Below are 57,671 nucleotides of genomic sequence, written 5' to 3'. Positions count from 1 at the left end.
CATGAATGAAATCGGAATTGGTATATTCATCTATATCTTGTCCAAGAAAGGAGTCATTCCTATTGGCCTCCATAGAACGAACGGCATATCCACAGTTCAAAAGAAACTTCAATAAAAACGAATTAGATAATGTTTATACGCCCAAGTCAGAAGAATTAAAATGGATTCGAAGCATCGCTCGAGGCCCCTCTTCAACCCTTAACCTTACAGTTTTGCTGAAATGCTTTCAAAATCTCGGATACTTTCCTAAATGGAATGATATCCCTACCACGATTATTACACATATTCGAAACTGCCTTCATTTCGATGATCAAGTAAAGATTGGTTATAAAAACAATCGAACCCTCTATCGCCATTACCAATTTATCCGTGAATACATCAACGTTCGCCCTTATGGAAAGCAAGCACAGAGCGTGGTAATTCATGCAATTCAACAATCAGCCGAAACCATGGATCATCCGGCTGATTTGGTAAGCGTGGCAGTTGCTGAACTTGTGAATCATTCGTACGAGCTACCGGCATTTAACACGTTGGACCGGTTAGCTCGGCGTATTCGTCGGCTCATCAATGAACAATATTTTCAAAACGTGTTTGAGCAGTTACCTCAAGAAGAACGTCAACACATCGAACAGTTGTTATATAAAAAAGAAGGCCATTTTTATAGTCCGTATAATCGTTTGAAGCAGTTACCCAAGAAGCCCAATCTGTCCCAAATCAAAGAACAAATTGACCTCTACCATTGGTTGTTATCGTTTGGAGATGGGAACAGATACTTGAAAGGGATCCCTCCCGTGAAACTCAAACATTTTGCCGGACAAGCGAAAGTCTTGGATGTCCAAGAAATCAAAGACTTTGGCGATGCCAAACGTTATACGCTTGTGTTGTCATTGATTAACGATGTTCAGATGAAAACCCGGGATAATCTCGCCACGATGCTGATGAAACGCATGGGAAACCTCCATAATGCGGGCAAAGACGAATTAGAAAAGATCCGTAACCAGCAACGGGAAAAGACCGAGCACCTCGTTTCAACATTCACGGAAGTCCTCTATGCCTTGGAGGAGGATCCCCATGTTGAAGATGCCGGACAAAAAATCAAAGATATCTTGGAATCTCGAGGGGATGTACGGACCCTACTGGATGACTGTGAAGCCGTAGCTTCGTATCATGGCAATAACTATTTGCCTCTGATTCTCAAATTTTTTCGATCTTATCGCTCCACTTTGTTCCGTTTGGCGGAAACCCTGACCCTGACATCGACGAGTCAGGATACCTCCGTCCTAAAAGCTCTTGGTTTTATCATGAAGCACCGTCATCGAAAAACCAATTGGTTGCCGGATGATGTTGACTTAACTTTTGCGACGGAGCAATGGAAACGAACAGTGAGGGTGAAACAAAGCGGTGAATGGAAGCTTCACCGCAGGCATTTGGAGATTTGTGTCTTTTCATACATCGCTCAGGATTTGAAAACCGGAGACATTTGTGTGCAAGGTTCAGAAGCCTATGCGGATTATCGAGATCAATTGTTAAGTTGGGACGAATGCCTGCCTATGCTAGAAGGATATTGCCAAGAAATGGACTTCCCCCGGGATGGTGAGGGATTTGTAAAACAGTTAAAAGCGTGGATGACCCAACAATCAATAGAGGTCGACCATACGTACCCTCAAAAAGAGAACGTTGTAACCATCAATGACGACGGTCAGCCCATTTTGAAAAAACCGCCAAAGAACAAACCCGGTGCGACATTCAAACGTCTGGAAACTTCCATCGAAGAACATATGCCTGAGCATCATGTCATCGATATGCTTGGCAATGTGGATCATTGGGTGAACTGGAGCCGTCACTTTGGGACTCTTTCGGGTTCAGATCCAAAGTTGGACCGTCCACAAGAACGATATATTTTGAATACATTTACACACGGGTGTAATTTAGGACCCAACCAAGCTGCACGGCATATGCGAGAAAATATCACGCCCAAAACCCTTTCCTTTGTTCATCAACGCCATGTTACAACACAGAATTTGGCTAAAGCTAATCAAGATATTATCAATGCTTATGCAACCTTGGATCTCCCAAAGCGATGGGGAACCGGGCAGACAGCTGCCGCAGATGGCACCCAGCGTGATACGTATGAGAACAATTTGCTTGCCGAAAATCATATTCGTTATGGTGGATACGGAGGCATTGCTTATCATCATATTTCGGACAATTATATCGCCTTATTTAGCCATTTCATTCCTTGTGGGGTATGGGAAGCTGTCTATATTATTGAAGGTCTTTTACAGAACGAGTCCGATGTTCAACCGGATACGCTGTTTGCCGACACGCAGGGGCAATCCACACCGGTCTTTGCGCTCAGCTATTTATTAGGCATCAAACTTATGCCCCGCATTAGGAATATCAAAGCCTTAAAATTTTACCGTCCCACAAAGGATACAACATATCAACATATCGATGCATTATTTAGCGATGCCATTGATTGGCCATTAATCGAAACGCATTGGCAAGATTTTATGCGGGTCGTGCTTTCCATCAAAGCCGGTAAAATGTCGTCACCTCTTCTTCTCCGGAAGCTTAGCAATTATAGTCGAAAAAATCGACTGTACCAAGCCTTCCGTGAACTCGGGCGTGTCGTTCGTACCGTTTTCTTATTATTCTATATCTCCGATATGGATGTAAGAAAACAAATTACAGCTGAGACCAACAAAGTCGAAGCTTTTCATGGCTTTTCGGAGTGGCTTTCATTCGGTGGTAAAGGAATCATCGCTACAAACGATCCGGAACAACAAGAAAAGATCATAAAGTACAATGAATTGGTATCTAATGCCTTGATCTTTCACAATGTTGTAGATCTTACGAATGTGCTACGTTCCTTGTCGAAGGAGGGTTATGAGGTACACGATGATGACATCAGCCATCTAAGCCCTTACTTAATGAGTCACATTAAAAGGTTCGGGGAATATATCATTAACTTGGAATCAACACCTCAACCAGTGGATGGGCGATTGGTATTAGATTAATGGATGGGATTATTTCCCATCCTATGTCCTAATTTTACACGTATCTCGGAGTACCCCCTTAAAACTTCGTCATGTTTTTCAATGTCCCCCTTCTCCCTCCCTATTTCAAAGTTTTCAATCTAGGAATTTTCCTTTGGCACATCTTTTGCATTGTATTTGCACAAATCTGAAAAAGGAGGACGGTCTCATGGGTCAAAACCGAAGATTTCAAACCCCGGATACGTTCGTTATTATCTTTTTTGTTGTGCTAGCTGCAGCGATCATGACGTACATGATCCCGCAAGGACAGTTTGAGATGGAAGAAGTCACTTATGAACACGGTGATGAAGAGGCAAGTGAAGAAGTACTCGATGCTGAAGGATACAGTCAGGTGACCGATGACAATGGTGAGCCGGTACGTGATGGCATTTCTTTATTTGAAGGCGGAGGCGGTACCGGCTTTTTAAATTACATGTTTGAAGGTCTTGTTTCCGGTGATAAATGGGGGTCTGCTGTTGGTGTGGTTGCCTTCATATTGATTATCGGTGGGGCTTTCGGTATTATTATGCGCACAGGTGCTGTTGAAGAGGGAATCATGAAAGTCATTCAACGTACGCAGGGACGTGATTTGTTTTTGCTTCCAGTCATCTTTTTCATGTTCTCTTTAGGCGGTGCGGTCTTTGGCATGGGCGAAGAAGCTATAGCGTTTGCAATGATTATTATACCGCTTGTTGTAGCGCTTGGTTATGATGCTATTACCGGTGTCATGATTACTTATGTTGCAACACAAATCGGTTTTGCTACCTCTTGGATGAACCCGTTTGGTGTTGCTATCGCTCAAGGTGTTGCAGATGTACCTGTCTTAAGTGGCGCCCCGTTTCGTATATTTATGTGGGCCTTTTTCACACTTGTTGGTATAATTTATACTGTAATTTATGCGCGGCGGATTAAAAAAGATCCAACACGCTCTTTATCTTATGAAACAGATGGTTATTTTCGCGAAAATTATACAAAAGAAAATATTTCATCGAGATTCACTTTAGGTCATGGGCTTGTTGTTGCATCTCTTGCCCTTGGTATTGTTTGGATTGTTTGGGGTGTTGTTGCACACGCCTATTACATTCCTGAAATCGCAACGCAGTTTTTTACCATCGGTTTAACTGCAGGTGTAATTGGTGTGGTCTTTAAACTCCGCGATATGCGAATTAATGATGTTGCCTCCAGTTTTAAAGAGGGTGCACAAAACTTGCTGCCTGCTGCTTTAATTGTTGGTATGGCAAAAGGTATCGTTATCGTTCTCGGTGGTGATGATCCAGGTTCACCTTCTGTGTTAAACACAATTTTATACCACGGCGGGCAGTTATTAGATGGTGTCCCCTCTGTCGTAGCTGCATGGTCCATGTTTTTCTTTCAGTCTGTCTTTAACTTTTTTGTCGTTTCAGGCTCCGGTCAGGCTGCTTTAACAATGCCGCTTTTGGCACCACTTGCAGATCTTGCTGAAATCCCGCGGCAGATTGCAGTTTTAGGGTATCAATTAGGTGATGGGTTTACAAACTTAATTGTGCCGACTTCTGCAGCTTTAATGGGTGTATTAGGCGTTGCGCGCATCGATTGGATTACTTGGTTGAAATTTCAATTTAAATTCCAGTTGCTTTTGTTTACTTTAGCTTCTTTATTTATCATTGCTGCAGTATTGCTAAACTTTTCGTAGAAGGTGATGACGTTGTTTACATTGATTAAGCAAGCTGATGTTTATACCCCGGAAAACATCGGTATTAAAGATATTTTAATGGCCGGCGGAAAAATCGCAGCCATTGAAGATGAAATTGAAGTTCCTGCTTCCTGGGGTGAGGTGCGTACTGTAAACGCCGCTGGACGTCCTGCTGTACCCGGCTTGATTGATGCGCATGTTCACATTACCGGCGGCGGCGGAGAGGGCGGTTTTCGTACCCGTACACCTGAACTTACATTGTCTGATGCAGTACAAGGTGGTGTCACAACGGTCGTCGGTGTGATCGGTACCGATGGCACGACTCGGACGATGGATAATTTAGTCGCTAAAGCCCGCTCGCTCACAGAAGAAGGCATCACTTGCTACTGTTTAACCGGCAATTATCACGTACCGGTTAAGACGCTCACAGGCGCTGTGGAAGATGATATATTGCATATTGACCCAATTATCGGTGCCGGCGAAATTGCGATTGCCGATCACCGCTCAAGCCAGCCGACAGTAAATGAACTTGCAAAAGTTGCCTCAGCTTCAAGGATCGGTGGCATGTTAAGCGGCAAAGGCGGAAGTGTCACCGTACACGTAGGTGATGGCAAAGATCAGCTTGATGTACTTGAAGAAACTGTCTCAACAACAAACTTGCCGATCACTCAGTTTGTTCCTACGCATTTAAATCGGTCACACGATCTATTTGAACGAGCAGTCACGTATGCTAAAAATGGTGGTTATGTTGATTTTACAACAAGTACAGTCCCTAATGCCGCAGATGAAGATGAACTTACCTGCCCTAAAGCACTGGAGAGCTTATTGAATCAAAATATCAGCATTACCCAAATTTCTTTTACATCGGATGCGCAAGGAAGTCTGCCTGCTTTTGACGAGCAAGGGAATTTTACCGGCTTAGATGTCGGCCGAGTGACTTCTTTGTTTGATGCCGTACGTCAATGTGTACAAGAAAAAGGCATTCCGCTAGAAACGGCCATTCAAACGATCACAACTACCCCTGCAAAAGCACAACAGCTGCGTGAAAAAGGCAGAATTGCGAAAGGGTTTGATGGCGACCTTGTGCTTCTTGATCAAGATTTAACGATTCAAACGGTAATTGCAAAAGGTGATGTGTTGATGGAAGAACAAACATTGTTAAGAACAGGGACTTTCGAATAATTAATCCCGCACTCATCAAAGTGAGTGCGGGATTTTTTCATTTACATAACAACGCCGCCGTCTACGTTCAACACTGTACCAGTGATAAAGCGAGCTTCATCAGAAGCAAGGAAGCAATACGCATTTGCGATATCTTCCGGGCGACCAAGGTCATTCAATACTGATTTTTCTTTCATCATATTTAGTACCTTTTCAGGCATCTCTTCAGTCATCGGCGTTAAAATAAATCCAGGTGCAACAGAGTTTACACGAATGTTGTAACGGCCAAGTTCTTTTGCCCATGTTTTGGTCATGCCGTTTACACCGAATTTCGTCGCGGCGTAGTTCGTTTGACCAAAGTTCCCATATTCTCCGACAACAGAAGAAGCGTTTAAAATCACCCCGTGCTCCTGCGCTTTCATCGCTTGAGCTGCTGCTTGAGATACGAGAAACACACCTTTTAAGTTCACATCAATGACTTGATCCCACTGCTCTTCAGTCATTTTGAGGAGTTGGGCATCTGAAGTTATGCCTGCATTGTTAACGAGCGCATCAATCTGTCCGTAATCAGACTGCACCCCTTGAACAAGAGCTTCGACATCATCTTTATTCGTTACGTTCACCGCCCGGCCTTCTGCTTGGTAGCCTTTTGCTTTCAATTCTTCAGCCGTTTTTTGAACATCTTCTTCATTTAAATCGGCAAGGATAATTGAGGCACCTTCACTTGCGAATTTCTCTGCGGTAGCTGCACCGATCCCGCGGGCACCGCCGGTAATCAGTGCAATCTTGTTTTGTAATTTCATCGTAAAAAGTCTCCTTTTTGTTTCATTCATATTTTCCTAGATATAGCTTATACAAGTCCAACCAAATTGACAAGGATAGCAACAAATACAGAAAGAGTTGGAATCAATAGCGCTACAACAAAAATATCTTTATATGCTTCTTTATGCGTAAATCCTGTTACCGCAAGCAGGGTAAGCACAGCACCATTATGCGGTAATGCATCCAAACCGCCAGATGCGATCGAAGCCACGCGGTGGAACGCTTCAGGATCCATACCTGTCTGCAGTGCAAGTTGATAGTATTCATCACCAAGGGAATCAAGTGCAATACTCATCCCGCCTGAAGCTGAACCTGTCGCACCAGCTAAAACGTTAACTGCGATCGCTTGTGAAAACAAGGGGCCGCCCGGCATGTTCAAGAGCATTTCTGAAAGGCGGGTAAAACCTGGTACAGCTTGCACGACAGCCCCGAAACCAACAGCGGCACTTGTGTTAATGATCGCAATAACCGAGCCGGCTGCACCTTCGTTCATTGCTTTTGTAAAGTATTTAAACATGGACAAATTAAGCAACATAATTGAAACAATACCTGCAACTAATGCAATAACAATGTCTAAATTCAACAAGTTCAACGTTACGATCACAATGACTAGTGGAAGTAGTGATAACATCCAGTTTGGTGCAGGACCGTCTGTAGAAATTTCTTTTTTATCTTTTGGCTCTGTAAAGACTTCTCCATTATTGCGAAGCTGATTTTCGCGCCAGCGGAGATAAAAGTAACCACCAAATGCCATAACGACAAACGCAGAAAGCCCCATCACCGGTGCAGCCATTGCATCCGTTTGATAAAAGTCCATAGGAATTAAGTTTTGGATTTGCGGCGAGCCAGGTATGGCAGTCATTGTAAATGTGAAAGCGCCAAGTGCAATGGTTGCCGGCAGAATACGACGGGAAATATTTGCTTCACGGAAGAGCGATAACGCCAACGGGTAAACAGCAAACACAACAACGAACAAACTCACACCGCCGTAAGTAAGAACAGCTGCAGAAACAAGTACACCAAGTACAGCACGCTTCGTACCGATCAGCTTTGTAATTGAGAGCGCAACCGACTTCGCCATACCTGTGTCTTCCATCAATTTACCAAAAATCGCACCAAGCATGAAAATCGGGAACCAATCTTTGGCGAAGTTCACGAAACCTTCCATGTAAGTTTCAGTGTAAGCAGGAAGAAGATCCAAGCCGCCGGTTAAAGCAACGACACCAGCACAAATGGGCGCAACCCAGATAATTGACCAACCGCGATAAGCTAAAAACATTAATAATGCAAGGCCAAGAAAAATTCCTAACATGAGAATACCTCCTTTTGAATCAAATTAACGATCAATGATGTCAGTTTTAAGCCCCATCGGCTCCTCTTGGAAAATACGTGGATCCATTTGTTTTACTTGCTCTGCGGTTTTTGGACGGAAATTCATTTGCGCAAAAATATCACGTTCTAAATCAATTCCTGGTGCAACTTCTGTCAATACGATGCCGTCACCGTTAAGTTCAAACACAGCACGCTCAGTAACGTACAACACACGCTGCCCTACATCTGCAGCATAGTTACCGCTGAACGTAATATGTTCGACGTGCTCAAGGAACTTACACACTTTACCTTCATTCACAATGCGAAGCTCTCCATCTTCAATTGCAACTTCCAACCCGCCGGCTGTAAATGTTCCGCAGAAAACAACCTGCTGTGCGTTTTGACTAATATTAATGAAACCGCCTGCACCAGCAATTTTCGGACCGAATTTACTTACGTTGACGTTACCTTCCTGGTCCATTTGCGCTAAGCCAAGAAAGGCAAGGTCCAGGCCGCCGCCATCATAAAAGTCGAATTGGTAAGGTTGATCTATGATCGCATCTGGATTGGTAGAAGCCCCAAAGCTCAGCCCGCCTGCCGGTACGCCCCCAATTGGACCAGACTCAACAGTTAAACGCATCGCATCAAGAACACCCTCTTCAGCAGCAACCATTGATACGCCTTCCGGAACACCGATACCGAGGTTTGTAATCGCATTTGGGATTAATTCCATCGCTGAACGACGGGCGATTAATTTGCGCTCATTGAAAGGCATCGTTTTCAAAGAAGCCATTGAGCGTTTCATTTCTCCAGAGTAAGCAGGGTTGTGCTGCTCAGCAAACGTCTGCATATGGTCTTCTTGTTCAGCGACAACAACAGCATCAACATAAATTCCTGGCACCTTCACCATCCGGGCATCTAAAGTGCCGCGTTCAACGACATCTTCCACTTGGAGAATGACTTTACCGCCTGAATTTTTTACTGCTTGTGCAATGGAAAGGCTTTCAAGAGTTCCCGCTTCTTTTTCGAAAACAGCATTACCGTCTTCATCGGCATATGTCGCGCGGATAAAGGCATTGTGGATCGGAAATGTTTTGTAAAACAAATAATCATCACCACCAATGGTCATCCGTTCTACATGATCTTCTTCTGCTTTTTCATTCAGCTTTCCACCATCATTTTTAGGGTCTACAAATGTCTCCAGCCCTACGTGGGTTAAAGTCCCTGGTTTACCAGCTGCAATATCGCGGAATAAATGGGTTACAACCCCTTGCGGAAGATTGTAAGCAGCAAGTTTATTATCAATGGCGAGTTTTTGGAGCGCAGGCGCAAGCCCCCAATGCCCACCAAGCACTTTTGTGACGAGGCCTTCATGACCGAGATGATTCAGGCCGCGCGTTTTTCCATCACCCTGCCCGGCTGCGTAAACAATTGTTAAATCTTTTGGTGCTCCTTCATTAAGGAAGCGTTTTTCAAGCGCTTTTGATAACGCTTCAGCATGACCGTTACCAACAAAGCCACCAGAAGCGAGTGTTTCTCCTTCGTGAATGAACTTTACAGCTTGCTCGGCTGACATAACTTTTGACATGTATAGTCATCCTTTCATTCTTTGATGTAATCGTTTTCTTATGGTTTATAGATGCAATTCCCATGCCAATAAATTGAGAAGAAAATACGGTTTAAACGCGGATTTAAGCTTAATTATGTAATCGTTTTCTTGAAAGGTGTTCAATTTTCATAACACATTCATCCGCTTATCTCCTCTTTTGTAAAGTTTGTATAACAGTTAATTTTTTTAGAAACATGTTGTGTTAACTAAAACGAACAACCTCCAGTTTAATCACTGGAGGTTGTTTTATGCCCTTGTAATTTTTGATAAAGAGCTGTACGACTGATACCGAGCATTTCAGCTGCTCGACTTTTATTGCCGCGGGCTTTCGCGAGCGCTCGCGCCACCGCATCCTTTTCTGCCTTCGTTAATACCTCTTTTAACGGCTCAACATCCGGCTCGTAATTTGTAATCTTCGCCGGCAGGTGGCGGGGATGAATATGTTCATAACTTTCCGCCATGTTCACTGCTCGTTCAAGTACATTTTCTAACTCACGAATGTTTCCGGGCCACGGGTACTGTTTTAAATCATCTAATGCATGCTGGGTAACACCGCTAATTTCTTTTCCCATCTGGGCGGTGATTTTATTGATTAATAACGGAATTAAATCATCAAAGTCATTTTCACGTTCACGAAGTGGTGGAATTTGTACCGGAATTACATTCAACCGGTAATATAAATCGAGCCGGAACTCTCCCTGCCGTACCATTTCATCTAAATTGCGGTTTGTAGCCGCAATAATTCGGACATCAACTTTCCGTGTACGCGTTGAACCTACTTTTTCAACTTCTTTTTCTTGGAGAACGCGTAAAAACTTCACCTGCATATGAAGCGGAAGCTCCCCAATTTCATCAAGAAAAATTGTTCCTCCATTTGCTGCTTCAAATTTTCCTTGTTTTCCACCTTTTTTCGCACCGGTAAATGCACCTTCTTCATATCCGAAAAGTTCAGCTTCTAGTAATTCAGCAGGAATCGCGGCACAGTTCACTTTGACGAATGTGCCTGAAGTACGCATACTTTCATTGTGAATGGCATGGGCAAACAATTCTTTTCCTGTACCACTTTCTCCAAGTAGCAAGACATTTGAGTCTGTCGCGGCACCTTTTTTTGCGATATGTTTCGCTTCCTTTACCGGACGGCTGTTTCCTTGAATATGCTCAAAACAAAAAGCAGCTTTGTTCTGCTCTTCCCATTCTCCCCTGTACTGTTTAAGCTCCTGCTCCATTTTGTTAATACGTTTATACAAGGCGTGAAATCCATTTACATTTTTATAAAGTACTTTACCAATCGCACCAACAACATGACCGTTTTCAATTAAAGGCAGACGCGAAGCAATCATATAGTCACCTTTAATTTTCTGCAAATCAGCAATTTCTGCTTCACCTGTTTCAGCAACGATATGCATCCGTGTGTTTTCAACGATTTCGGTGCAGTGCCGGCCGATAACATTTTCTACTTTTACATCTAAAAAATCGGCATAGCCTTGACTAAGCATTGTCACATATCCACCTTTATCAACCATGATTACGCCGTCGTAAAGAGATTCAACAATGCTTTCAAGCCACTCGCTTTTCTTGTGAGATGCATCATCAGCAGCACGGGCCCCGTGATTTTCAAAAAGAAGTACGTGCCAGTCGCTGTATGCAAGTGGTACAACTTTTACAAATTGAAACGCAGCTGAGGCCGGCAGCGCGACAGAACTTCCTGGCAGCCGAAACCCTTCTTGGATGCCGGATCTTACGGCTTCTGTCCAAGATGCATCTTCAATGACACCGCTTTGCGCAGCAGCTTCGTTCCAAACTAGCAGTACGCCGGATTCATTTGTAATAACAATGCCTTCATTTAAAACATCGGCCCACTGCTTCCAAGCCGTGAGCAGCTTTTGATCTTCGGCAGTATAGCAGTTAAGCAAGTCGTATAATGAAACTGTTCCTAAATATGTCCCATCTTCTTTTGTCGTGTGATAATAAAAATTCGTGTCTTCAATCACATCATTTATCGTTCGTTCTACTGAAATGCTATGCGGCTGCGGGAGTGGAAGATCACTTACCATAGATTCGGGGGTTCTCCCTTCCATCATGGCTTGAAATATGTGTTCTTTTGTTAGTACCCCGTGCAGCGTACCATCTTTTGTTACAACGGGCGCTTCAGTTTCAGCAGTATTGTAAAACTGTTGAGCAGCTTCTTGAAGGGTTGCTTCAGCTTGAATCAGCAGCTGATTTTGGTTAACCATATTTAAAATATCACCCATCATATGTTCCCTCACGATTCATCATTTTATCTTAGTATAGCACGAAAAAACCCCTTGAATAGATCAAGGAGTTTTTCGTGATGTTTATTCCCGCTCTGCAATTAAAGCTGTACCTTGGCCACCGCCGATACAAAGTGTCGCTAAGCCCCGTTTAACCTCGCGATGCTTCATTTCATAGAGTAGTGTTGTTAACACGCGGGCACCCGAAGCACCGATCGGATGACCAAGTGCGATTGCTCCGCCGTTAACATTGACTTTTGCAGGGTCAAGCGCTAAATCCTGCACGACTGCAAGCGATTGTGCCGCAAAAGCTTCGTTAGCTTCGATTAAATCAAGGTCTTCAATACCGAGCCCGCTTCGCTCTAAGGCTTGTTTTGTCGCAGGCACCGGCCCGTAGCCCATAATTTTTGGATCAAGCGCTGCGTTACCGTACCCCCGAATCACCGCAAGCGGCTCAACACCAAGTTCTTCTGCCTTCTCACGGCTCATGACGACAAGCATGCTCGCACCATCATTGATACCGGAAGCATTACCGGCGGTGACAGTTCCTTCTTTTTGGAATGCTGGTTTTAAACCGGCAAGTTTTTCTTCTGTCATACCGTGCTTTGGAAATTCATCTTCAGTAACTTGAATAGGATCTTTTTTCCGCTGCGGAATTTCAACAGGAACAATTTCTTCAGCAAAGCGGCCAGCCTTTTGCGCAGTTTCCGCCCGGTTTTGGCTCTGCGTCGCAAATTGATCCTGCGCTTCGCGGGAGAAGCCCCACTGAGAGGCGATATTTTCTGCAGTTACACCCATATGAATATTGTTAAACTTATCCATCAATCCGTCACTAAGCATTGTATCGACCATTTTACCGTCACCCATACGTTCACCGAAACGGGCGTTTGGCAGGACATATGGTGCATTGCTCATACTTTCAGTTCCACCAGCGAGCACAACTTCAGCGTCACCAAGACCGACAAACTGCGCGGCCATACTAACTGTACGTAAGCCTGAACCACAAAGTTTGTTGACGGTCATCGCCGGGGTTTCCTCCGGAAGACCTGCATAGACAGCTACCTGACGGGCAACATTTTGACCGAGGCCGGCGGACAACACATTACCGATCAAAACTTCATCAATTTGGTTTTTCTCAATGCCTGCGCGTGAAATCGCAGCCTCAGCTGCAGTTACGCCAAGGTCTACTGCAGACACACTAGCTAAGGCGCCTCCAAAATTACCAATGGGTGTACGAGCTGCACTCGCAATTACAACATCTCTCATTTCATATTCCTCCTCAAAGAAGTTTCATAGTTTGTTTTCGTTTTACCTGCTGTTTCGTCAGCAGGTATTAATGCGCTTTCATTTAGAAATTGTACAGGCTGCGGTACTTACTTGACAAATGCCGGAGCAATGGCTGAGGATTTGTACCTTCACCGGTAATGTCTTGAAGTAGTTCACCCGGTTTTTTTAATGCGCCGTGCTGGTGGATGCCGCCGCTCATCCACTCTTTAATCGGTGTGATTCTGCCATCACGGAGAAGCTCATCAAAGTTAGGAATATCTTGATCAAGCGCTTCTTTGAACTGCGCTGCGTAAATATAGCCGAGTGCATAGGACGGGAAGTAACCAAATGCCCCAAAAGACCAGTGAACATCTTGTAAAACACCAACACCGTCATGCGGAACTTCAACGCCCAAGTACTCCTGCATTTTTTCATTCCATAGACCAGGTAGGTCTTTAACTTCAATTTCTCCGCTAATTAAAGCTTTTTCAATCTCATAGCGGACGATAATATGAAGGGCGTACGTCATTTCATCAGCTTCAATCCGTATGAGGGAAGGCTTTGCCTCGTTGACAGCCCTGTAAAATTCATCAAGAGACACATTATCAAATTGACCGTCAGCAAATGATTTTAAGCGATCATAGTGATGTTCCCAAAACGCATAACTTCGCCCGACAAAGTTTTCAAAGAAAAGCGACTGCGATTCATGTATGCCCATTGAAGCGCCATCAGACATCACGGTGCCGACAAGGGATTCGGAGATATTTTGCTCATATAAAGCGTGTCCACCTTCATGGATTGTACCAAATACAGCGGTACGAAAATCAGATTCATCGTATTTTGTTGTGACCCGGACGTCGTTTGGGTGCAATCCAATCGCAAATGGATGAACCGTTTCATCAAGGCGGCCCGCTTCAAAATCATACTGCATAGATTGCAGAACTTCACGACTGAAGGCTGCTTGTTGTTCTTTCGGGAAGTGTTTAAATAAAAATCCTGTTTTCGGCTGCTTTGCCTGCTTCACACCTTCAACAAGCGGCATTAGCCCTTCACGCAATTCCGTGAAAACTTGATCAAGTGTATCTACTGTCATACCGGGCTCGAAATCATCGAGCATGGCATTATACGGGTGTCCTTCATAGCCGATGTATTCCACAAATTTACGCTTGTAAGCAACGATTTCTTCCAAATAAGGCTGAAACTCCTGAAAGTCTGCATTGGATTTCGCTTCTTCCCAAGCAGATTCAGCTTTTGTGGTTAAAATTTGGTAGGCCTTAAATTCCTCTTCAGGAATTTTTGTATTTTTATCGTATTCTTTTTTAAGCTCTTCAGCTGAGCGGTATGTAATTTCGCTCACTTGCCGCTTTCCTTCTTCTGTTAAGATGATATCGAGCAGTTCTTTCAAGTGAGTTGAAGTCGAAATTTTATACACTTCTGTTGAAAGAGTACCTAACGCTTCTGAACGCTGGTTGACCCCTTTTTTCGGTGCGCCTGTGCGTAAATCCCAGTTCATTAAGCCAATAGCCTGCTGATAAGCGCTCATCTGATTCATTACAAGCGTCAACTCTGTCTCTGCCTGCTTTAGGTTATCCGCCATCATATCCACCCTTTCGTTTACATCATAAATTGAGTTAAGCCTCATTTTATTATAAAGTGTTCGCCAATGAATGTTAAGATAAACCTAAAGTGTAGAAAAAGGAGGGGTTTTATGACAGTTCAAATAACTGAAGAGGCAGCAGCCCATTATCAACGTGAAATGCAGCCGGCAAACAATGAAGTAATCCGTTTATTTGTCAGAGTCGGCGGGGTTGGCTCAGGCGGATTTTCCCTCGGCGTTCAAAAAGAAGGGCGTGAACAGTTGCCTGAGACATCCTGGGTTATTGAGAAAGCTGGAGCCGTGTTTGTCGTACACGAAAACGATCAGTGGTATATGGAGAACTTAACGGTCGATTATGATTCGGATATGGATTATGTACAGTTTAAAAGCGGCAGTTTTCATCATTTGGACCATCCATCTTAATAAATGAACCTCCGCTTCGCTTGAAACGGAGGTTCATTTTAAGGTTGAAACGGCGCCCGGCCGTTTGTCAATTTGAATGCAACTGCCCGCTTTACATCACCACGGGCTTTGTTTACAGAAGCGAGAACAGCTTCGCGCTCTTCGCCGGTTAACTCCGACTTCACACGCTTTTCTGCAGACTGGATCGATAGCAGCATTGCTTGTAAAGGTTCAATCGAAGTCATAAGCATCACCTCTTTTTGTACTCACTTTAGTTTATGAGTATAAAAAGGCTGTTATTCTTTTATTTTAGAAGGTTTCTTTCCCCAAAACTGATAGTAATGCGTCTCCATCCGCCCGTTATACAACTTGCGGCGTTTTGTTGCTTCTTTACCGTATAAATCTTCAAAGCGTGGGTGAGACGTGAGGATGTACACAGACCATGTTTCGAGTTCACGGTAGCACGCGCCCAATTCTCGATACAACGTTTCTACAGCTTTTGTTTCACTAAGCCGTTCACCGTATGGCGGATTTCCAACAATCACACCACCTTCAGATTTTGGTTGAAAGTCTGATGCCTGCATTTGTTTAAATGAGACAACATCCTGCAGCCCGATTTCTTCAGCATTATACGTTGCAAGCTCAACCATTTGGTGATCAATATCTGTACCAAGAATAGAAAGTTTACGGTCGTAATCCGCTGCGTCTTCCGCTTCTTCACGAGCTTGATTGTAAAGCTGGTTATCGATCCAGTCCCACGCTTCTGAAGCAAAGCTGCGAAACGAACCTGGTGCAATATTTTGACCAATGAGCGCCGCTTCAATTGGGAGCGTTCCTGAACCTGTAAACGGGTCAACAAATGGACGATCCGGATGCCAGTTCGTCAGCTGAATTAAAGCTGCAGCAAGTGTTTCTTTTAAAGGAGCTTCACTGTGCCGTTCGCGGTAACCTCGTTTATGCAGGGAGTTCCCTGAAGTGTCTAGTGTAAGCGTGACGTCATCTTTATGAATGGCGACTTCAATTCGAAACATTGGACCATCTTCTTGAAACCAAGAAGTCTGATAAGTTGAAGCCATTCGGTCAACGACAGCTTTTTTAACAATGGACTGACAATCAGGTACGCTGTAGAGTTGCGATTTCGCAGTACGCCCAACCACGGGAAACTCAGCGTTGGCAGGTAAATAGTTTTCCCATGGAAGCGCCTTTGTGCCTTCAAATAATTCATCAAAAGTAACAGCACGAAATTCGTCAATGACAATTTTTACGCGGTCGCCGGTTCTAAGCCATAAGTTTAACCTGGGAATTGCATCGATCGTTGCTTCTAGTCTAACTTGTCCATTTTCGACAACAGCGTCATGATAACCAAGCGCACGTACTTCTTTACCGACAAGTCCTTCAAGACCCATCTGTGTAGATATGACAATAGAATAAGTTTGCATGAATGGCAGCTCCTTTATAAGTACAGGTGAGAAACGTGCTTTGATATGAAAAAAACCCCTGAGCCAGGGGTCTTCCGTTAGAAGCCGAGTGTGTTCGATAAGCCATGTTCTGTTCCTTTGTGCTTAAACGGTTATTCACCTCGCACGCCGGAAGCAATCATCTATCTGCAGTTGAGCATATCAACTGCCCTTTCCTCCGTTGAATTCCTTCGGAAAGGCGCCCCTACCATATTTTTGGGTTTCTCGCTCGAGGGGTTTACCGCGTTCCACCCTGTCCGTTTCCGAACAGGCTCCGTCACTGTGGCACTTTCAAGATCATCAGCTCCTATAAGCATCAAGCTTACGTAGAGCTTTTCTCTGCCGTCCGGTCAGCTGAATGCCAACCGGCCCTGACTTATGATTTCGTCAGGCACGAACACTACGATCATCTCAGATCGTGCGAGCATGGACTTTCCTCTGAACACGTATTGTGAACAGCGATTGCTTGAACACACATCAGCTGTTTTAAGTGCAACCTTCATTATATAATAAATGTTTCATGTTTTCAAGGGGGAGATTCACCCTCGTGAATTGCCTTTCGGGCAAGCTGGTCAGCTTCACGGTTCTTTGACGACGGAACCCAGTTGACAAAAAATAAATCAAAATCTGCACTTGCTTTTAAAATGCTTTCTAAAACAGGTTGATATGCACGATTCTTAACTTTCCCATCATTAACTGCATCATCTACCAATTGGGAATCCGTATAAAATGCAGCAGCTCTATTTCCGTCTTTGCGCAATACTTTTAAAGCATACAAAAGTGCATAAAATTCAGCTTCATGGTTGGACATGTCTGTAAGCTTAAACGCCTGCCGAACAGTTTCACCACGTTCATTGATATAGTATATTCCCGCTCCGCTCGGTCCTGGATCACCAGCACTGGCTCCGTCGATATAAACACGTATCACATTAACCCACCTGCTTAATCTTCTGGGTCTTGATCATGAAGCTTTCGTCCAAATACTTCTTTTTCCAAATTTGACAGCCTTTTCAAGATATCATAGTTGGTATTCCCACCTGCAACCCGGGCTGCAGGCTGCTCATTGGGCTCTTCATTCGTAGATTGCGCGCGACTCACAGGTTGCGGCGCTTTCTTTTTTAACCTTTCAACTTCTTGTTCGAGTTCTTCTACCCGGTCTTGAAAAGCTTCATAATCTTGAATAACGGTATCTAAAAATTTATCTACTTCGTCTTTATTGTAGCCTTTCATGCTGGACTTAAACTCTTTATTAAAAATTTCCTTAGCGGTTAAATGTGTTGAACCCTTCACGATGACAACCTCCTGTATCAATGTTTTTACCTTTTTTATTGATCTCTTATCGCTTCATCTTTTTGATTTTCTGCAAGCTCATCTGCAATTTCCTGAATATCAAGTGGTGTGACCGTATAAATCGGATAATGAGCTTCAGCCGCTTTTTTTTCAGCGGCTTCAAGATAATATTTCGGTGTGCCCGGATAATCTTCGTCATATAAAATGAGCAATGCATCGCTTTTGGCAATGATCCAATCATTTTTTGCCCGTAGTTGAAACGGACCTTCATAACCGGATTGATACAACGGTTGATAAAAATCAACGGCCGCAGTCAGTTGATTATACCGGAGCTGGGCTTCTTCCGGCCATATGCTTTCCTGATTCGCAAATGGCGGGGTTAAAGCAAGCTTGACGCTTTGATCTTCTTCTTTCAAGTACAACGCGGTTTCAAGCGCCCACTGCTCCACCCCCGGTTGACCACTTGTCAGCAGCCACTGGCCACCTTCTTGGATAAACGCAAGCAGCCGCTTTCGTAATGCGTATTTTAAAACATGAATACGTTCATCGTCTTCTGAAAAAATACCGAGTTCTTTTGGCTTGTATCCGGTGACGGCTAGAACTTTCATCTTTTAGCCTCCATCATTGTCTATGTATAGTATACCATATCACTTCTTGCTCCGGAAAACAGCTTAAACTGCCGTCAATTGAGGTTCTAAATTCATATACCATACAATCTTACGCATAGATATTTCAAGAAAAGACTAAACGAAAAATAAGGCTGACAACCATCAAGAGCGCTGCGACCGCCATAATTGGGTCCCGTGTGCCAGCGTCTACCGAGATGCGAAGTCAGCCATAGTTTATGATGAATCTATTTATTTCATGCTAACGGTTGAACCACACAGCTTAAAACCAAGGTGGGCGCTGGGGCCGACCGGGATTCTGGTTTTGCGGGCCGCATTCAAAATGCTGATGATACACTTTATTCACAGTTGATGACGTGTGAGGGTGGCTATGATAATGCTTATATAAGTGGTGGTTTACGTTCGTTGTATGGGTAGGATGAACTTCCGGTACAATATATTCACAACAATGGTGCTTTGTTTGCTGCTTCGTTGGATGAACAACAGGCGGCATCATTTGAGGACGTCGTGGCCGCATCGGGACAACTCCTTTCCATCAAGGGTTACTATCACCTTATGTAAACGAGCCGCAGGTTGTACTAAGATACCAACCTATTTTTACCGTGTAAATTGTCTTAAGATGGTGATAGTTGTATAATTTTGCGCTTTCCCGGGAAATATTTCCTTATATGTGCCCCGGGCTTTTATTGCAAAGACGTGTAAGCCTGTTCTTGATATCTTTCGTATAATGGACACCCGGGACTTTAGACAAAGGTTCAGCTTTAGCTTCAGCAAGCTGTGTGTAATAAAGTGCTTTTTGAATTTGATCGTGCTGGTGCTCATAAATTTTAGCAAGCTCAATACAAGCTTTACAGCCAAACGCTCCTTCGCTTGCAGAAGCAAAGTAAAAAGCTTCTTCTGCCTCTCTTAGCTGCGACGTCTTTTTGTAAACTGTGCCAAGCCGGTACAATAACTCAGATTCGTTTTCATCTTTTCCCCGTAAATAACTAGCTTTAGCCTCTTCTAATGCACCTATATATTCAAACCACCGGCCAATTTCCAACTGCTCAAGCGGATAACTCCCCTGACAGCAGACCCGGTAAGATAAATCAATATACAGCTGTATTAAAGAAAGGACGTCCCATTCATTATGCTGAAGCACCCCGGAAATCATATTAGGATCTCCGAGCTGAACATAATCAAAATATAACATTGGCGCAAGATAACCCGGTGTATCTTCTGTCCGGTAAATACGAAGCATCTCTTCTTCAACGTTTTTTAGTTTAAAGGAAGATAAAAAAGGACGGTACAAACGACGGCTTGCGTGCAGCAAATCAATATGACCAAACTGTGGCAGCTTAGGGACTTCGTTGCGGACAAATGTATGCCGTGTTTTTACTTGCGGCCAGTCAAAGGCACGACCATTAAATGTCACAAGCCGCCGCTGTTCCGGCAGTTCTTTTAAAAAGTGATAATACATAGCTGCTTCATGCTCAGGTCCCGGAAGGATAAATTGGTGAACTTTAACGTGTTGTTCGGTAACTTGCGCATAACCAAGCAGAAAAATGGTGGTGCCGGCACCATGCTTTAAACCAGTCGTTTCTGTGTCGAAAAAAATCAAATCTTCAACATCGCTGTCTTGTGGGTGAAGTGGATGTTCGAAAGTGAGTGTTTCATTCCAAAGCTTATGGGCTTGAAACAACTCATGAAATGAATAAGCACCGAATACATCGGAGAGCTCATAAACGACTTCACGCTTAATGACATACTGATCGTCAAGATAGAGGGGCCTGCCTTGCAGCATTTCCCAATCACTGCTTAACTCATTAGATGGATTCATTTCATTTGTCTGAGAATCCTCAACTTCGTTTGATGCTGCTTCTTGCGTATGGCTCATATGTTTTTTCATACGCTGCAGTTTATTTTTCATCCTTATCTCCTTATTCCGTTGCTTTTCATTGTATAGCGGTTTGTACATCTTGTAGAAGCTTTTCGACGAGTGGTTTCATCACACCATTCTCATCGTAACCGATACATGATGGGCATCCCTGGCTGCACTGACAGCTCGTCAAAAGCTCAGTAGCGGCTTCGATCATAACTTCCATTCGTTGATACACTTGATCGGCAAGACCAATGCCGCCTGGGTAATGATCATATAAAAATATGGTTGGACGCTCGGAATGATCCGCCTTCACTTGATAAGCGACATGAACATCCGACCGGTCACTCATTGTATAAACAGGCACAACGTGTTCAAGCAGACGACTCACCCCAAGAAGTCCACTTTCAAAGCTCGATTCACCGTACGTTTGAATATAAGCTTCATTTAATTCAAGCCAGGCAGCTGTTGTATGAATTTCTTCCTGTGGTAGATGAATCGGACCTGAGCCAATATTTTCGTGGGTGCTTAACTTAAGCTTTTTAAAGATACTCGGCATGATCGTAATCGCTGCATCCCCGTAGCCGATAAGCCCATCTTTGGTTTTTCTTGTATGATCAATATCAATAACCTGCAGTCGAACATTTAAATTTGCATCTGTGAAATATTCCACATCTACCGGCCGTACATACGCTTTCTTTTCCTCCCAATCAAGCATCTCAACTTGATGCTGCTGCCCTTGATGAAGGTAAATCGCTTCTTCATGAAGGAGGGTCATTGCGCTGAAGCGATCCATCTCACCGATAACGGCATGTTCTGAGGCACGAGCTTGATCGATGATAATGATATTTTCTTGTGATGCTGACCGAAGACTGATGTTATGTGCCGGAAAACCATCACTCATCCAGTACCATTTCCCAGCACGCTCATGCAGAACACCTTCATCATTTAAGAAAGCAAGCACGTCTTCTACATCAGTGCCGCCAAATGTTTCATGCTGCTTAAACGGAAGTTCATAAGCTGAACACTTAATATGATCAACCAGGATAACTAAGTTATCAGGTTGAATACGTGCTTCTTCCGGTGTTGCGTTTAAAAAGTAATTCGGGTTTTGCGCCATATATTGATCAATCGGCGAAGCATCAGCAACCCAGACGACAACCGACTCATCCTCGCGGCGCCCAGCTCTTCCGGCTTGCTGCCAAGTGCTTGCAACAGTTCCCGGAAAACCTGTAAGTACAGCAGCTTGCAGCTGACCAATATCCATGCCGAGTTCCAAAGCATTTGTGCTAACAACGCCTCGTATTTCTCCTTCGCGTAATCCTTTTTCAATCGCCCGGCGCTCATTAGGTAAATAACCACCCCGGTAAGCTTGAATTGATTTCATTCCGTATTCATTTCTCACAAGTTCCTGCAGCCGACTGACGATCAGTTCCACACGAACCCGGCTTTTTGCAAAAACAATCGTTTGTATTTCGTTGGCTAAAAACGTACCGGCAATTTGCTGCGCTTCTTTCGTCGCGCTACGACGAATGTTCATCTGCTGATTAACAACCGGTGGATTATACATCACAAAATGTTTTTTTCCACGCGGGGCACCATTTGTTGAAATCTTTTCAACTGTTTCGCCAGTTAATTGTTCAGCAAGCTCTTTAGGATTTTGAATGGTTGCAGAGGTTGAAATAAACTGTGGTTCACTGCCGTAGTAGCGGGCAATCCGCACTAAGCGGCGCAGCACATTCGCGACATGACTTCCAAAAACGCCTCTATACGTATGAAGTTCATCAATAACAATATATTGCAGGTTTTCAAACAACGATACCCACTTTGTATGATGCGGAAGAATGGCTGAGTGAAGCATATCAGGATTTGTAATAACGACATGACCCGCTTCACGCACTTTTTGACGCACCGCAGGTTTTGTATCACCATCATACGTATAACCTTTGATTGGAAGTTCAAGCTGTTTAATCCATTCATTTAATTCACTGGTTTGGTCTTGGGACAGGGCCTTTGTCGGAAATATATATAGTGCTCTTGTTTCAGGCTTCTCAATAATACGCTGCAGCACAGGAAGATTGTAGCAAAGCGTTTTACCAGATGCTGTAGGTGTTACTGTTACAAAGCTTTCTTTGTTTTCTGCTAATGTTAATGCTTCTTTTTGGTGGGTATATAACTTTGGAATCCCTCGGTTAATTAATGCTTCTTTTAACTTCGGATGGATACCATCAGGAATATCAGCATAATCCGCCTGTTTTTCTCCGATTGTATGCCAAGCAGTGATTTCATCTCTTTGATGAAGATTCGATAAAATTTCTTGTAAAGATTGCTTTCCGAACATTTGCTTCCCTCCTTTTGTTATTTTATCAAGAATGAGAACATAATTCATTTTTTATTTATTTATGCTTTGTTGTTATTACGGTGCGTGAAATTTGAGGGGAGTTTAGAACTTGTCTATAATCAAAAAAAACTGCCCTCCAAGTAGAAGGCAGTCTCTTCTTAAACTTCTTGTTCTGTTTCAAGGAGCAAGTGATCTAATGTTTCAACAAGTCTTGCAATATCTGGTTTACTTACTTGATCATTAGCTCCAACACTGTAACCCTTATGCATTAAATCATCAGTAATCAATGAAGAGAAAATAACAACGGGTAGATGTTGCAGTTCTTTATGTTCTTTCACTTTATGTGTTAAATGATGACCATCCATACGAGGCATCTCGATATCAGTGATAATCAAATCAAGCTTGTGACGAATGTCGCTTGTTGAGTGCAGCATGGAAATGATGTAGTCCCAGGCAGCTTCGCCGTCGTTCATAAACATGATATTTGTGTAACCAGACTCTGTTAGTGTCTCATCTAAAAGATGACGAAGCATACTCGAATCTTCAGCGATTAAAATACTTTTCTCACTGCGCGCAGTATTGTTGTTTAAACGCTTCTTTTCATTTTCAGAGAAACCTGCTTCTGGTGCAATGTCTGCAATAATCTTTTCGTAATCGAGGAGAAGAGCCATTGAATCTTCCATCTTTACAACACCGATCGTATGAGACTGCATCCCTTGGGAGATTTCGTTTGGCTTTTCAATCTGGCCCCAGGAAATTCGATGAATACGTGATACTGATTGCACATGAAACGCTACTTTCGTCTGATTCAGCTCTGCAATGATAAACTTATCTGAACTCGTCTGCTCTTGTGGTTCAAACCCGAGCACAGCAGCGAGGTCAACCACCGGCAGGACTTCTTCTCGTAGACGGATCATACCGCGTACATGCGGATGGCGGTTTGGGCTTTCTGTGACATCAACTGGCTGAATAATTTCGCGAACCTTTAAGACATTAATCCCAAAAGTACCCGTTCCAACTGTGAACATGACAATTTCAAGTTCATTTGTTCCACTCTCAAGTAGTATATCTCCGTTTTTCTCGGATCTCATGACATATGGACCCCTTTCGTATCCAACTTTTGTTTTATAATAATATGGTATCGTTGAACGCTTAAGAAAACAAGCATATTTTAACGATAAGTATCTAAGTGAATAGATCTTCACGATTTAGCCAACGATAAAAGTTTGTCTATAAGCAGACAAAACCCCCGGATGCTGGCCGGGGGTTTTGTGCATATTCAATTAGTCCTGCAAATCTTCGATGGAGTCAATATCCATATACGCTGGGACTGCAAGGCCAATCGCTGCGCCTTCAAGGTTTGCACCTAGATCTACGAAGTCATCTTCCATGTCTTCGTAGTAAGCTTCGTGTGTGCCTGGGAGCCAAGCAGCAACCATCGCATCGGAGTCACCATTTGCAACTGAAGTAAACATGTGGTTTGCTTCAAGTGCACTCATTTCAACTTCGAAGCCGTGATCTTCCAACACTTGAGCAATCACGTTCGTCGAAGCAATTTCAGAATCCCATGCAACAAGCGTTAATTCAATCGTTTCACCGTCTCCTTCATCAACGCCGTCAACCCAGTCTTCAACAATGTCCTCGTTATTATCGACCCATTCACGAGCTGCTTCTTCTTCAGCAGTACCTTCATAAATGTCTAGCATAACTTCTTCCATATGGTCACCTTCCCAATGGAAGTTATCAAGAATTTCATACGCTTCCGGCATATCTTCTTCTAGACCATCACGCACGATTGTATGAATGTCTTCTGCTTCACCAAAGCTGCCTTCTGGATCATCGAGATACTTCAAGTCATGCTCTGCGAACTTATAGTGTGGATCCCAAGCAGTAACAACGATTGGTTCTTCATTATTAATCGCGTCATCAAGGGCTCCAATCATGGCTGCGTCCGAGCTTGCCTGCAAGTCAAAATCAAGATCATAGTCTTCAATTGCTTGTTCAGCTGAAGCCATAACGCCGGCACCAGCGTCGATTCCAGTAATCGTGTAGTCAAGCTCTTCATTATAAGCGCCTGCTTCCCCGCCAGCATCTTCTTCATCAGCGTCATCTTCGTCGTCTTCATCATCTTCGTCGTCTTCATCGTCCATCTCAGTTTCGTCAGCCGCGTCATCGCCGCCGTTTTCTTCAACTTCTTCTTCACCTTCGCCGCAACCTGCAGCAACTAGTGTGAAAGATAAACCTGCAACAACACCTACACGTTTCCAATTCTTAATCATAATTGTTTCTCCCCTTTGTTTCTAGAATAATTTTTATTTATGGTAAATACCCGGCTCCCCGGCCGGCAGCCGGGCATTTTCCCCGCAACATTACCGGCTGGAGCTTCCGATGCTTTGTGTGATCCGGTCAAGAATAATCGCAAGAATAACAATTGCTATACCTGCTTCAAAACCTTGACCTGCCTGGTTACGACCAACGGCGTAATACACTTGCTCACCAAGACCGGATGCACCGATCATCGAGGCAATAACAACCATGGAAAGAGCAAGCATGATTGTCTGGTTAATTCCTGCCATAATTGTTGTACGTGCCATTGGCAGCTGTACTTTCCAAAGCTTCTGTCCGGCAGTTGAACCAAAGGCATCAGAAGCTTCAATAACTTCAGACGAAACTTGACGAATACCTAAGTTTGTTAAGCGTATCGTTGGCGGCATCGCAAAGATAACCGAGGCGACAACACCTGGCTCCATACCTATACCAAAGAAAGCAACGGCTGGAATCAAGTAAACAAAGGCGGGCATCGTCTGCATAAAGTCCAAGATCGGTTTAATGATCTGCTCTAAGATATTGTTTTTAGACATCCAAATCCCAATCGGCACACCGATAAGAACTGAGATCATTGTTGCACTTAATACAAGTGACAACGTAAGAATCATGTCATCCCAGTAGTTCAAATTATCTATAAAGAACAAACCGATAAGTACGAACAATGCTAAGCCCGTTTTACGGCCGCCAAAGATAAATGTCACTACTGTTAATGCAATAATGAAAATCCATTCCGGGATAACGCCTAAACTCTCTGTAAGAATTAGCAAGAGAAAGGAAATAAACGCTTCAATCCCGTCAAAAATAAACTCTGCATTATTTAACCAATCTACAAAATCATCAATCCACTGCGCTAGGGGCATACTAGGAAACAGATCCATCTTCGTTCACCTCGACTCCTGTTAACGCGGCCAGCATTGACCCGCGAATAATAATACCGTTCAAACGATCGTTATCTACAACAGCAATTGGAACACCGCTTGTCGCAAGCATTTCCATAATTTCAGTTACAGGTGTTTCCGATGTTACTGTTGGCACATCAGCTTCTAAGACCTCTTCTAAGTCATCTTTGTTGTTTTTAACAAGGTCAGAAACTTGGTCCGCATGCACAATACCGAGCAGCTTCCGGTTTCGGTTTGTGACGTAAATACTTGAAATATTAGCATCACGCATCCGCTTCAAAGCAACGCGCGGGCCTTCTTTTTCGATATTTACTGTTTCTGGACGAACCATAACGTTAGATGCTGTATAAACTTTGGAACGATCAACATCTTCAACAAACTTCTCGACATAATCGTTTGAAGGGTTCGTCAAGATTTCTTCTGGTGAACCGATTTGAACGATCGCACCGTCTTTCATAATTGTAATACGATCACCAATACGTAAAGCTTCATCTAAGTCGTGCGTAATAAAGATAATCGTCTTTTTCATCGTCTGCTGTAAGTCTAAGAGCTCATCCTGCATGTCTTTACGAATCAATGGGTCAAGTGCGGAGAACGCCTCGTCCATTAACAGAATTTCTGGATCATTTGCCAGTGCCCGTGCAAGACCAACACGTTGCTGCATACCACCGGACAATTCATCTGGAAACTTATCTTCATAACCTTTAAGACCGACTAGTTCCAACGACTTTTCAGCTTTCTCACGGCGCTCTAAACGATCAACACCTTGAATTTCAAGACCGTACTCCACATTTGAAGCAACCGTCCGAAATGGGAACAACCCAAACTTCTGGAAGACCATGCTCATATCTGTACGGCGTACTTCACGAAGCGTCTTCGTATCCATTTTGGCTAAATCTTTTCCGTCAAGCTGAACAGAACCTTTGGTTGGTTCGATCAAGCGGTTGAGCAGCCGGACAAGTGTTGACTTACCACTACCGGACAAGCCCATGATTACAAAGATTTCTCCTTCTTCGACATCAAAGCTTGCATTGTTTACACCGACCGTACAGCCGGTCTTCTGCAAAATTTCATCTTTAGAGCTTCCTTCATTTAAGAGCTCCCGGGCTTGTTTCGTTTTCTTACCGAAAATTTTCGTGAGCCCTTCTACATTAATTTTAGACAATATGTAACACCTCTTTACGACATAATCCGTGCTTATCGCTCACCTTTCATACTATACCTCTTAAGTCCCTATTTCAACAACAACCGTATCAACCCTGTACTTTCTGTTTTTTATATACAGAATAAACTGTACGTAATTTATGGCGCATTTTCTTTAAATTCCTTGTAATTGCTTATCATTTGACCCATTATTGTCGTTTTCTATCTGTATATGGCTTTTGTTAAACTTTACATTAGTAGAAGGTGAAGGAGGCTCCAACCTTATATGGCAGCTGAAACAAGGCAGTGGGAGACCCTGGATGTGATTCGGGAGCGCTTTATCGCAGAGATGGCGCAAAACATGGAAGTGTACGGCATTTCTCAAACCGTTGGCCGTTTATACGGAACGATCTTTTTTCAATGTGCACCTATGACGCTCGATGAAATGAGTGAAGCCCTTGGTATGAGTAAAACAAGCATGAGCAACAATATCCGCCTGCTTTCAGAAGCAGACATGGTCGAGCGTGTTTGGGAAAAAGGGGTACGTAAAGATTTGTATAAAGATGAAGAGGATTGGTATAAATCTTTTTCTTCTGTATTCATTAATCGTTGGAAAGCTGCAACAGATGCAAACTTAAAAGCAGCAAAGGATGCTATTGTTGAACTTGAACAGATACACGATAATGCGGAGGATCCTGTCATTCAAGAACAAACAAACAGTGACCTCGCCAAAGTTCGTAAAGCTCATGCGTACTATGAATGGTTGAACGAAGTGATTTTTTTATTCGAAGACGGAACGATTTTCGAATATGTGCCAAAACGGCATTAATTACATAAAAAGTCCGGCGGTTTTTTCGCCGGACTTTTTTCATTAAATATGAATTTCAACGTCTGCATCTTGCTCAAGCTCGTTTACAACCGCTTGAATCTCTTCAGATTCCTGCTGTTGCTCAAGCTGTTGACGAATTTGTTCTTCAATCATTTCCTGTTCTTCTTCTTCGATTTCTTCACCTTCTGGCAGCTGTTGATCAATCATTTGCTGAACATCTTCGTCACTAACATCAGCTTCGATTCCTTCATCATCGAGGAATTCATCAAGCTTCAAGCTGACTTCAATATCTTCACGCATCTGCTCTTCTTGTTCTTCAGACAAGTCTTCGCCGCCCATCTGCATTTGCTGAGCTTCCTTACGTTCTTCGAGCTCGGCCTCTACTTCATCTTCATCGACTTCGTAGCCGCGCTCTTCAAATTCCTGCATTAACAGTTCCTGGCTTACAAGCTCTTGGGCTACGGCTTCTTTCATTTCTTCCTGTGCTTCTTCATCTTCAGGGTCAAACTGCCCCATCATCTGCATCATATAAAATTCGTAAATTTCTTCGAATTCTTCTTTATGAATCTCTTCACCATTGACTTCAGCAACGACATCAGGGATATCATCAAGATCCGCTTCCGGCGGCTCCTGCGATTCCATCATATCTTCCATTTCTTCGAGTTCTTCTTCATCTAATTCTTCATCCGGCTCACCTTCAGCCTCTGGATCTTCATCTTCATCGCCGTTACCATCTTCTTCTAGCTCGGCACCATTTTCATCATTGTTTTCTTGTGCTTCTTCAGCTGTTTCATCACCGCAGGCAGTTAAAGCAACCGCTGCTGCAGTTGTTACAATCGCATATCGCATAAATTTCTTCATTGGAATTCCCCTTTCTAGGCTGTTGCTTTACGCATTGTAACACACCGGTGCCTTGTGTAACAGGCATCAACCGGCTCAAGGAACATTTACACTTCGACATTTGTACAAATAAAAGCGAAACTCCTGATATGTCAGGGAATTTCGCTTTTATGGCCGAAGATAAAAAATTGTGTGATGTTTTACAACATTACCAAGTCATGATCCCAAAAACCCTATGAACTGCAAAAAACAAAGCTAAAAAACCGCCAAACAATGACACGTATGCAAAGCCCCGGTCTTCTGAAGGTAAAAAAAGCAGTTCAAGGCCCAGGCTGAAAAGAAAACCGCTAATAATGAAAGCAAACAACCCTGTCACCTCGACTGCCCCATCTGTAAAAATAACAAGAAGCATCCAAAGACCGCCAATGACCCCAAAACTCCACCGCAGTTTTCGCCATAAAGCTGCCTGTTTCATTGCATGCCCTCCTCATCACGGATTAACCACGGACGTTGTGCAGCCCAATGCACATTCACAGAAACATCGAATACTTCTGACAATATAGGAGAGGTCAATACATGTTCTTTGCCTCCGCAATGGGTTATGTTTCCATTTTGCAATACCGCAGTCTTATTGATCGAGGGAGCGATCTCCTCAATATGGTGGGTGACATATATGATTGTAGGACCGTCTTCAACTCGAGCGAGCGCATCGACTGCAGCGACCATATCTTCACGCCCGCGAACATCCATGCCTGTCATTGGTTCATCGAAAATTAAAATGTCCGGTGAGAAACAACGTGCCCTTGCAATCAAAACCCGCTGCTTTTCACCTTGACTTAAGCGATAGAGCGGTTCATCTGCTTTATGAAGCACCTTTAAATCATCTAAAGCTTTTTCAGCTTGAGCAAGCTGATAATCATCTGTCTGTTCAAACAAACCGACACTCCCGAAAAAGCCACTTAAGACAATCGCAAGTGCGGTCTCGTTTTGTTTGTTTTGAAAGCGCGCTGTTAAATCATCGCTCACCCACCCAATGCGTTGGCGCATCACTTGTACCGGCACTGTACCGAGTGGTTGTTGAAAAACAGCTATCTCCCCTTTTGTCGGCCACATATAACCATTTAAAAGTTTTAAGAGTGTCGTTTTCCCGGCACCGTTCATGCCGATAAGTGCCCAGTGTTCCTTGGCATCCACATGCCAGTTAATATCCTGCAGCAAAATGTTTCCCTGCTGTTTTACTTCAACATCCTGAAACGAAATCATAACGTATGCCTCCGCTATTCAATATAGCGAAGCGAATCTATAGTTATATCTTCAATATCATGTTTCGTCCAATCAGCCGCTTGTTCTTTCCCGTATTCCTTAATCTTTTCTTCAGACATTTCATCACTGACATTTAGATGAAGTGTCTGATGTTTATGATCCCCTTTCACGCTGTACGAAAAATGAACCTCTACCTGCATGTAACTTCCTCCTTTGAAAATTCAAATCCTCTTTTAACGTTACCCTCAATTTATAAGCCTAACACTAGAAAATCTCCTGCCTTGATTAAGACAGGAAGTTTCCTAAAATATAAAAGGCTATTTTACTTATGTTATAACGACTTGAAAGTTCGATTCGTATAATTTTATAAATGCTTATTCATTGATGAAATCGTAGCGGCGTAACCTGAAGAGACGAATAGAACAATTGCGGTGAACTTCAGCAACAGCGCAGAGAGACAAGCTACCGCGTTGCACGCTCTGCGCGCAAAAAAACACCTGCCTTATTTAAGACAGGTGTTTTTTCTTTAACAACAATCATCGCCGGCACCGGCCATAACAAGGCCTTGCTCACCATCTTCATCTTCATCTACATCAAGCGTGACGTTTGCCACGTGATCGACGATTTGACCTTCAATGCCGACTTGGATTCCATTGATTGTACGGACATCATCATCTGCTTGTGCCTCATCCAGAGACAACCCAAATTTTGGGCCTCCTCAGCCCATGCCCGCAAATACGACACGAATTTGATCCATGCCATGCTCATTCATAATGCTTTCTAAAAATTGCTTTGCCTGATCTGTAATTTGCATTTCACTCACCTCTCAATCGTATTTATTCTATCTTATCTTCATATTTTTTGAAAACCTTAAAGTCTTGATTCCCAAAACGTTTGAAAATTTTTTGAGGCAACTTTTTCTACAAATGAAGCTTGGTAGTAGTTTAACATATAATCAAGCAGCTCACCTACATCTGCCGGAGAATGAAGTCCATCAACGTAATACGTAACACCATCAAAGTCCGAACCGAAACCGACAATGTCTTCACCGCCTAAAGAAGCGATGTAGTCAATTTGACGTACAATATCATCAAAGCCGGCACGATTCTCTCCGTTAAGAAATGGCGGTGTAAAAACAACACCCATAAACCCACCTGCATTAATCAAAGCTTTAATTTGTTCATCAGTTAAATTACGCTTATGATTGCACACACCCTGGGCATTACTATGACTGGCCAGCCGTATGCCTTGATGCTCAAAAACATCCCAAAATGAACGCTCTCCTAAATGAGACACATCAACGGCAATGTTACTTTCATCTAAAAAAGAAAGTACTTCGAAACCTTGCTTGGATAAGCCTGCATTTCTCGGTTCAAGGCAGCCATCTGCAAGTTCATTTGCCTCATTCCAAGTGAAACTTGCCATTTTAAGCCCGGACTGACGCAATAGGCGCCAGCGATCCATACAAGCCCCTACTGAATCTGCCCCTTCAAGAGCCAGAATTGGCGTTGTACCACTTTCCCCTTTTGTCCAGGCTGCGCCTTCAATTAATTGGTGATATAAATCAAGCTGCTGCAGTAAAATATCCCAACCATCCGAACGGCGTTCAAACACAGGCTGAAATAAAGCAAACACTTGATATAGCACGCCGGCTTGACTTAAACGCTCAGGCGTCACATCTATTTTACCTTCTACAGGAAAACGCTCCCATCCGTTGCGCCACAGCTGCCAAAGAGTATCACAATGACTATCGCTTACTCTCATTATCTCACCTCTAAAAAAATTTTGAACGCATGCACCTACAAACTGCATAAACTACAAACAACTACACTTAAAGAAGAGGTGAAGATGATGCAGCAGCCTCCATTTATGCACCACCAACCACAACGACCTATGCCGATGCGCCCAATGCACCCTCCGATGACACCTTTCCATCGACAGGAGCCATTTGTTCCACCTGCGTTTCATGGGCGACTAGAACCTCCAATGCAGGCGCGGCCGCGATATAACCAGTTCAAATACGCCTTTACTAACCCTAATGGCGAGTTTGATGTCCAAAAAACGATGCAGACGATTGACACTGCGATGAAAACGTATCACCAAGTTTCTCCGCTGTTACGAATGCTACCTAGTTTGTTTTCACCCGGACGATGATTTGCAGCGGCGGAAAACCGGCCTCTTTTTATAAGTAAAGAAACGCCAGAGCCACTCTAACGGGCCGAAATTAAAATACAAAAGCCAAACTTTACTGAAGACAATTTGGCCTAAGAATATGACGCATACCAAGCCCACCGCCGTTATTAAATGTGTATGACCAAACCATCCAAAACCATAACCATAGAATATGCTTGTCGCAATAATTGACTGCATCATGTAGTTCGTCAGTGCCATTTGTCCTACATGGCGCAACGGGCGCAGTAAGCTGCGCCCTTTCATATTCAAAAGAAAATAAGTGCTTGTCATATAAAACAAGCAGAGACTTAAACCGGCAATGCCCCCGCTAAATTCTTTTAAACCAGCATCAAAAACAGGATGGATTAACGACTGTTCACCTTGCAGCAACTGCTCTAAAGCAGCCGTAATTACGCCTACAATTAATGCTGCACTCCAAATCGATTTTAGCTGCTGCCTTCCCGCTTCATCAGGCGAAATCAAACCTTGCTTGGCTGCATAAAAACCAATCATAAACAAACCAAGCACCATCGGTACAGCAAGTAAATAATTCGCAGCAACAAAAGGAAGCTCTTCAAAAACACGAAACATTAAAATTTCGGTATAACTTCCAGTTTGATAAACCTGCTCGGCTTCAAGGAATAATGTTTTTACAACATCGCTCTGTTCCGGAAAGTAAACATTCACAACTTCTGCAAGCATCATAAATACACTCATAAGTGCAATAGCACCAAAGTAAAACACGACCCCCCAGCGCAGGAGTGTTCTTTTTGATGCACGGAAAAATAATAGCAGTAAAAAGCCGCTTAAGGCATAATTAAATAGGATATCACCGCTCCAAATAAAAACGAGATGGATAAAGCCTATCATTAATAATCCAAGCAGGCGACGCTTAAATAAAGGAAGACGATTCGAATCTATCACTCCACCTTTTGACAAAAACATGAAAAAACCGATACCAAATAGAATTGAGAACATCGTATAAAATTTACCATCTGCAAACAAAGCAATGGCTGCTTCAACCCATTGATCAATCGGGTGCTCCCATAATTCAATATTTGTGCCTTCAGTATAAAATTTAGGCGAGCTAAATAGCTGAATATTGACTAAAAAAATGCCTAAAAGCGCAAACCCGCGCACAATATCCAAAAATTCAACCCGCTCACCGACCGGAGATAAAGATGATGTTTTCACCTGATCTCCTCCTTCGTCTATCTTATGTATATAAAAAAAGCCCCCACCCCCTTCTGCAATGAAAGTTCTCATCAACCGTTCACTGCGAAGGTGGTGAGTGAAAAATTATTAATTAAATTTGTTTTTGAAAAAGCGGCATCGGCCGCAAATACACTTTGACGTGTGAAGGGAACACACCTTGCTCTCTAGCGCGTAGAAGTGATTCATACATACGCTTGCCGCCACCGGCATTGGCTGAGTGAACCGTAATGCGCTCAGCGTAAATTTTATTCTCTATCATATATTCTACAACAGCGTAACCATTTAATGATTTAGAACCTAGATCATGATCAAGAGAAATGTGTTTATAAACACGATCAGTTGACAGAACTTCCATGCATTCTTCTGCTGAACGAACAAGTGTATATCCTTCGGGGCAGCAACGAGTGTCGTCAAGAAAAATGTTGTACAGTTCCAAAAAATCATCCTTTATTACACACCTGATTGCCTCCGAGAATGTGCAACTACATTTATTATAACATCCACGCGCCCTACTTTAAACATCACTGGAAAACGATGCCGATTCATGTAAATTGAAAACGTGTTGTTGTAACGAACGTAACCTTATCTGCACATCCTCTTCATCAGTAGAAGTGCAGGATGCCGTTATATAATCTGTGATTCTTTGTAAAACAACCTCTCGTTCTGCATTAAGCTTTTCGTTTACAACGTCTGCAAGCATTTCGGCTACCAGCGCTCGAAAGCGCACAGACGCTTGTTGAATGCATGGACGAAGCAGCTGCTCTAATGATTCCCGGTACGCCTTAATACCTTCATGAACAAAAAATTGATTTAAATGATCGTACCCTTCAATAAGCGGATCAATTTGTATAAAAATATCATCAAGTTCTAGTTTTTCTTGAAACGTTACAGGCAGAGACGAAGGAGACTCACTCATATTCACAGGAAAACCTGCCTGTTTAAGCGCCTCTGCAGATTCCCTTTGAAACTGTTGAAACTGTTGCGCGGCAAATGTTTCGCAACGCCACAGCGTCATACGCATATCATCGTTAAACTCTCTCATGATCCAATGCAAAAGTTCGTACGTTTGACGTTTCAGCTGAGAAGTGAAGTTTTGTGTTTCTGAAAAACTGCCACGGTTTAACACGCGCTTAAATTCATCACCGAATTTAAACATTGTCCGCTGCATGAGGTGAAAAAACTGTTCATGCACTTCTTCTTTTACGACCTCAACGTAAACATTTACTGACATAGCTTTCACTTGAGAAACAACCGTCTCACCTGCGGATTCAACTCGTTGAATCCGGGTCACTCTGTCGAGGGATAATTGGTAAAGCTGACGACTGCATTCTTGCTCAATTTCCTTGAGTAACCTGGCAGCTTCAATTTTCAACCTGCCTGTAATTTCATTTTGTAAGTAAGCTTGAATTGTTTGCTTGATAAACGGCCAGCCACCTGTGGACGAGTTGTTGTGAGCAAGTGCTTCTTTAGCGGAAACCGGAAGAACACATGGAGGCTTTTGATAAAGGGCCTGTAAATTTGCCGTTGTATAAGAAAGCACCTCATGCAGCTCCCGTTCGTTTTCTGCTAAGTCACTTGCATTCAATAAAAAGAAGGTATGATCACTTGTACGGATGTCGTTCGCTGCGGCCATCGATTGGATGACTGAAACATCACTTCGTGAAAAAGCATGCGTGTAATACATCATATAGATCATAACATCAGCATTTCGCAGTTCTTCAAATGCCCGCTCGGTATGGAGCGTGTGTATTGAATCTACGCCAGGAGTATCAATAATCGTCGCGTTCACATCTGAAAATGCATGAGCTCTGTACAAAACAGCTTCTTTAACAAGCAGTGCTTGCTCGTTATCTTTTGTTAACAGTTCAAGTTCGTGTTGATCAAGAAAAATTGTTGATCCTGCATGGTGTTCAGCCTCTAGCAGTTTTTCAGACAACTTCCAGATCACTTGGAGCTCTTCTTCATGAAGTAAATCGTGGATTGATGTTTCTTCTGTTTCTTCTTGTTCTTCTCCTTCTGACGAATCGTTGTAACGTTTTTTTGTAAATAAAGCTTGAGCTTCTGCAGCATTTACAACTTTCTTCCCGGCAAATTGCAAGTAATCATTGATGTCCTGCAACAGTTCATCAGCGGTTTTATAACGCACTTGCGCTCTTCCATTTGAAAATTCAGGTGTCGGCGGCCGTATTTCCATTGGAAAAGCTGTCGTTGGTTCCGGGGAGGCTGGAAAATGAGCCCCTTCAGCAATGACGTTGAGTAACGTAGACTTTCCTGTACTAAACTTACCAAACAGTGCAATTCGGTAAGAAGGCGTATTTAACTTATTTACGAGCCGCTCCACCGTTTCCGTAAACGAATAGAGCGTTGGCAAATCCTTCATTTCTTCCGCGACATCTGCTAATTGTGCTGCGGTAAGCTGTGGCACTGATTCACGCCGCTTACCATGATGATGCCACTGGTATTGTGCCAATTTGTGCAGATCTACAGCTTCATTTTCGTTTTGATACGCTGTGAGTTGAAATAATCGTTTTACAGACGCCGGGGGATTTGCAGGCTGTAAAAGGTTAGTCAACTGTTCTTCAACATGTGTCTGCCAGTTTTGGATGGCTTCATCTTTTGTCTGCTTATCCTCTAAGGTATGAAGATTCTGCCAAGCTTGCTCTAATCCTTTATCTAACTCTTGAATTTTTTCTTTTTTAGCTTCTTCTGCGTACCTTTGAATAGCCGGTAGAATCAACTGCAGCCGCTGCTTCATCTCAAACTTAAGCTCAAGTGAAATATTGCGGCAGAATTGAATGACGTATTCTTGAGAGAGTCGAGCACCTTTACGCTCAGCCCTCAGCAGTATATCGCTTGTTATGTGAAAGTGGAGTTGAGAAGTTATTTCACGCACGCGTTCACGACTGCAATTGAGTTCGTAAAGCAAGACTTCAACCTCTTTACGCACAGGCAGATAAAAGTGAATATCCATTTGTTCTTGTAATTCATGAAGCAGTTTATTCTCATGGTCTGTTTGAGACTTACGTGTGAAAGGCAACTGAAGCAACATCTTCGCTTTTTTTGTCCCTGCTTTTTCATGTAAATAATTCCGGGCAGCAACGCGGGCACTGTGTGGAGTTAAACTCGCTTTCTCCCAAAATTGATCAATGATGCGAAACAGCTTTTTTTCAAACCTCTTTTCAAATACCTCCCAGTCTTCGCGCTCATTTTGCAAATCATGAACTTGCTGCTGCTGTGCTTCAAGCTTCCTGTTTGCAAACTCGCGAATGTTTACTTGCAGCTGATTCTTAAATTGATATAAGTGTCCCCATATGGTCATAAATGGCAAGTGATATGAAGCACACCAGGCACTTAAGTTTAGTAGCAGTTGTTCAGTCTCACTTTGTTCATGATCCGGGTGATGAGCTGAAATAAAAATAGGTGGTTCAATATCTGCTTTGGCCGCAGTCTTGAGATGTTCAAAATGGGACAAAAACTGTGGGCCGGGACGCTCTTTTAATTTATCCACCTGCGTCATTATCGGAATGATCCGCCAATGGAACTGACAAAGCGAAGCTAGAAAATCTGTATTTTGCGACGAAGCTGCCTGTTGAACATCCATACAAAATAGAATAACATCAGCGTTTGGTAATGCCTCAAAAGCAGCTGATGCGTGCAGTTCCTCAGTAGAGTCCACCCCCGGCGTGTCCATCAGCTGAACACCATAGGGGAGCTGGAAACTTTCAGATTGTATGTGCAGTTTTTCAATAGCTCCGTAACCTTTACAAAATGATTGGACCTCTTCCCAATCTGGAAAGCTGTTTATTGTCTTGGTATCTCCATTGGTAAACTTTAAATGTAAACTCTCTTCGCCGCGTGAAAGTGTCACAACGTTTGCACTCGTAGGCACCGGATGTGAGGGAAGTGCCTCAACTCCTAAAAGTGCGTTGATTAAGCTTGATTTACCTGAAGAAAAAAGACCAGCAAATGCTATTGTCATTTGCAAAGATGCTGCTTTTAATTCAAGACGATGAAGCAAGCGGTAAAACTCACTTTGCTGAATTGGCGGAGGGTTTGTTTTTAGTTGTTCAAGCAGTGCTTTTAATGCGGCCTCATTTACTGTGTATGTTTGCTCAAAATTCATGTATCCCTGATCATTCACACTCATCATTGTCCCGCCTTTAAATCACTAGACTCGTTGAACCCCTTATAGTAAGTAATCACGCTGAAATAAAACTTTGTACGGCAGATCAATAAAAATGTAAGCTTCTTCATGCAGCTGTACAGCATACGTACGAATTCGTTCGTTTGTATGAATATCTGTATAAAGATCAGATAAAATCCCTTGTTTTTCCACAGCCATGCGCATAATGTTTTCAAGAAAATAAGGACGCCAGCTCCAGTTAACTTCCTCATCCTCTGGATAAGCCGACCATTCACCGTTTTTAAAAAGCGCATTGGCAGACCGCTGAAACCCTTTTTCATCGCAAATATAAATTCGAAAAGCAAGTTCTCCAAGTTCACGACCCATGTTCAAAATGAAGTCATCAAATGATGAGTCTCGTTTGAAATTTTTAATTAATGGCTGCAGCCGCTCATTTAAAAGCTCACGAAGTTGGATTTGCGCTTCAATCTTTTTCTTCTCGTAATCTAAAAAATAATAATAATCTTTTTGCAGTTTCATCTTGTATTGGTCTTTTGCTTGAAAATCCTTCTTCGGTTTATCTATATAGTAACCTTGATAATACCGCCCGCCCTGCATCCAGGCAGCATATAAATCATGAAATGATGACAAACGCTCAACTAAAAGGACAGCCCCGAGCTTACGGCTCAGCATCCTCATTGCATTTGCTTCTGCAAACACATTTTTTAAAATTTCGTCATCTTTGGTTGCTGCTGCATCGATTTTGATGATGTTTGGTTTCGCTGCAGCGATGGCTTCTAAATCGCCGCCTCCCATTCGAACATCATCAATTGCAACTTGTATGCCGAGGCTTTTTACGTACTGAATAAACGAGGTTACCCGGTGCTTATCACTTGCAATGGCATGTTCAGGAATGTCGAAGACGAGTTTTTTTCGATCAAGGCCTTCTTTCTCCCATGCTAATATCCTGGCAATCAGTTGCTCTCCGCGGTCAGTAGCATACATATGGGCTCCTATATTTAAGAATAAAAGCCCACTTCCTTCATTGATCCAATCCGAAAATGCCCGCTCCTGCAAACATTCGTCAACTTCAATTTGATAATCCTCCGGAACTTCTGGATCTAAAAAAAATGGTGCAAGACTGACCGTTTCGCTTGCTTTTGTTATGTAGCGCCCGAACATTTCATAGCCGGCAATTTCCTGACGGTCTGCACTCACCACCGGCTGATAGTACGGGACAAGATGAGTTTGGTTCATCACAATTTCAAGTGCGTCCAAAAAATCCCCTCCTTTCGTGTTTTCACACATTAAAACGTTCGTTTAGAAATGCATCAATATACGTAACTACCGTTTCAGGGCTTTCTTCAGATATTAAATGTCCTGTGGACTTAAGTGTATAAAAAACAGCATCAGGTAAGGCTGCTGCTAAGCGCTCTCCAGATTGAACGGGTAGAACGCGGTCGTTTTCTCCCCATAGGATTAAGGCAGGAATTTTAATGGCTTTATATTCACGCTCTGATAGATCTCCTTCCCGTTCACGAATGAGACGTTTTAACGAGTGATAAAATCTGCGATCTTTTAAAGGCTCGGCATAAATTTCTGCCTGCGCTTTCGTCACTAAAGATTCATCGTGAACAACAGTTTTTAAAACGGTGTAAGGATCTTTTTTTTGTACATAATTACGCAGCCAGAGCGTAAAAAAAGGGAAACGTGTCATCATCCGAAACAGCCGCGGGCTTTTTGGAAGCTCTGCTGAAGGTGCTAAAAGAATCATCCCTTTCAATCGCTGCGGTTGTTGGCGGGCAAGACGCAACACAACTTGACCGCCCATCGAGTGGCCGACAGCAATCACCGGACGATCTGCCGTTTTTTCAGCGATCAACTTCTCAAGGGTGCGTCCCATTTGATCATAAGAATGATGATACTTCATCCCTTTTTCACTTTGACCAAACCCGGGCAAATCCACTGCTAATACATCGCCATACGCCTGCAGTTTCGGTATGAGTGCTTGAAAGCTGAATGTTGTTGAAAATATACCGTGCACCAATAAAAAAACGAACCTCGGCGCCGCATCATGCGCCCCGAGGCTATCGTACCATTCCGTATGAAGCTTAACACCATCAATTTCAGCCAAAGCGGATCACCCTTTTCAACACATCGATGTTACGCAAAATCAAACGGCGTCTCTTGATAAACATAATAGTTCAACCAATTTGTAAACAACAGATTCGAATGAGCCCTCCAGCGAAGCGGCGGCTTTGTTAAAGCATCATTTTTAGGAAAATAATTTTCAGGAACGTCAGTTGCTAAGCCACGCTGTTGATCACGTTCGTACTCTTCCTTAAGTGTGAAAGCATCGTATTCGCTGTGACCTGTTACAAAAATCTGGCTGCCATCATCAGCTGCCGCGATATACACCCCAGCTTCTTCTGATTCGGCTAAAATATGCACACCTTCAGCTTGCTCTATATCTTCACGCCTTGTTTCTGTATAACGAGAGTGGGGAACGAAAAAGTAATCATCAAATCCGCGCATTAATTTTTCGTTTGTATTCGTCACATGATGGGAAAATACGCCGAACTGTTTTTTTGGCAGGCTGTGTTTTGGTACACCGTAATGGTAATACAACCCAGCTTGTGCGCCCCAGCAAATATGAAGAGTGCTCGTCACGTGAGAGCGGCTCCACTCCATAATCATTTTCAGCTCTTCCCAGTAATCAACATCTTCAAATGGGAGCTTTTCAACCGGCGCCCCTGTAATAATCATTCCATCAAATGTACGGCTTTGAACTTCATCAATCGTTTTATAAAAGGTCGATAAATGTTCACTTGATGTGTTTTTTGACTGGTGGGTATCCGGGTGAATAAATGAAACATCCAGCTGCAGTGGCGTGTTACCAAGCAACCGTAATATCTGTGTCTCTGTTTTTTGTTTTTCCGGCATTAAATTTAATATTAAAATCTTTAGTGGACGAATATCTTGTTGATAAGCACGGCTTTCGTTCATCACAAAGATATTTTCTTCCTGCAGAATATCTTTCGCCGGCAGATGGTCAGGTACTTTAATCGGCATTGCTGCTTCTCCTTTTCTTTGCTATGACTCAGCTCTTTTTGTCTAAATACATTACGAACGTCAACATAACAAAAAAGTGAAAAAATTTCAATTCGTTCGCTTCGATATTACGAATTTTTTCGTTCCTCCACTGCCTTTAACAATTGATCTGCTAATTGATCCGCTACCCGGTCGTCACCGAGTTGCTGATCTACACGTCCGTGCGTTTCATGATGAAAATCCGACCCTCCGGTACGCACAACGTGACGCTTCCTTTCTTGTTCAGCACTCGCAGCAATCCGGGTATAACGTTCGCGCTCTGCTACTGAATGGTCACGATGTTCGATTTCAATACCGTCAAGCCAACCTTCAAGCAGCCACTCATAAACATCTTCATCCATATTGTAGTGACCAGGGTGGGCAAGTACCACAACACCACCTGCATCGCGAATCATCGTAGCCATTTCCCAAGGAAGACGCTCTTTCGGCTTCGGAACAAAACATGGTGCCCCTTCACCTAAATAACGATGAAAAGCCTCGCTTACGCTAGAAACATACCCTTCTTCTATCAAAACTTTTGCAAGGTGTGGACGGCCTAGACTACCACTTTTTGATTGAAAAACTTGTGCTTCAGAAAACTCAAGACCTTCACGATGACAGGCTTCGATCATTTGCTGCATCCGCTCAAGCCGCTGCCGACGTTGCTCAGTTAATTCGTTTTGAAGCTGTTCATCATCAGGATTCATTCCGTAACCTAACACATGAATGCTACGGCCGCGCCAGCGCGAAGAAAGCTCAATTCCTGGAATACAAGTGATGCCAAGGTTTTTGGCTTCAGTAACCGCTTCCCAAATTCCATCGGTTGTATCGTGATCTGTTACAGCAACGTACTTCAAGCCGGCTTTTGCACACTTTCTCATAAGCTCAGATGGTGGGTAAGCTCCATCTGAAGCTGTAGTGTGCATATGTAAATCTGTATCCCGATAGGTCACTGTAAATTCCTCCATGCACGACACACACCGCCATTGATAAAGAAGCGAACAGGTCCTACCTGTCCGCCTCTGAAACAATCCATGCAGCTTGACCGCCTGCGGTGTGATCAGTGTAATTAAATTCGTAATAGTCCGCTGGATCGACCTCAAAAGCGATGGTGCCCCGGCGTTGGCCTTCAGGGCGTACTTGACCACCAATTAATCGTCGATCCCCATATGTTTCATCATACTCGTAGGCATATCCGTCTTCATCTACGAGCAGTGCATTAAATAATGAGATTTGTTGAATATCTTCATGTGGGTTGAAAAATGTAACATCAACAACCAAATAGGACTCATCCTCATCACCGGTTTCTTGATAAGCATCATTGACTGTAACGTTCAAACCTCCGATGCTGGCTGTTTCTCCAAGAGATAAAAGATGATCTGATGTTTGTGAGACGGCAGCAACGTCTTCTCCAAATGAACCTGAAGCATGATTAGACTGCATGAAAGTTCCGCTTAAAAAGCCGAGTAGAAATACAAGTCCAACGAGAACTCCGAGTTTTTTCTGCATCTTACCCCCCCTAATGCACCAAACCTTCATTCATTGACTAATTGTTCAACTGCTTCCACCAGCTGTCATAAACCGTGACCGGCGGCTGTCGCTTATGTTCCGTTCGTTCATAAAAACGAATAATTTTATCGTGAATTTCAGAAGGTACTGTTTTTCCTTCGAGAAAATCATCAATTTGGTCATATGTCATACCGAGCGCTTCCTCATCCGGCAGTGCAGGTTTATCTGATTCTAAATCAGCAGTTGGCTCTTTATGCCTTAGAAACTCTGGTGCATCTAAGGCTGCCAGTAATTCTTTGCCTTGGCGTTTGTTTAATCCAAATAACGGTGCTACATCGCAGGCACCATCTCCAAATTTGGTGAAAAAACCTGTGACAGCTTCAGCAGCATGATCCGTACCAACCACAAGGCTGGAAAACTCAGCAGCTAAATCATATTGGATCTTCATACGCTCGCGCGCTTTTGTATTACCTTTATTAAAGTCACTCATCTTCTGCCCAATTCCAGCTTCAAACGCTTTTTCGGCAGCATCAACAGCCGGTGCGATATCTATGTCAAATGAACGATCCGGCGCCAACCACTTCATCACAGCTGCAGCATCATCTTCGTCTACCTGCTCTCCGTAAGGAAGGCGGGCGGCTGTAAAGGCATAAGTTCCACCGGCTTCGTTTAATTCATTGACTGCCTGTTGTGCAAGTACGCCGGCAAGAGCTGAATCCTGTCCCCCGGAAATACCAAGCACAAAACCTTGAACATTTGCCGTTTTTGCATATGTTTTTAAAAAGTCAACACGTTTTCTTATTTCTTCTTCTACATAAATTGACGATTTAGCATCAAGCTCACGAATAATCTCATTTTGTGTTTTTCCCATGCCTCATCCTCCTTATCATCACTTATCAGCATGATCACCTTTACCTTTTATCTCCATGTTATAAACATGCGAGGTGCAAATATTAAACCGGTACATATGTGCTTCAAGCCCTTCAGCTTTTAAAATATCACACTGCCAATCACCGAAAAGATCAAAATGTGGGTACGGTGCCCGGTCATGTATCCATTGAGATTTTAATCCATATGCCTGCCCCCAGGCTACGAGTGCTTGCCGATCACTGCAGGCGGCTTTTGTGACGGTACGCATATTCGGAAACCGGTCATCGCGCCAGAAATGCGTGATAATTGCAATTTCACCGCGCTCTGCTTTTCTTTTCCAAGCGCTAAGCTCTTCTTTTGAAATTCCGAATGCCATCCTTTTCCTCCTGTGAAAACAACTACTCCACCTCTGCAGCAAGTTTAACTTTTTCATATACTTCGTGTAATTCAGGCATAACCCGGCGCAGAGGTTTCGGGCGAAAAGTGTCTTTATCTACACAGACATGGGTTGTTGTGCCGTCAACACAAACTGTTCCGCACGGTTTTTGTATAGTATATGCGTAAGACACCCGTAAACCATTATACCCTTGAATCCATGTGTATACATAAATGTCCTCACCGTAATGAGCCGGCTGCTTATAATTTAAATTCACCTCAGTAACAGGGGCTAGCAAACCTTTGTCTTCCATTTCTTTGTAAGAAAAACCAAGCTGGCGAAACAAATCTGAACGACCTAGTTCACACCAAACGAGATAGTTTGAGTGATGTACAACCCCCATTTGATCTGTTTCTGCATAACGTATTTCTATACGTGTTTCTGCTTTTGACATTTTTAGCCTCCTATACTGCGCTTTGTGAATGCTGAAAACGCAGCTTGAACATCTTCTTCAATTAAACGCTGCAACTGCTCACTGTCAACGTTTTGGTTAATTAAACGCAGTGCCTGCTGTTGAAACATTTCTTCACTCATATCCTGTGCAGATCGGGCATTGCCTTCCGGCGGTGAGGCATCGAATAACTGCTTTAACAGTGTAAACGCCTGATTACTTAAATAATAACCAGCGGATTCCGCTTTATATTGTACAATTTGAGCCAGTTCCTCAGCACTGTATGGCTGAAAATGAAACGTCTTTTTAAATCGCGAAGCAAGTCCCGGGTTCATTTTTAAGAGCTCCTGCATCGGTGCAGTATAACCTGCAAAAACAACAATTAATCGATCTTCATACTTTGTCATTTCTTCAACAAGTGTATCAATTGCTTCACGACCGAAGTCACCTGCGCCTTTCGCAGCCAAAGCATAAGCTTCATCAATAAATAAAACACCACCGAGCGCTTCGCGAACCTTTTTCTTTGTTTTAATGGCTGTTTGACCTGTATATCCTGCAACAAGGTCGGCACGTCCACACACAACAAGATGCCCTCGTTTTAACAAACCAAGATCTTTTAACAACCTTGCAAAAAGACGTGCAACCGTGGTTTTACCTGTTCCCGGGTCACCTACAAATAAAGAATGAAGCGCCATTGGCGCCGGCGGAAGCTGCTTTTGCCGCCTTTCATTTTGGATTTGAATAAAGGCATAAAGCTTTTTCATTTCTTCTTTTACTGAGCTTAAGCCGATGAGTGCATTAAGCTCTTCAAAAGGTTCATCCGCTCGTTCAGCTTCAGATATTTCTTCATAAACATCAGCTTCACTTAACACAGCATACGCATCAAGGTCCTCTTGCGCATGACCGCCAAGACGCGCTCCCTTTTGAAAGATCGCTTCTTGAATAATGTTGTGCACTGTGCGGGCATTACCGAAAGTTTCATCTACTTGGGCTTTTTCAATCCGTTCTTTGACAACCTTCATTGCTTGATCAGTTAAGTAAAAGTCATTTTCTGCAGCAATTTTCTCTGCAATCGATAACAACTCACTTAACGTGTAGTCGGGAAAGTGAAAATGATTACTTTCTGGAAAGCGGCTGCGTAAACCTGGATTGGCGTTTAAAAGTTGCTGCATTTCTTCAGGATAACCTGCAAGAAAAACCGCAAAAGTACCTCGGTATTCATCACTTGTCATCGCTGAAACAAGCGTATCAATTACGGCCTGTCCGTAGTCTGATTCAGATGCACCTTCACGCTTTAAGCTGTACGCTTCATCAATAAACAAAATGCCGCCTTGAGCTTCTTGAATTTTAGCCATCGTCTTCTCTTCTGTCTGACCAATATAGGCACCGATTAATTGAGAACGATCGGCTTCGACAACATGCTGCTTAGGTAGAAGGCCAAGTTCGAAATAAATTTCACCAAGCAGGCGAGCGACAATCGTTTTTCCAGTACCAGGACGTCCGGTTAACACCATATCGAGCTGAATGCCATCTTCAAGTAAAAAGCCTTTTTCCTTCCGCATCCGCTGATAATTTAAATAATGATACAGCTTTTCCACCCTTTTTTTAACATCCTGCAGACCAACCAACCGGTGCAGGCGCTTTAAAGGGCCTTCTTGATCACTGGTCTCACCTGCATCTTGTAAGTCTTCAAGCATCTCTTTACCTTCGGCGGCAAGCTTTTGCAGCTCATTTAAAGTTTCCTGTGGATAAAAAGAACCAACGGCTTGTGACAAGTAACTTTCAGCCGTATCCTGCAAGGCTTGAAAGTGCTCTTTTACTTTTTGTAGAGACACTTCACTGATATGCTCATCTTCAGAAAACTGCTCATGAATCAATGTACGAATCTGTTCTGCGGTTTGTTTCATTTCTTCTACTTTTTTACGACGCGCCGCCGCTTGATCTGTTGCCCGAAGTACCGGAAGGGTAAAAGCTTTAAATGTTTGAGTTAATTCCTCTTTTAACCAATACTGCTTTAATGCACGAAGCCCTGAATGATTTTCATTTAACTGAAGACCCTGATCAATCCACGTTTTTGCTAATGGGTCAAGGCGCCCTAAGTGATGCAGACGCTTTTGAGCTAATAAGTAATAAAGCATTAACAGCTGCTTTTGATCTTCTTGATTTGAATCATCAAGCATTTGAACGTACTCACGCGCACGTTCTGGATCAAATGAAGCAATATCTTTCTCCCATGCTTCTAAATCAAGCGTCCGCTGTTGCGCTGTATCGTTGTTTGTCACAAAGATCCTCCTTAAGCTTTCTTTAACGATGATTTAAAGTACCCTTTTTCATCCTGCATGACGTTTGGTTGTTAAAGCAGTCTGCTTTGTTCCTTGTTTCTTTTTAAAGGTAATTGCACAAGCAGCACCGATGGCTGTTCCTGTTGTATTTAAGATCACATCATCAACATTTGCGACGCGGTACGTAAATAAAAATTGAGTGATTTCAATAAAGAGCGAGAAAAAAGCTCCGCACATCATCACCGACAACCATGGTTTTGCACGCCGCCATAAAAATGCAAGTAAAAAGCCAAACGGCATAAACAAAACAACGTTACCAACTAAAATGCGGATTGGAGAACTCCAGTCCGGACTAAACATAAGAATGCGGTAAATGCTGTGCAGCGGCGTTAAATTATAATTTCTTCCACCCGGCCCGCCAGCATTCAGCGATGCCCCGTAATTCCAAGCAAAAAGTGTAACATACAGCATCAACGCTGTATAAAGAAAAAAAGCAGCTGTAATTAACCAAGTTTGTTTTGAAGCTGCTTGTGGTTTTATGTGATAACGAATAACCAACACATCCTCAAACGTAACGATTCTTATTCTATTATGTTTAGGTTTTCATATTTTCGCAAGTCTTGAGGTAACCTTTCTTACTACCATAGAAAAAACCGACAGAAGACGTTGATCGTCTGCCGGCTTAACAACTGTCCTCTCATCAACGCTGACGCATCCACTTCGCCTCTAAGCGCTCATCAATCTGCTCAAGCAAATCAGCATTTTTTACAATCTCCTGCTTGTTTGCTTGAATCAGCACATCCAGCTGCTCTTTTCGTTTTTGTTTCATTATGAGCCACCTCCTCATTCCAGTTTAGCCCGATGTTTAAATTTTAAACGCCGCTATGCCGTTCTGTGCGTTCACTCTTTTTCACTAATATACCACTCACCAGCTTCATTCACTGTACAGAGAAAGATGCGTGAAGCTGATTCATACCCTTTTTCACTTAATTTTTGAAAGAATTGATCGATACTTCCCCAAGACTCAATATTTTTTTGAATAATGTGACCATCAGCAATCATAACACTTGGATATCCTTTAGCTGCTGGATTGAGGTGAGTATCCATTGGTGTCAGTGGTTCAAACTTCGTCTTTTTAATAACACTTAATTGTCCATTTGGTTCCAAAACCGCATAATCAACTTCATTTAAATCAGAGGCGCTTTGCAGCCGGAGGTCGCTTAAAAGTTGATCTGTCGTCATTTTTGCTTTCTTTAATTCTGTATGAATAATTTTACCGTGCTTTAAAACAATTAAAGGCTCTTCTTCAACCACACGGCGGAACTTAGGTAAGTGAAGCGAAGAAACAGTTAATCCCCAGTGTAATGCAGCAATTAATAAAGCTGCAGCCATAGGGCCTGCTAGTGGTAAATCACCGCTTGACAACGGTTCACCTACCACATCACCAATAATAACCCCAAAAATAAAATCAAGTGGATCTAAGGTGCCGATCGACCGCTGACCAAGCACTTTAACCATCAAGAAAATATAAACGTAAATAATCGCAGCCCGAACGACAAACCCCCAAATAGCTAAATCTTCAGCACCCGTCCAAAAATCCACATCACCCCTCCTTTACTGTTGCTGGATTGTTGTTTTACTTTTTGCTGTTATTTTTGATTTATACACTAATACGGTACGTGAAATTTTAATTTATGCTATAAAAAAGCCCCGGATGAGCCCGGGGCTTTTTTATACGTTTTATGCGTTCTTTTCAGCGCGGTCTTCTGCCAATTTGTTACGAAGCACCATCGGCAAAATACCACCATGACGATAGTAATCAATCTCAACATCACTGTCAAAGCGAACTTTAACGTCAAAAGTTGTTTTGTTGCCATCTTCATCTGTAGCTGTAACTGTTACAAGATCATGTGGCTTAACGTTGTTATCGATGTCCACATGGAACGTTTCTTTACCAGTTAAGCCATGGGTATCAGCGCTTTCGCCTTCTTGGAACTGAAGCGGAAGAACGCCCATAAGCGCAAGGTTACTGCGGTGAATACGCTCAAAGCTCTGTGCAATAACTGTTTTAATGCCTAGCAAAGTTGTACCTTTTGCGGCCCAGTCACGGGAGCTTCCCATACCGTAATCATGACCAGCCATAACGAGAAGCCCAGTGTTATCTTCTTTATAACGCATTGCAGCATCATAAATTGAAGTCACTTCTCCGGTAGGCCAGTACGTCGTATATCCACCTTCAGTACCTGGAGCAAGCAAGTTTTTAATACGGATATTCGCAAACGTTCCACGCATCATAACTTCATGGTTTCCGCGGCGTGAACCGTAAGAGTTAAACTGGGACGGCCGTAAACCTTTGCTCATCAAGTACTCGCCTGCAGGGCTGTCTTTTGCGATTGAACCAGCCGGTGAAATATGGTCTGTCGTTACAGAGTCACCAAACTTAGCTACAGCGCGCAGCTCTGAAAGCTTTTCGATATCCTTCGGCTCTTCGGCCATATTTTCGAAAAACGGTGGATTTTGAATGTAAGTTGATTCATCATCCCAGCTGTAAAGCTCGGCGTTGTCTTCAGACTGAAGCGCATTCCAGCGTTCGTTATCATCAAACACACGCTCATATTCTTTCTTAAACAGCTCTGGTGAAACGTTCTCTTCCATGAACTGCTGAACTTCTGTGGATGTCGGCCAAAGATCATTGAAGTAAACATCTTTACCATCTTTATCTTTACCGAATGAATCGTTTACCATATCAAAGTTCACATTACCTGCCAGCGCATAAGCGACTACAAGTGGTGGTGAAGCAAGGTAGTTTGCTTTCACAAGCGGGTGAATCCGTCCTTCAAAGTTCCGGTTTCCGCTTAATACAGAAGAAACAAGCATATCGTTGTCTGAGATTGCTTTTTCTACTTCTTCTGGGAGCGGACCACTGTTACCGATACAAGTTGTGCAGCCATACCCAACAAGGTTAAAGCCTAGCTGCTCCAAATAAGGCATTAAACCGGAGTCTTCCAGATAGCTTGTTACAACTTTTGAACCTGGTGCTAAAGAAGTCTTTACATAAGCCGGAACGTCTAGTCCAAGCTCAACCGCTTTTTTCGCCATAAGTCCTGCACCTAGCATTACGGAAGGGTTGGACGTGTTTGTACAGCTTGTGATCGCCGCAATGGTGACCGCACCAGTGGAAAGTTTGGAGGTTTCACCGTCTGGGTGCTCAACAACCACTGATTTATCGATGTCTTCAGGCGCCATGCCAAACCCTTGATTACCAACAGGGGCAGAGAGGGCTTTTTTAAACTCTTCCTGCATATTTTTTAAAGTGATCAAGTCTTGTGGACGTTTTGGACCTGATAAGCTTGGTTCAAGCTCGGACAAGTTCAGTTCTACAACCTCAGTGAATTCAGGGTCCTCACTGTCCTCTCCGTAAAAGAGACCGTTCGCTTTGCAATATTCTCTTACAAGTTCAATTTGCTCTTCACTACGGCCGGTTAGGCGCATGTAGCTAAGAGACTCTTCATCAACCGGGAAGAAACCACATGTCGCACCATACTCGGGCGCCATGTTTGAAATCGTCGCACGGTCGGCCAAGGACATATCCTTAAGACCAGGCCCGAAGAATTCTACAAATTTACCAACAACGTTATGCTCGCGCAGTACTTGTGTAACTTTAAGCGCAAGGTCGGTTGCTGTTGCACCGCTTGGCATTTCCCCTGTAAATTTCATGCCAATAACTTCAGGCGCAGGGAAGTAAGAAGGCTGCTTCAACATGCCTGCTTCTGCTTCAATACCACCAACACCCCAGCCAAGAACACCGAGACCGTTAATCATTGTTGTATGAGAATCTGTACCTACAAGCGTATCCGGATAAGCAAACGTCTCACCGTTTTCTTCTTTTGTATGGACAACATTTGCCAAATACTCAAGGTTTACTTGGTGGACGATCCCTGTTGCAGGCGGCACCGCGCGGTAGTTATCAAAGGCTTGTGTCGCCCAGCTTAGCAGTTTGTAACGCTCTTCATTACGTTCAAACTCAAGATCCATATTACGCTTTAGCGAGTCTTCTGTACCGAAACGGTCAACTTGTACCGAGTGGTCTACAACTAGATCAGATGGGATGGCCGGGTCAATTTTCGCAGCATCTCCGCCCATATCAGCCATTGCTTTACGTAAAGACGCCAAGTCAACCACTGCTGGAACGCCTGTAAAGTCTTGCAGAATAACACGTGATGGCTTAAATGGCACGTCTTCTTTCGCCCCTTCAGCAGTTCCCCACTTGGCAAGGCTTTCGACGTGTTCTTTTTTAATCACTTTACCATCGTACTGACGCAGTACAGATTCAAGCAGCACCTTAATGGAATAAGGCAGACGTGATACGTTAGCGATCCCTTGCTCCTCTAAAGCCTGCAAGTCGTAATACTTAATCGTTTGACCATTAACATTCAGTGTCTTTTCAGACTGAAAAACATCATTCACTTCTGTCATATGTATTCCCTCCCTTTAGTACTATCATATAACAACCCGGAAATTTTGTCGACGATATCGCTTTCAAACGAAACTGTTACACCAACAACTGAACCGAGCTACGTCTCTTATAGAATAGCAAATCTTTCAAAAAATATAAATGGTTCTGCAAATTTTTCCGTACAACCCTTGCCTACGGGAAAGCAGCAGCTGCGTCTTCAATTTCGTCAAGAGCAATCGTCCGTAAATCGAGACAAACCCAGCCGTCCTGTATTCGAGCAATGACAGCTGGATCGGATTGAAGACGAATCGTACGTTCAAGTTCAGCTGCTGTTACTGATTCTTTAGCTACACATACGCCAAAACTATTAAGCTCAACTTCCGGCATCGTGCCGCCTCCAACTTGTGATTTCACCGGATATACCTCCGTTTTATAATGCTTTGCCTGTAGTTTGTCCGCTAATAACAGCGCTCGCTCATAAACGACATCAGCAGGTTCAATAACATCCCTGACAGCCGGTAGTGCCTTAGCGGTCTCCTCGCTTATGTAAGCTTTCAATGTCTCATCAAGAGCAGCGAAGGTCATTTTGTCCACCCGGAGAACGCGGGCGAGCTGGTGTTTTTTTAGCTGATCAATAAGTGATTTTTTACCTGCAATGATACCGGCCTGCGGGCCGCCAAGCAGCTTGTCGCCGGAAAAAGTGATTAAATCAGCACCACTTTTAACCGCTTGCTGTACTGTTGGCTCTTGACCGATATGTTCTTTAGAGAAGTCGTACATAACGCCGCTTCCTAAATCTTCAAACAGTAAAATGTCCTCGCGTCCGTTCATTTCTTGAATCGTTTCACTAGATACACTTTGTGTGAACCCCTGCATATAAAAATTGCTTGTGTGGACTTTCATCACCATAGCTGTTTCTTCATTTAACGCTCGCTCATAATCGTAAAGGTGCGTTTTATTTGTCGTGCCGACTTCAACGAGTTGTGCCCCGCTCTCTTCCATGATCGAGGAAACCCGAAATGATCCGCCGATTTCAACAAGTTCACCACGTGAAACAATGACTTTGCGTCCGGACGCAAAAGCTTGTAAAACAAAATAAACTGCTGCAGCGTTGTTGTTTACGACCATCGCACTTTCTGCACCAGTTAAGGTGGTTAACCGGTCTTCAACAACTTTTTGTCGTGAACCGCGCTCGCCTGTCTCTTTATTGTATTCAATTGTTGAGTACCGCCGCCCGGCTTCTTTTGCAGCTTCTGCAGCTTCATCACTCAACCTTGCTCGGCCGAGGTTGGTATGAAGCACCGTGCCCGTAGCATTGATTACCTGTTCTAAGCGTGGCTTCTGCCAGGTTAATACACGCGCTGTTAAACGGTGGAGTATGTCATCAATCAATGCTTGTTTTTCAGGTTGAACACTGAACTTGCCTGTACGTATATGGTTACGCATACGCTCAACTTCTTCACGAAGCCAGTTTGTCAACCGAACCTCATCCAGCCCTTCACTTTTAAGGACTTCGTAGTTTTCATGTTTTTGCACCTCATCAATGGATGGAAGTGCCCGGAACCATTCGTTATGCATGTCAGATATCCCCTTCTGATTCATGTCTTCATGTTGATCAAATTGATCAAGCACCTGCTCGCAAATAGCCACAGGTGCTTAAACCGCTAGAAATGACACAACAGAAAAGAAACCTGGCGTTTATCAAGCGTTCATGAACGGATACGCTGTTGTTAGTAACATTTATGTTACATTTTTGTTAAACTGCACTGTTCACTAATTGTCTGAATGAGCGTTTCTTCATCAGGAAATGAACCTTCTTGCAGTTTAGAGTATACAAGTTCATCATTAACTTTGACTTCAAACGCTCCACCGGAACTTGACTGCAGGTCAACATTTGTAACTTGTCCGCGAAATTGCTGAAATAGTTGATCCGTGAAACTCACGGCTTTTGGTGCATAATTTCACTGCATGCAAAACTGGATGGTTACATTAATACTCATGACGCTCACTCCTTTAATTATTATTAGGTGAACACCTTTATTTTAAGGTTTTATTTGCAGGTTCGCAAATCAGGAGATTATACTTAAGAAGTATCAAGTAACAGGAGGTGGCATGATTGAAAGAGCGTGAAGAAATTCGTTTAACACAGCTGTCTTCAAAAGCCGGCTGAGGATGCAAAATTGGTCCTGAGGACTTGGCGCAAGTTTTGCGCTTTTTACCAGAAAAATCCCACGATCCTAATTTACTCGTAGGCACAAGCCATGCCGATGATGGCGGCGTTTATAAACTAACTGACGATTTAGCGATTGTGCAGAGCGTCGATTATTTCACACCTATTGTTGATGACCCGTATAAATTCGGGGAAATTGCCGCTGCCAACGCCTTGAGCGATATTTACGCCATGGGCGGCACACCTAAAACCGCTTTAAACATTGTTGGGTATCCCATTAAAGAGCTGCCTGAAGAACTGCTTGGGCAGATGCTTGCCGGTATGGCTGCGAAAACGGAAGAAGCTGGTGCAGCTGTCGCCGGCGGCCATTCAATCGATGACGCTGAGCCTAAACTCGGTTTGTCAGCGACAGGGGTGGTTCACCCGGACAGAATCTTTAAAAATGGCGGTGCCCAACCTGGAGATAAGCTCGTCATAACTAAACCAATCGGGGCCGGCATTTTAACGACTGCGATCAAGCGTGATCAAGCTTCTTCAGAGGAAATTGAAGCTGTAACCGAAACGATGGCAGCGTTAAATAAAACAGCCGCTGAAAAGCTTCACGATTATCATCCGTCCGCTGTAACAGATGTGACCGGCTTTGGTCTGCTCGGACACGGCTTTGAAATGGCAGAAGCAAGTAACGTCACCCTTAGCTTTACAGCGAGTGCGGTGCCTGAACTCCCAGGGGCTCGCCGCCTTGCTGAAGAAGGTATGGTACCCGGTGGTTCTAAAGCAAACCTTTCCTGGCTTAACGACGTTATTACTTGGTCAAGTGATGTGAGCGAGTTAACGCAAACAATGCTTACAGATGCAATCACTTCAGGCGGCTTACTCGTTAGCCTTCCACAAGAAGAAACGGAAGCTTATATTCAAGACATGAAAAACGCAGGAGAAACCGCCGTCGTTATCGGAGAAGTAACCGAACTCCAAGAAACATCCATCGTTGTAAACCAATAACAAAAAGAAGGCGGTCCTGCATTGAGGGCCGCCTTTTCTTATCAATCATTTTTCAAGTCAAACCGCTACAAGCAAGTCGAATCAAAGTCGCATTTCTTCACTTATGGACAAATGCTCACCGCAAAGTAAAGTCAGCCACAATTTTTCTACACCGTTGTTTTCATTGATTGATGAATCACAATTACACTTGTTGTTCTGTTGCATATATTAATTGATACACGTCATCTGTCAATTCTTCCGGCGGCCCGTCAAATACAACATGACCTTCTTTCATCCCAATAATCCTTGTGCCGAATGTTTTGGCAAGATGGACATCGTGTACGTTAATAAACGTTAAAGTGTCGTTTTCTTCATGCAGCTGTTTTAAAAGTTGAAATACCTCATTTGCGGTACTTGGGTCGAGACTTGCTACAGGCTCGTCACCTAAAAAAATATCCGGTTGCTGCATCAATGCTCTTGAGATTGCCACCCGCTGCTTTTGACCACCAGAGAGGGCTTCAACACGTCGGTTTTTAAACGGAAGGAGCCCGGTCGCTTCAAGGGTTTGTAAAGCCAAGTCCTTTTCCGCTTTCGTAAACCGCCCTAGTAAATTATGAATCGGCTTTTTCCGGCCGAAAGCTCCTGTTAATACGTTTTGCAGCACTGATAAGCGCGGAATAAGGTGAAAGTGTTGAAAAATCATTCCCATTCGAGCACGCTCCTGCCGCTGTTCTTCCTCACTCATATCATGAAGGCTCTGTTTATCCACATAAATCGTACCACTTGTTAGCGGCTGAAGAGCGTTAAACGTTCGAATCAACGTTGACTTTCCTGCTCCGCTGCGGCCGAGGATACACACAAACTCTCCCCGCTGAAATGTTAAGCTTAATTCGTTTACAGCAGGCTGTTCTGTTCCTGGATACTGAACAGTTGCTTTGTTCATTTCAATCATGTTTATCCCTACCTTTAAATCACACGTTTGCGCACAAACGAACCTAAAAAGTCAACTGCTAGTACAAGCACCATTATGACGACGATCGCAACAGCAACACCTTCATAGTTGTAAGAATTAAAGTCATTGTATAAGCGCTGTCCGATACCGCCACCGCCAATAATTCCGAGGACTAAAGAAGTACGGATCGCGACTTCAAAACGGTAAAAATAATGAGACAACACATTCGGCCAAATTTGCGGAATAATTGCAAACAGCTGTGCAATCCGCCGAGTCGCTCCTGTTGCTTTCATCGCCTCCTGCGGCCCGTCTTCTGCAGCTTCAATTAATTCGGAGATTAACTTACCAAGCACTCCGATATTATGCAGTAAAATCGCTAAAACTGCAGCAAACGGCCCGAGACCTAGGGCGACAACAAAAACCATGCCAAATACAATTTCTGGTACAGCACGTAAAAATGTAAAGCCTGACCGACTGAATGCAAACTGCCAACGAGCAGGGCTTGTATTTCTCGCCGCAAAAAAACTAAGCGGTAAAACGAAAACCAATGCCAGAAACGTGCCTAAAAATGCCATGCCGAGTGTGACAACACTGTCTTGTAAATACACTGGAAGGTTCGCCCAATGGTGTGCTTCCGGTGTGAAGTTGTTGATCACAAATTCGACCGCATTTGATAAATTCATTAAATTTGTAAGCTCAAAGTTCGTGACTCTCATGCTGAGCCAAACGGCAACAACTAAAATTACGGCATAAATAATAAAACGTCGCGGATACCACATAGCTGCACCTCGTAATTACTCTTAATCTTCGATAACTTCAGGATCAAGCATATCAAATTCCCTCGCAGCTTCTAACACATCTTCATACTGATCATCGTCAATCTCTGTAAATGAAGATGCTCCGCCGAAAATTGATAAAACTTCTTCATCCTCAATGGCTGTGAAAGCTTCTTGAATGTTTTCAATCTCTTCTTCCTCTGTATCATGAGGTACAACCCACGGATATTGATACAGCTCTTCAGATTCCCAAATCACACGAATCTGTTCATCATCAACAGCTCCATCATCGACAAGCGAATGATAAATGGCACTGTCGATTGCTCCGGCATCAACGTTCATATTCTCTATACTTTGTGCAGTTACATCATGTGAGCCTGTATATTGAACAGATTCAAACGCATGATCGTCTTCAGATTCGAATACACCACGCTCGCGCAATTCAGTACCTGGAATTAATGAACCAGAAGTAGAGCTGATACTACCAAATGCAAATGCTACATCTTCGCTATCATCAAGAAGTTCATCTAATGATTCCCAAGGCTGCTCTTCATTTGTGATAATATAAGAGTAGTAATAAGGCTCACCATCAATATTTTGCGTGACAACAGCTTGTGCCCCGGATTCTTCATGGGCAATTAAATATGTGAGCGGTCCTAAATAAGCAAGGTCAACATGGCCGTGATTCACAGCTTCTACAACGGCGTTATAGCCTGGATAATGTTCGACATCTACAGCTCGGTCTAAATGATTTTCAAGTTCATCTTCAAGCCTGTTTAACCCTTCTTCCATTTCACCAGAAGATTGGGCAGGGATCACGGCGACTTCCATTTCATCGCCGCCGTCTCCTTCTCCTTCACCGCAGCCGGTAAGCATACCAGCGGCGCCAAAAGATAAAGCACTACTTAACAACAATGTTTTACGCATCAAAAGACCACCTTAAATTATGAATATTAGTTATGGTTTATATAACATAAAGTTATAATTTCAGTTTTATACAGTATCACGGCCTATACCTAATGTAAAGAAATCCGCCCGGGAGGGATTTATCTTTGAATATTAAACGACTCCAGACTTTTGTTACAGCCGCTGAAGAACAAAGCTTATCAAAAGCTGCAAATATGCTCGGTCTTACCCAGCCTGCAGCTACAAAGCAGATCCAAGCGCTTGAAAAAGATCTTGGAACGAAATTGTTTCAGCGCCAAAGTTTTCAATTAACAACAGAAGGCAAACGAGCGCTTACCGATGCTAAATCGATCCTAGAGCATTGGTACACTTTAACAGAACACCTGCACCCATCAGACAAGTGGCGCACTCCGTTTCGTCTCGGAGCAAGCTCGATTCCAGGAACATATCTACTCCCGCGTGTCTGCCGTGAACTGCAGGACAATCACCCACAGCTTCAACTTCGGATCGAGGTGGGCAGCAGCGAGCAAATGGTTGATCAACTTTTAGAGGGAGAGCTGGATGTTGCTGTGCTCGGCTGGCGACCGGAATCAGAAGTGCTTCATATCTCACCCATCTGGCATGAGCGGGTGGCTTGTATTGCCCCACCTGACACTACTACACAAGAGCCTTTTAATTTTGAAACGCTTAAAACCTTGCCATTTGTTCGAAGGGATGAAAAATCAGGGACTATGAAGGCAGCAAGCCGGGGCCTTAACGCATGGGGTGGGAGTGTAAATGAGCTTCACACCGTCGCAGTTGTCCCCTCAACTGAAGCTGCGATTTCATTTGTTGAAGCTGGCGTCGGTGCTACATTTGTATCCGAAACCGCTTATTACGATAATCAAGATCGCAATATTTCTCTGTGCGGCTTTCTTCCAGAACGACGGACGTTTTATATTGCCACATGCCAACATAAAGAGAAACACCCTGCTGCAGCTGAGCTTTTTCATATGCAAAAACGCGGGGAACTAAGCCCCCGCGTTCAACTCTTTCGCCATAACTTTTCGTAAATTCGCATATACGCTTGTGCCTCTTGCTCCGGCCGGTGCTTTTGATCTGCATCATTGGCTGCTTGACTGCAGATCTTCTGTAAAAGCACAGGATCTGCAGCTATATCGTGCCACTTCTTTTCAAATTCTAAAGGATGATGAAACAAAAAACCGTTCACACCATCATTAATAACACTTTCGTTTCCAGCGTTACGCCGCGCGAACAAAAGCTTTCCAAGTGCCATCGCTTCGAGCAAAGCCATCGGCTGACCTTCTGAGGTTGAGGTGTTTAAAACCGCATCGGCCCACA

The 57,671-nt window shown here is 43.4% G+C and carries 54 protein-coding genes, 1 other RNA gene and 1 pseudogene (2 of these 56 running past the window's edge); 9 read left to right on the top strand and 47 right to left on the bottom strand.

What is annotated here, in order from left to right:
* The 4 genes from B0H94_RS01400 to iadA form a co-directional block, all read left to right on the top strand.
* Positions 1–5 carry the 3' end of a tyrosine-type recombinase/integrase gene (locus tag B0H94_RS01400; RefSeq protein ID WP_245893861.1) on the top strand. It extends 826 nt beyond the left edge of the window, so only the last 5 of its 831 coding nucleotides appear in the window; the start codon falls outside the window, past its left edge; it ends in the stop codon at positions 3–5.
* 57 nt (positions 6–62) lie between these two features.
* Positions 63–3,020, top strand: coding sequence for a Tn3 family transposase (locus tag B0H94_RS01395; RefSeq protein WP_106587437.1), 2,958 nt, complete (start codon positions 63–65; stop codon positions 3,018–3,020).
* A gap of 187 nt (positions 3,021–3,207) precedes the next feature.
* Positions 3,208–4,710 (top strand): putative basic amino acid antiporter YfcC, encoded by a 1,503-nt coding sequence (gene yfcC, locus B0H94_RS01390; protein WP_106587436.1) that lies wholly within the window; start codon positions 3,208–3,210, stop codon positions 4,708–4,710.
* A 6-nt stretch (positions 4,711–4,716) separates the two neighbouring features.
* Positions 4,717–5,892: a beta-aspartyl-peptidase gene (gene iadA, locus B0H94_RS01385; RefSeq protein ID WP_345789026.1), complete on the top strand. Its 1,176-nt coding sequence runs from the start codon at positions 4,717–4,719 to the stop codon at positions 5,890–5,892.
* Between the two features lie 41 nt (positions 5,893–5,933).
* On the opposite strand, the gene fabG is transcribed toward iadA, so the two are convergent.
* The 6 genes from fabG to B0H94_RS01355 form a co-directional block, all read right to left on the bottom strand.
* The gene (gene fabG / locus B0H94_RS01380) at positions 5,934–6,674 is read right to left on the bottom strand and encodes a 3-oxoacyl-[acyl-carrier-protein] reductase (RefSeq protein ID WP_106587434.1); all 741 of its coding nucleotides are present in this window, start codon (positions 6,672–6,674) and stop codon (positions 5,934–5,936) included.
* Positions 6,675–6,721: 47 nt separating this feature from the next.
* The gene (locus B0H94_RS01375; protein WP_106587433.1) at positions 6,722–8,005 is read right to left on the bottom strand and encodes a GntP family permease; all 1,284 of its coding nucleotides are present in this window, start codon (positions 8,003–8,005) and stop codon (positions 6,722–6,724) included.
* Between the two features lie 24 nt (positions 8,006–8,029).
* The gene (locus tag B0H94_RS01370) at positions 8,030–9,592 is read right to left on the bottom strand and encodes an acyl CoA:acetate/3-ketoacid CoA transferase (RefSeq protein WP_106587432.1); all 1,563 of its coding nucleotides are present in this window, start codon (positions 9,590–9,592) and stop codon (positions 8,030–8,032) included.
* Positions 9,593–9,840: 248 nt separating this feature from the next.
* Positions 9,841–11,865, bottom strand: a complete 2,025-nt coding sequence (locus B0H94_RS01365; RefSeq protein ID WP_181315201.1) for a sigma-54-dependent Fis family transcriptional regulator — start codon at positions 11,863–11,865, stop codon at positions 9,841–9,843.
* A gap of 84 nt (positions 11,866–11,949) precedes the next feature.
* A complete protein-coding gene (locus B0H94_RS01360) occupies positions 11,950–13,131 on the bottom strand; it encodes an acetyl-CoA C-acetyltransferase (protein ID WP_106587430.1) in 1,182 nt (393 codons plus the stop codon).
* 82 nt (positions 13,132–13,213) lie between these two features.
* Positions 13,214–14,728, bottom strand: coding sequence for a carboxypeptidase M32 (locus B0H94_RS01355; RefSeq protein WP_106587429.1), 1,515 nt, complete (start codon positions 14,726–14,728; stop codon positions 13,214–13,216).
* Positions 14,729–14,839: 111 nt separating this feature from the next.
* Here B0H94_RS01355 and B0H94_RS01350 point away from each other — a divergent pair, with 111 nt between their 5' ends.
* On the top strand, positions 14,840–15,151 hold the full coding sequence (locus B0H94_RS01350; protein ID WP_181315200.1) for an iron-sulfur cluster biosynthesis family protein: 312 nt from the start codon (positions 14,840–14,842) through the stop codon (positions 15,149–15,151).
* 38 nt (positions 15,152–15,189) lie between these two features.
* Here B0H94_RS01350 and B0H94_RS01345 read toward each other — a convergent pair whose 3' ends face one another.
* The 13 genes from B0H94_RS01345 to B0H94_RS01285 all read right to left on the bottom strand — a co-directional run bounded on the left by B0H94_RS01345 (position 15,190) and on the right by B0H94_RS01285 (position 27,094).
* Positions 15,190–15,375, bottom strand: a complete 186-nt coding sequence (locus B0H94_RS01345) for a hypothetical protein (protein ID WP_106587427.1) — start codon at positions 15,373–15,375, stop codon at positions 15,190–15,192.
* A gap of 51 nt (positions 15,376–15,426) precedes the next feature.
* Complete coding sequence (locus B0H94_RS01340; protein WP_106587426.1) at positions 15,427–16,569, bottom strand: THUMP domain-containing class I SAM-dependent RNA methyltransferase; 1,143 nt, start codon at positions 16,567–16,569, stop codon at positions 15,427–15,429.
* 93 nt (positions 16,570–16,662) lie between these two features.
* Positions 16,663–17,061, bottom strand: an RNA gene (rnpB, locus tag B0H94_RS01335) — RNase P RNA component class B.
* A 52-nt stretch (positions 17,062–17,113) separates the two neighbouring features.
* The gene (locus B0H94_RS01330; protein ID WP_106587425.1) at positions 17,114–17,515 is read right to left on the bottom strand and encodes a reverse transcriptase-like protein; all 402 of its coding nucleotides are present in this window, start codon (positions 17,513–17,515) and stop codon (positions 17,114–17,116) included.
* Between the two features lie 14 nt (positions 17,516–17,529).
* Positions 17,530–17,817 (bottom strand): cell division regulator GpsB, encoded by a 288-nt coding sequence (gene gpsB, locus B0H94_RS01325; protein ID WP_245893868.1) that lies wholly within the window; start codon positions 17,815–17,817, stop codon positions 17,530–17,532.
* A gap of 95 nt (positions 17,818–17,912) precedes the next feature.
* Positions 17,913–18,485 (bottom strand): SLOG family protein, encoded by a 573-nt coding sequence (locus B0H94_RS01320; protein ID WP_106587424.1) that lies wholly within the window; start codon positions 18,483–18,485, stop codon positions 17,913–17,915.
* A gap of 280 nt (positions 18,486–18,765) precedes the next feature.
* A complete protein-coding gene (locus B0H94_RS01315) occupies positions 18,766–18,996 on the bottom strand; it encodes a CotD family spore coat protein (protein ID WP_427909922.1) in 231 nt (76 codons plus the stop codon).
* Between the two features lie 171 nt (positions 18,997–19,167).
* Complete coding sequence (locus B0H94_RS01310) at positions 19,168–20,412, bottom strand: ribonuclease H-like domain-containing protein (RefSeq protein WP_181315199.1); 1,245 nt, start codon at positions 20,410–20,412, stop codon at positions 19,168–19,170.
* A 25-nt stretch (positions 20,413–20,437) separates the two neighbouring features.
* Positions 20,438–22,702 (bottom strand): DEAD/DEAH box helicase, encoded by a 2,265-nt coding sequence (locus B0H94_RS01305; protein ID WP_106587421.1) that lies wholly within the window; start codon positions 22,700–22,702, stop codon positions 20,438–20,440.
* A gap of 158 nt (positions 22,703–22,860) precedes the next feature.
* Positions 22,861–23,793, bottom strand: a complete 933-nt coding sequence (locus B0H94_RS01300) for a chemotaxis protein (protein WP_106587420.1) — start codon at positions 23,791–23,793, stop codon at positions 22,861–22,863.
* Positions 23,794–23,985: 192 nt separating this feature from the next.
* A complete protein-coding gene (locus B0H94_RS01295) occupies positions 23,986–24,981 on the bottom strand; it encodes a glycine betaine ABC transporter substrate-binding protein (protein WP_106587419.1) in 996 nt (331 codons plus the stop codon).
* A 90-nt stretch (positions 24,982–25,071) separates the two neighbouring features.
* Positions 25,072–25,908 (bottom strand): ABC transporter permease, encoded by an 837-nt coding sequence (locus B0H94_RS01290; RefSeq protein WP_106587418.1) that lies wholly within the window; start codon positions 25,906–25,908, stop codon positions 25,072–25,074.
* A complete protein-coding gene (locus B0H94_RS01285; RefSeq protein ID WP_106587417.1) occupies positions 25,892–27,094 on the bottom strand; it encodes a quaternary amine ABC transporter ATP-binding protein in 1,203 nt (400 codons plus the stop codon). Before B0H94_RS01285 ends, B0H94_RS01290 begins: the two co-directional genes overlap by 17 nt.
* Before the next feature lie 264 nt (positions 27,095–27,358).
* Between B0H94_RS01285 and B0H94_RS01280 the strand changes: the two genes are divergently transcribed.
* Complete coding sequence (locus tag B0H94_RS01280; protein ID WP_106587416.1) at positions 27,359–27,901, top strand: GbsR/MarR family transcriptional regulator; 543 nt, start codon at positions 27,359–27,361, stop codon at positions 27,899–27,901.
* Between the two features lie 42 nt (positions 27,902–27,943).
* Here B0H94_RS01280 and B0H94_RS01275 read toward each other — a convergent pair whose 3' ends face one another.
* The 6 genes from B0H94_RS01275 to B0H94_RS01255 all read right to left on the bottom strand — a co-directional run bounded on the left by B0H94_RS01275 (position 27,944) and on the right by B0H94_RS01255 (position 31,768).
* Positions 27,944–28,762, bottom strand: coding sequence for a SurA N-terminal domain-containing protein (locus tag B0H94_RS01275; protein WP_106587415.1), 819 nt, complete (start codon positions 28,760–28,762; stop codon positions 27,944–27,946).
* Between the two features lie 187 nt (positions 28,763–28,949).
* Positions 28,950–29,216: a hypothetical protein gene (locus B0H94_RS01270; RefSeq protein WP_106587414.1), complete on the bottom strand. Its 267-nt coding sequence runs from the start codon at positions 29,214–29,216 to the stop codon at positions 28,950–28,952.
* On the bottom strand, positions 29,213–30,004 hold the full coding sequence (locus tag B0H94_RS01265) for an ABC transporter ATP-binding protein (protein ID WP_106587413.1): 792 nt from the start codon (positions 30,002–30,004) through the stop codon (positions 29,213–29,215). Before B0H94_RS01265 ends, B0H94_RS01270 begins: the two co-directional genes overlap by 4 nt.
* 14 nt (positions 30,005–30,018) lie before the next feature.
* Positions 30,019–30,204: a hypothetical protein gene (locus tag B0H94_RS01260; RefSeq protein WP_106587412.1), complete on the bottom strand. Its 186-nt coding sequence runs from the start codon at positions 30,202–30,204 to the stop codon at positions 30,019–30,021.
* A 326-nt stretch (positions 30,205–30,530) separates the two neighbouring features.
* Entirely contained in the window at positions 30,531–30,818 is a 288-nt protein-coding gene (locus tag B0H94_RS15485; protein ID WP_427909920.1) for an iron-sulfur cluster assembly accessory protein, read from the bottom strand.
* 56 nt (positions 30,819–30,874) lie between these two features.
* Complete coding sequence (locus B0H94_RS01255; RefSeq protein WP_181315197.1) at positions 30,875–31,768, bottom strand: dipeptidase; 894 nt, start codon at positions 31,766–31,768, stop codon at positions 30,875–30,877.
* Between the two features lie 87 nt (positions 31,769–31,855).
* Between B0H94_RS01255 and B0H94_RS01250 the strand changes: the two genes are divergently transcribed.
* Positions 31,856–32,158, top strand: coding sequence for a YppG family protein (locus B0H94_RS01250; protein ID WP_181315196.1), 303 nt, complete (start codon positions 31,856–31,858; stop codon positions 32,156–32,158).
* On the opposite strand, the gene B0H94_RS01245 is transcribed toward B0H94_RS01250, so the two are convergent.
* The 18 genes and pseudogenes from B0H94_RS01245 to B0H94_RS01160 all read right to left on the bottom strand — a co-directional run.
* A complete protein-coding gene (locus B0H94_RS01245; protein ID WP_181315195.1) occupies positions 32,144–33,370 on the bottom strand; it encodes a DUF418 domain-containing protein in 1,227 nt (408 codons plus the stop codon). The two genes, B0H94_RS01250 and B0H94_RS01245, sit on opposite strands and share 15 nt — an antisense overlap.
* Before the next feature lie 112 nt (positions 33,371–33,482).
* Positions 33,483–33,827, bottom strand: coding sequence for a cyclic-phosphate processing receiver domain-containing protein (locus B0H94_RS01240; RefSeq protein WP_106587408.1), 345 nt, complete (start codon positions 33,825–33,827; stop codon positions 33,483–33,485).
* 78 nt (positions 33,828–33,905) lie between these two features.
* A complete protein-coding gene (locus tag B0H94_RS01235; protein ID WP_181315194.1) occupies positions 33,906–37,538 on the bottom strand; it encodes a dynamin family protein in 3,633 nt (1,210 codons plus the stop codon).
* 39 nt (positions 37,539–37,577) lie between these two features.
* The gene (locus B0H94_RS01230) at positions 37,578–38,792 is read right to left on the bottom strand and encodes an EAL domain-containing protein (protein ID WP_181315193.1); all 1,215 of its coding nucleotides are present in this window, start codon (positions 38,790–38,792) and stop codon (positions 37,578–37,580) included.
* A gap of 22 nt (positions 38,793–38,814) precedes the next feature.
* Entirely contained in the window at positions 38,815–39,648 is an 834-nt protein-coding gene (locus B0H94_RS01225) for an alpha/beta fold hydrolase (protein ID WP_106587405.1), read from the bottom strand.
* A 29-nt stretch (positions 39,649–39,677) separates the two neighbouring features.
* Positions 39,678–40,586, bottom strand: a complete 909-nt coding sequence (metA, locus tag B0H94_RS01220; RefSeq protein WP_106587404.1) for a homoserine O-acetyltransferase MetA — start codon at positions 40,584–40,586, stop codon at positions 39,678–39,680.
* Positions 40,587–40,693: 107 nt separating this feature from the next.
* The gene (locus B0H94_RS01215) at positions 40,694–41,557 is read right to left on the bottom strand and encodes a PHP domain-containing protein (protein WP_181315192.1); all 864 of its coding nucleotides are present in this window, start codon (positions 41,555–41,557) and stop codon (positions 40,694–40,696) included.
* A gap of 55 nt (positions 41,558–41,612) precedes the next feature.
* Positions 41,613–42,113, bottom strand: a complete 501-nt coding sequence (locus B0H94_RS01210) for a DUF4352 domain-containing protein (RefSeq protein ID WP_181315191.1) — start codon at positions 42,111–42,113, stop codon at positions 41,613–41,615.
* Between the two features lie 37 nt (positions 42,114–42,150).
* The gene (nadE, locus tag B0H94_RS01205) at positions 42,151–42,984 is read right to left on the bottom strand and encodes an ammonia-dependent NAD(+) synthetase (protein ID WP_106587401.1); all 834 of its coding nucleotides are present in this window, start codon (positions 42,982–42,984) and stop codon (positions 42,151–42,153) included.
* 18 nt (positions 42,985–43,002) lie between these two features.
* Positions 43,003–43,359, bottom strand: coding sequence for a hypothetical protein (locus tag B0H94_RS01200; protein ID WP_106587400.1), 357 nt, complete (start codon positions 43,357–43,359; stop codon positions 43,003–43,005).
* 22 nt (positions 43,360–43,381) lie between these two features.
* Complete coding sequence (locus B0H94_RS01195) at positions 43,382–43,813, bottom strand: acyl-CoA thioesterase (RefSeq protein ID WP_106587399.1); 432 nt, start codon at positions 43,811–43,813, stop codon at positions 43,382–43,384.
* Positions 43,814–43,815: 2 nt separating this feature from the next.
* Entirely contained in the window at positions 43,816–46,092 is a 2,277-nt protein-coding gene (locus B0H94_RS01190; RefSeq protein ID WP_106587398.1) for an AAA family ATPase, read from the bottom strand.
* Positions 46,093–46,140: 48 nt separating this feature from the next.
* Complete coding sequence (locus B0H94_RS01185) at positions 46,141–46,650, bottom strand: VanZ family protein (protein ID WP_245893860.1); 510 nt, start codon at positions 46,648–46,650, stop codon at positions 46,141–46,143.
* Positions 46,651–46,792: 142 nt separating this feature from the next.
* Positions 46,793–46,921, bottom strand: a complete 129-nt coding sequence (locus B0H94_RS01180; protein ID WP_146139896.1) for an FbpB family small basic protein — start codon at positions 46,919–46,921, stop codon at positions 46,793–46,795.
* Positions 46,922–46,992: 71 nt separating this feature from the next.
* Positions 46,993–47,694, bottom strand: a complete 702-nt coding sequence (locus B0H94_RS01175) for a DUF421 domain-containing protein (RefSeq protein ID WP_106587396.1) — start codon at positions 47,692–47,694, stop codon at positions 46,993–46,995.
* Between the two features lie 138 nt (positions 47,695–47,832).
* Positions 47,833–50,568, bottom strand: a complete 2,736-nt coding sequence (acnA, locus tag B0H94_RS01170; protein WP_106587395.1) for an aconitate hydratase AcnA — start codon at positions 50,566–50,568, stop codon at positions 47,833–47,835.
* Between the two features lie 172 nt (positions 50,569–50,740).
* A complete protein-coding gene (gene selA / locus B0H94_RS01165) occupies positions 50,741–52,126 on the bottom strand; it encodes an L-seryl-tRNA(Sec) selenium transferase (protein WP_106587394.1) in 1,386 nt (461 codons plus the stop codon).
* Positions 52,127–52,293: 167 nt separating this feature from the next.
* Positions 52,294–52,497: pseudogene (locus B0H94_RS01160) on the bottom strand (Rdx family protein); the annotation flags it as partial.
* A 167-nt stretch (positions 52,498–52,664) separates the two neighbouring features.
* On the opposite strand from B0H94_RS01160, the gene selD reads away from it, so the two are divergent.
* Positions 52,665–53,717, top strand: coding sequence for a selenide, water dikinase SelD (selD, locus tag B0H94_RS01155; protein WP_106587392.1), 1,053 nt, complete (start codon positions 52,665–52,667; stop codon positions 53,715–53,717).
* A gap of 181 nt (positions 53,718–53,898) precedes the next feature.
* On the opposite strand, the gene phnC is transcribed toward selD, so the two are convergent.
* From phnC to phnD, 3 genes are read right to left on the bottom strand one after another with little or no spacing between them, the layout of a single operon-like run.
* Complete coding sequence (gene phnC / locus B0H94_RS01150; RefSeq protein ID WP_106587391.1) at positions 53,899–54,648, bottom strand: phosphonate ABC transporter ATP-binding protein; 750 nt, start codon at positions 54,646–54,648, stop codon at positions 53,899–53,901.
* A gap of 14 nt (positions 54,649–54,662) precedes the next feature.
* Positions 54,663–55,427 carry a phosphonate ABC transporter, permease protein PhnE gene (gene phnE / locus B0H94_RS01145; RefSeq protein ID WP_106587390.1) on the bottom strand — a complete coding sequence of 255 codons (765 nt, stop codon included), beginning with the start codon at positions 55,425–55,427 and terminating at the stop codon, positions 54,663–54,665.
* 21 nt (positions 55,428–55,448) lie between these two features.
* Positions 55,449–56,351, bottom strand: coding sequence for a phosphate/phosphite/phosphonate ABC transporter substrate-binding protein (phnD, locus tag B0H94_RS01140; RefSeq protein WP_106587389.1), 903 nt, complete (start codon positions 56,349–56,351; stop codon positions 55,449–55,451).
* A gap of 125 nt (positions 56,352–56,476) precedes the next feature.
* Between phnD and B0H94_RS01135 the strand changes: the two genes are divergently transcribed.
* Entirely contained in the window at positions 56,477–57,382 is a 906-nt protein-coding gene (locus B0H94_RS01135) for a LysR family transcriptional regulator (protein WP_106587388.1), read from the top strand.
* Here the strand turns inward: B0H94_RS01135 and B0H94_RS01130 are convergent.
* Positions 57,355–57,671, bottom strand: partial view of a glycosyltransferase family 4 protein gene (locus tag B0H94_RS01130; RefSeq protein WP_106587387.1) — the 3' end only. 709 nt of this gene lie beyond the right edge of the window; only the last 317 of its 1,026 coding nucleotides appear in the window; its start codon lies beyond the right edge, outside the window — the gene reads right to left on this strand; it ends in the stop codon at positions 57,355–57,357. The genes B0H94_RS01135 and B0H94_RS01130 overlap by 28 nt on opposite strands.

This window comes from Salsuginibacillus halophilus (assembly GCF_003014715.1).
GTDB lineage: Bacteria > Bacillota > Bacilli > Bacillales > Marinococcaceae > Salsuginibacillus > Salsuginibacillus halophilus.
The sequence above is the reverse complement of the archived record's forward strand: the minus strand, read 5'-3'. Positions and strand labels throughout refer to the sequence as shown.

Bases quoted from the DNA above. Each gene is read 5' to 3' on its own strand.
- phnC (WP_106587391.1), bottom strand. From the start codon at position 54,648: ATGATTGAAATGAACAAAGCAACTGTTCAGTATCCAGGAACAGAACAG.
- B0H94_RS01275 (WP_106587415.1), bottom strand. From the start codon at position 28,762: ATGAAGAAATTTATGCGATATGCGATTGTAACAACTGCAGCAGCGGTT.
- B0H94_RS01370 (WP_106587432.1), bottom strand. From the start codon at position 9,592: ATGTCAAAAGTTATGTCAGCCGAGCAAGCTGTAAAGTTCATTCACGAA.
- yfcC (WP_106587436.1), top strand. From the start codon at position 3,208: ATGGGTCAAAACCGAAGATTTCAAACCCCGGATACGTTCGTTATTATC.
- B0H94_RS01305 (WP_106587421.1), bottom strand. From the start codon at position 22,702: ATGTTCGGAAAGCAATCTTTACAAGAAATTTTATCGAATCTTCATCAA.
- phnD (WP_106587389.1), bottom strand. From the start codon at position 56,351: ATGCGTAAAACATTGTTGTTAAGTAGTGCTTTATCTTTTGGCGCCGCT.
- B0H94_RS01350 (WP_181315200.1), top strand. From the start codon at position 14,840: ATGACAGTTCAAATAACTGAAGAGGCAGCAGCCCATTATCAACGTGAA.
- B0H94_RS01180 (WP_146139896.1), bottom strand. From the start codon at position 46,921: ATGAAACAAAAACGAAAAGAGCAGCTGGATGTGCTGATTCAAGCAAAC.
- B0H94_RS01195 (WP_106587399.1), bottom strand. From the start codon at position 43,813: ATGTCAAAAGCAGAAACACGTATAGAAATACGTTATGCAGAAACAGAT.
- B0H94_RS01360 (WP_106587430.1), bottom strand. From the start codon at position 13,131: ATGAGAGATGTTGTAATTGCGAGTGCAGCTCGTACACCCATTGGTAAT.
- B0H94_RS01365 (WP_181315201.1), bottom strand. From the start codon at position 11,865: ATGGGTGATATTTTAAATATGGTTAACCAAAATCAGCTGCTGATTCAA.
- B0H94_RS01345 (WP_106587427.1), bottom strand. From the start codon at position 15,375: ATGACTTCGATTGAACCTTTACAAGCAATGCTGCTATCGATCCAGTCT.
- nadE (WP_106587401.1), bottom strand. From the start codon at position 42,984: ATGGGAAAAACACAAAATGAGATTATTCGTGAGCTTGATGCTAAATCG.
- B0H94_RS01235 (WP_181315194.1), bottom strand. From the start codon at position 37,538: ATGAGTGTGAATGATCAGGGATACATGAATTTTGAGCAAACATACACA.
- B0H94_RS01315 (WP_427909922.1), bottom strand. From the start codon at position 18,996: ATGCCGCCTGTTGTTCATCCAACGAAGCAGCAAACAAAGCACCATTGT.
- B0H94_RS01250 (WP_181315196.1), top strand. From the start codon at position 31,856: ATGCAGCAGCCTCCATTTATGCACCACCAACCACAACGACCTATGCCG.
- B0H94_RS01320 (WP_106587424.1), bottom strand. From the start codon at position 18,485: ATGAAAGTTCTAGCCGTCACCGGATACAAGCCAAAAGAACTCGGTATT.
- B0H94_RS01375 (WP_106587433.1), bottom strand. From the start codon at position 8,005: ATGTTAGGAATTTTTCTTGGCCTTGCATTATTAATGTTTTTAGCTTAT.
- B0H94_RS01300 (WP_106587420.1), bottom strand. From the start codon at position 23,793: ATGAGATCCGAGAAAAACGGAGATATACTACTTGAGAGTGGAACAAAT.
- fabG (WP_106587434.1), bottom strand. From the start codon at position 6,674: ATGAAATTACAAAACAAGATTGCACTGATTACCGGCGGTGCCCGCGGG.
- metA (WP_106587404.1), bottom strand. From the start codon at position 40,586: ATGCCGATTAAAGTACCTGACCATCTGCCGGCGAAAGATATTCTGCAG.
- B0H94_RS01260 (WP_106587412.1), bottom strand. From the start codon at position 30,204: ATGCAGGTAGAGGTTCATTTTTCGTACAGCGTGAAAGGGGATCATAAA.
- B0H94_RS01210 (WP_181315191.1), bottom strand. From the start codon at position 42,113: ATGCAGAAAAAACTCGGAGTTCTCGTTGGACTTGTATTTCTACTCGGC.
- B0H94_RS01295 (WP_106587419.1), bottom strand. From the start codon at position 24,981: ATGATTAAGAATTGGAAACGTGTAGGTGTTGTTGCAGGTTTATCTTTC.
- selA (WP_106587394.1), bottom strand. From the start codon at position 52,126: ATGCATAACGAATGGTTCCGGGCACTTCCATCCATTGATGAGGTGCAA.
- B0H94_RS01270 (WP_106587414.1), bottom strand. From the start codon at position 29,216: ATGAAACAGGCAGCTTTATGGCGAAAACTGCGGTGGAGTTTTGGGGTC.
- B0H94_RS01355 (WP_106587429.1), bottom strand. From the start codon at position 14,728: ATGGCGGATAACCTAAAGCAGGCAGAGACAGAGTTGACGCTTGTAATG.
- B0H94_RS01290 (WP_106587418.1), bottom strand. From the start codon at position 25,908: ATGGATCTGTTTCCTAGTATGCCCCTAGCGCAGTGGATTGATGATTTT.
- B0H94_RS01280 (WP_106587416.1), top strand. From the start codon at position 27,359: ATGGCAGCTGAAACAAGGCAGTGGGAGACCCTGGATGTGATTCGGGAG.
- B0H94_RS01200 (WP_106587400.1), bottom strand. From the start codon at position 43,359: ATGGCATTCGGAATTTCAAAAGAAGAGCTTAGCGCTTGGAAAAGAAAA.
- B0H94_RS01340 (WP_106587426.1), bottom strand. From the start codon at position 16,569: ATGCAAACTTATTCTATTGTCATATCTACACAGATGGGTCTTGAAGGA.
- acnA (WP_106587395.1), bottom strand. From the start codon at position 50,568: ATGACAGAAGTGAATGATGTTTTTCAGTCTGAAAAGACACTGAATGTT.
- B0H94_RS01255 (WP_181315197.1), bottom strand. From the start codon at position 31,768: ATGAGAGTAAGCGATAGTCATTGTGATACTCTTTGGCAGCTGTGGCGC.
- B0H94_RS01310 (WP_181315199.1), bottom strand. From the start codon at position 20,412: ATGAAAAATAAACTGCAGCGTATGAAAAAACATATGAGCCATACGCAA.
- gpsB (WP_245893868.1), bottom strand. From the start codon at position 17,817: ATGAAAGGCTACAATAAAGACGAAGTAGATAAATTTTTAGATACCGTT.
- B0H94_RS01265 (WP_106587413.1), bottom strand. From the start codon at position 30,004: ATGATTTCGTTTCAGGATGTTGAAGTAAAACAGCAGGGAAACATTTTG.
- iadA (WP_345789026.1), top strand. From the start codon at position 4,717: ATGACGTTGTTTACATTGATTAAGCAAGCTGATGTTTATACCCCGGAA.
- phnE (WP_106587390.1), bottom strand. From the start codon at position 55,427: ATGTGGTATCCGCGACGTTTTATTATTTATGCCGTAATTTTAGTTGTT.